Annotated in this window: 49 protein-coding genes, 1 pseudogene and 1 riboswitch (1 of these 51 only partly in view); of the genes and pseudogenes, 21 read left to right on the top strand and 29 right to left on the bottom strand. The window is 65.3% G+C overall.

Going from position 1 to position 57,671, the window contains the following annotated elements:
- A protein-coding gene (locus tag BraRD5C2_RS38155) for an acyl-CoA dehydrogenase family protein (RefSeq protein WP_223977430.1) crosses the window boundary here: on the top strand, positions 1-446 show its 3' portion. Its footprint begins 751 nt before the window's first position; 446 of the gene's 1,197 nt are visible here — the last part of the coding sequence; its start codon lies beyond the left edge, outside the window; its stop codon occupies positions 444-446.
- Between the two features lie 198 nt (positions 447-644).
- On the opposite strand, the gene BraRD5C2_RS38150 is transcribed toward BraRD5C2_RS38155, so the two are convergent.
- The 6 genes from BraRD5C2_RS38150 to BraRD5C2_RS38125 all read right to left on the bottom strand — a co-directional run bounded on the left by BraRD5C2_RS38150 (position 645) and on the right by BraRD5C2_RS38125 (position 11,217).
- Positions 645-2,969 carry a xanthine dehydrogenase family protein molybdopterin-binding subunit gene (locus BraRD5C2_RS38150; protein WP_223977428.1) on the bottom strand — a complete coding sequence of 775 codons (2,325 nt, stop codon included), beginning with the start codon at positions 2,967-2,969 and terminating at the stop codon, positions 645-647.
- A gap of 223 nt (positions 2,970-3,192) precedes the next feature.
- The gene (locus BraRD5C2_RS38145) at positions 3,193-4,068 is read right to left on the bottom strand and encodes a dihydrodipicolinate synthase family protein (RefSeq protein ID WP_223977426.1); all 876 of its coding nucleotides are present in this window, start codon (positions 4,066-4,068) and stop codon (positions 3,193-3,195) included.
- Positions 4,061-5,017, bottom strand: coding sequence for an NAD-dependent epimerase/dehydratase family protein (locus BraRD5C2_RS38140; RefSeq protein ID WP_223977424.1), 957 nt, complete (start codon positions 5,015-5,017; stop codon positions 4,061-4,063). The genes BraRD5C2_RS38145 and BraRD5C2_RS38140 overlap by 8 nt, the downstream gene beginning before the upstream one ends.
- 23 nt (positions 5,018-5,040) lie before the next feature.
- A complete protein-coding gene (gene pgm / locus BraRD5C2_RS38135; RefSeq protein ID WP_223977422.1) occupies positions 5,041-6,681 on the bottom strand; it encodes a phosphoglucomutase (alpha-D-glucose-1,6-bisphosphate-dependent) in 1,641 nt (546 codons plus the stop codon).
- Between the two features lie 138 nt (positions 6,682-6,819).
- Complete coding sequence (locus BraRD5C2_RS38130; protein ID WP_223977420.1) at positions 6,820-8,472, bottom strand: acetolactate synthase large subunit; 1,653 nt, start codon at positions 8,470-8,472, stop codon at positions 6,820-6,822.
- Positions 8,473-8,550: 78 nt separating this feature from the next.
- Positions 8,551-11,217 (bottom strand): M1 family metallopeptidase, encoded by a 2,667-nt coding sequence (locus BraRD5C2_RS38125; RefSeq protein ID WP_223977418.1) that lies wholly within the window; start codon positions 11,215-11,217, stop codon positions 8,551-8,553.
- Positions 11,218-11,457: 240 nt separating this feature from the next.
- Between BraRD5C2_RS38125 and BraRD5C2_RS38120 the strand changes: the two genes are divergently transcribed.
- Positions 11,458-12,912, top strand: coding sequence for a GH1 family beta-glucosidase (locus tag BraRD5C2_RS38120; RefSeq protein ID WP_223977416.1), 1,455 nt, complete (start codon positions 11,458-11,460; stop codon positions 12,910-12,912).
- Here the strand turns inward: BraRD5C2_RS38120 and BraRD5C2_RS38115 are convergent.
- Together BraRD5C2_RS38115 and BraRD5C2_RS38110 are read right to left on the bottom strand one after the other, a co-directional pair.
- A pseudogene (locus BraRD5C2_RS38115) lies at positions 12,913-13,981 on the bottom strand (maleylacetate reductase).
- A 21-nt stretch (positions 13,982-14,002) separates the two neighbouring features.
- Entirely contained in the window at positions 14,003-14,983 is a 981-nt protein-coding gene (locus BraRD5C2_RS38110; protein ID WP_223977414.1) for a helix-turn-helix domain-containing protein, read from the bottom strand.
- 154 nt (positions 14,984-15,137) lie between these two features.
- On the opposite strand from BraRD5C2_RS38110, the gene BraRD5C2_RS38105 reads away from it, so the two are divergent.
- Complete coding sequence (locus tag BraRD5C2_RS38105; protein WP_223977412.1) at positions 15,138-15,863, top strand: alpha/beta hydrolase; 726 nt, start codon at positions 15,138-15,140, stop codon at positions 15,861-15,863.
- Here the strand turns inward: BraRD5C2_RS38105 and BraRD5C2_RS38100 are convergent.
- Both BraRD5C2_RS38100 and BraRD5C2_RS38095 read right to left on the bottom strand, forming a co-directional pair.
- On the bottom strand, positions 15,860-17,353 hold the full coding sequence (locus tag BraRD5C2_RS38100) for a flavin-containing monooxygenase (RefSeq protein WP_223977410.1): 1,494 nt from the start codon (positions 17,351-17,353) through the stop codon (positions 15,860-15,862). The genes BraRD5C2_RS38105 and BraRD5C2_RS38100 overlap by 4 nt on opposite strands.
- A 117-nt stretch (positions 17,354-17,470) precedes the next feature.
- Positions 17,471-17,920 carry a cupin domain-containing protein gene (locus BraRD5C2_RS38095; protein WP_223977408.1) on the bottom strand — a complete coding sequence of 150 codons (450 nt, stop codon included), beginning with the start codon at positions 17,918-17,920 and terminating at the stop codon, positions 17,471-17,473.
- 265 nt (positions 17,921-18,185) lie between these two features.
- Here BraRD5C2_RS38095 and BraRD5C2_RS38090 point away from each other — a divergent pair, with 265 nt between their 5' ends.
- A complete protein-coding gene (locus BraRD5C2_RS38090) occupies positions 18,186-19,214 on the top strand; it encodes an AraC family transcriptional regulator (RefSeq protein ID WP_223977406.1) in 1,029 nt (342 codons plus the stop codon).
- A gap of 24 nt (positions 19,215-19,238) precedes the next feature.
- On the opposite strand, the gene BraRD5C2_RS38085 is transcribed toward BraRD5C2_RS38090, so the two are convergent.
- From BraRD5C2_RS38085 to BraRD5C2_RS38065, 5 genes are all read right to left on the bottom strand, one after another.
- Positions 19,239-19,454 carry a hypothetical protein gene (locus BraRD5C2_RS38085; protein ID WP_223977404.1) on the bottom strand — a complete coding sequence of 72 codons (216 nt, stop codon included), beginning with the start codon at positions 19,452-19,454 and terminating at the stop codon, positions 19,239-19,241.
- Positions 19,455-19,796: 342 nt separating this feature from the next.
- On the bottom strand, positions 19,797-20,429 hold the full coding sequence (locus BraRD5C2_RS38080; protein WP_223977402.1) for an enoyl-CoA hydratase-related protein: 633 nt from the start codon (positions 20,427-20,429) through the stop codon (positions 19,797-19,799).
- 4 nt (positions 20,430-20,433) lie between these two features.
- A complete protein-coding gene (locus BraRD5C2_RS38075; RefSeq protein WP_223977400.1) occupies positions 20,434-20,610 on the bottom strand; it encodes a hypothetical protein in 177 nt (58 codons plus the stop codon).
- A 28-nt stretch (positions 20,611-20,638) separates the two neighbouring features.
- Positions 20,639-21,382, bottom strand: coding sequence for an outer membrane protein (locus BraRD5C2_RS38070; protein ID WP_223977398.1), 744 nt, complete (start codon positions 21,380-21,382; stop codon positions 20,639-20,641).
- Positions 21,383-21,445: 63 nt separating this feature from the next.
- Positions 21,446-23,080 carry an outer membrane beta-barrel protein gene (locus BraRD5C2_RS38065; protein WP_223977396.1) on the bottom strand — a complete coding sequence of 545 codons (1,635 nt, stop codon included), beginning with the start codon at positions 23,078-23,080 and terminating at the stop codon, positions 21,446-21,448.
- A 417-nt stretch (positions 23,081-23,497) separates the two neighbouring features.
- Here BraRD5C2_RS38065 and BraRD5C2_RS38060 point away from each other — a divergent pair, with 417 nt between their 5' ends.
- The 7 genes from BraRD5C2_RS38060 to BraRD5C2_RS38035 all read left to right on the top strand — a co-directional run bounded on the left by BraRD5C2_RS38060 (position 23,498) and on the right by BraRD5C2_RS38035 (position 28,967).
- A complete protein-coding gene (locus BraRD5C2_RS38060) occupies positions 23,498-24,100 on the top strand; it encodes a hypothetical protein (RefSeq protein WP_223977394.1) in 603 nt (200 codons plus the stop codon).
- Positions 24,101-24,442: 342 nt separating this feature from the next.
- A complete protein-coding gene (locus tag BraRD5C2_RS38055) occupies positions 24,443-26,071 on the top strand; it encodes a DUF4118 domain-containing protein (RefSeq protein WP_223977392.1) in 1,629 nt (542 codons plus the stop codon).
- Positions 26,064-26,777 (top strand): response regulator, encoded by a 714-nt coding sequence (locus BraRD5C2_RS38050; protein ID WP_223977390.1) that lies wholly within the window; start codon positions 26,064-26,066, stop codon positions 26,775-26,777. The genes BraRD5C2_RS38055 and BraRD5C2_RS38050 overlap by 8 nt, the downstream gene beginning before the upstream one ends.
- 86 nt (positions 26,778-26,863) lie before the next feature.
- Entirely contained in the window at positions 26,864-26,989 is a 126-nt protein-coding gene (locus tag BraRD5C2_RS39500; RefSeq protein ID WP_263010108.1) for a hypothetical protein, read from the top strand.
- A 104-nt stretch (positions 26,990-27,093) separates the two neighbouring features.
- Positions 27,094-27,960, top strand: a complete 867-nt coding sequence (locus BraRD5C2_RS38045; protein ID WP_223977387.1) for a S1C family serine protease — start codon at positions 27,094-27,096, stop codon at positions 27,958-27,960.
- Positions 27,957-28,331, top strand: a complete 375-nt coding sequence (locus BraRD5C2_RS38040) for a response regulator transcription factor (RefSeq protein WP_223977385.1) — start codon at positions 27,957-27,959, stop codon at positions 28,329-28,331. Before BraRD5C2_RS38045 ends, BraRD5C2_RS38040 begins: the two co-directional genes overlap by 4 nt.
- A gap of 423 nt (positions 28,332-28,754) precedes the next feature.
- The gene (locus BraRD5C2_RS38035; protein WP_223977383.1) at positions 28,755-28,967 is read left to right on the top strand and encodes a hypothetical protein; all 213 of its coding nucleotides are present in this window, start codon (positions 28,755-28,757) and stop codon (positions 28,965-28,967) included.
- 67 nt (positions 28,968-29,034) lie between these two features.
- Here the strand turns inward: BraRD5C2_RS38035 and BraRD5C2_RS38030 are convergent, their stop codons facing one another.
- Positions 29,035-30,396, bottom strand: a complete 1,362-nt coding sequence (locus BraRD5C2_RS38030; protein ID WP_223977381.1) for a metallophosphoesterase family protein — start codon at positions 30,394-30,396, stop codon at positions 29,035-29,037.
- 204 nt (positions 30,397-30,600) lie between these two features.
- Here BraRD5C2_RS38030 and BraRD5C2_RS38025 point away from each other — a divergent pair, with 204 nt between their 5' ends.
- The 6 genes from BraRD5C2_RS38025 to BraRD5C2_RS38000 all read left to right on the top strand — a co-directional run bounded on the left by BraRD5C2_RS38025 (position 30,601) and on the right by BraRD5C2_RS38000 (position 38,250).
- Complete coding sequence (locus BraRD5C2_RS38025) at positions 30,601-32,019, top strand: M20 family metallopeptidase (protein WP_223977379.1); 1,419 nt, start codon at positions 30,601-30,603, stop codon at positions 32,017-32,019.
- A gap of 413 nt (positions 32,020-32,432) precedes the next feature.
- Positions 32,433-34,223, top strand: coding sequence for a peptide ABC transporter substrate-binding protein (locus BraRD5C2_RS38020; RefSeq protein WP_223977377.1), 1,791 nt, complete (start codon positions 32,433-32,435; stop codon positions 34,221-34,223).
- A gap of 245 nt (positions 34,224-34,468) precedes the next feature.
- Positions 34,469-35,425 (top strand): ABC transporter permease, encoded by a 957-nt coding sequence (locus tag BraRD5C2_RS38015; RefSeq protein WP_223977375.1) that lies wholly within the window; start codon positions 34,469-34,471, stop codon positions 35,423-35,425.
- The gene (locus BraRD5C2_RS38010) at positions 35,391-36,308 is read left to right on the top strand and encodes an ABC transporter permease (protein WP_223977373.1); all 918 of its coding nucleotides are present in this window, start codon (positions 35,391-35,393) and stop codon (positions 36,306-36,308) included. The genes BraRD5C2_RS38015 and BraRD5C2_RS38010 overlap by 35 nt, the downstream gene beginning before the upstream one ends.
- Complete coding sequence (locus BraRD5C2_RS38005; RefSeq protein WP_223977601.1) at positions 36,305-37,285, top strand: ABC transporter ATP-binding protein; 981 nt, start codon at positions 36,305-36,307, stop codon at positions 37,283-37,285. Before BraRD5C2_RS38010 ends, BraRD5C2_RS38005 begins: the two co-directional genes overlap by 4 nt.
- Positions 37,282-38,250: an ABC transporter ATP-binding protein gene (locus BraRD5C2_RS38000; protein ID WP_223977371.1), complete on the top strand. Its 969-nt coding sequence runs from the start codon at positions 37,282-37,284 to the stop codon at positions 38,248-38,250. The genes BraRD5C2_RS38005 and BraRD5C2_RS38000 overlap by 4 nt, the downstream gene beginning before the upstream one ends.
- Before the next feature lie 153 nt (positions 38,251-38,403).
- Here BraRD5C2_RS38000 and BraRD5C2_RS37995 read toward each other — a convergent pair whose 3' ends face one another.
- The gene (locus BraRD5C2_RS37995) at positions 38,404-39,381 is read right to left on the bottom strand and encodes a LysR family transcriptional regulator (RefSeq protein ID WP_223977370.1); all 978 of its coding nucleotides are present in this window, start codon (positions 39,379-39,381) and stop codon (positions 38,404-38,406) included.
- Between the two features lie 99 nt (positions 39,382-39,480).
- On the opposite strand from BraRD5C2_RS37995, the gene bla reads away from it, so the two are divergent.
- From bla to BraRD5C2_RS37980, 3 genes are all read left to right on the top strand, one after another.
- On the top strand, positions 39,481-40,398 hold the full coding sequence (bla, locus tag BraRD5C2_RS37990; protein WP_223977367.1) for a class A beta-lactamase: 918 nt from the start codon (positions 39,481-39,483) through the stop codon (positions 40,396-40,398).
- 115 nt (positions 40,399-40,513) lie between these two features.
- Positions 40,514-41,428: an ankyrin repeat domain-containing protein gene (locus BraRD5C2_RS37985; protein ID WP_223977365.1), complete on the top strand. Its 915-nt coding sequence runs from the start codon at positions 40,514-40,516 to the stop codon at positions 41,426-41,428.
- A gap of 83 nt (positions 41,429-41,511) precedes the next feature.
- Positions 41,512-41,597: riboswitch (ZMP/ZTP riboswitch) on the top strand.
- Positions 41,598-41,631: 34 nt separating this feature from the next.
- Entirely contained in the window at positions 41,632-42,909 is a 1,278-nt protein-coding gene (locus tag BraRD5C2_RS37980; protein WP_223977363.1) for a serine hydroxymethyltransferase, read from the top strand.
- 116 nt (positions 42,910-43,025) lie between these two features.
- On the opposite strand, the gene BraRD5C2_RS37975 is transcribed toward BraRD5C2_RS37980, so the two are convergent.
- The 8 genes from BraRD5C2_RS37975 to BraRD5C2_RS37940 form a co-directional block, all read right to left on the bottom strand.
- Positions 43,026-43,592, bottom strand: coding sequence for a c-type cytochrome (locus BraRD5C2_RS37975; protein WP_223977361.1), 567 nt, complete (start codon positions 43,590-43,592; stop codon positions 43,026-43,028).
- Positions 43,593-43,681: 89 nt separating this feature from the next.
- Positions 43,682-45,391: a pyrroloquinoline quinone-dependent dehydrogenase gene (locus BraRD5C2_RS37970; protein WP_223977359.1), complete on the bottom strand. Its 1,710-nt coding sequence runs from the start codon at positions 45,389-45,391 to the stop codon at positions 43,682-43,684.
- A 456-nt stretch (positions 45,392-45,847) separates the two neighbouring features.
- Complete coding sequence (locus BraRD5C2_RS37965; protein ID WP_223977357.1) at positions 45,848-47,338, bottom strand: ABC transporter substrate-binding protein; 1,491 nt, start codon at positions 47,336-47,338, stop codon at positions 45,848-45,850.
- A gap of 56 nt (positions 47,339-47,394) precedes the next feature.
- Positions 47,395-48,423 (bottom strand): ABC transporter ATP-binding protein, encoded by a 1,029-nt coding sequence (locus BraRD5C2_RS37960; RefSeq protein WP_223977355.1) that lies wholly within the window; start codon positions 48,421-48,423, stop codon positions 47,395-47,397.
- On the bottom strand, positions 48,420-49,418 hold the full coding sequence (locus tag BraRD5C2_RS37955; RefSeq protein WP_223977353.1) for an ABC transporter ATP-binding protein: 999 nt from the start codon (positions 49,416-49,418) through the stop codon (positions 48,420-48,422). The genes BraRD5C2_RS37960 and BraRD5C2_RS37955 overlap by 4 nt, the downstream gene beginning before the upstream one ends.
- A 2-nt stretch (positions 49,419-49,420) precedes the next feature.
- A complete protein-coding gene (locus tag BraRD5C2_RS37950; RefSeq protein WP_223977351.1) occupies positions 49,421-50,317 on the bottom strand; it encodes an ABC transporter permease in 897 nt (298 codons plus the stop codon).
- Positions 50,314-51,264, bottom strand: coding sequence for an ABC transporter permease (locus BraRD5C2_RS37945; RefSeq protein WP_223977349.1), 951 nt, complete (start codon positions 51,262-51,264; stop codon positions 50,314-50,316). Before BraRD5C2_RS37945 ends, BraRD5C2_RS37950 begins: the two co-directional genes overlap by 4 nt.
- 79 nt (positions 51,265-51,343) lie before the next feature.
- Complete coding sequence (locus tag BraRD5C2_RS37940) at positions 51,344-52,771, bottom strand: amidase (protein WP_223977347.1); 1,428 nt, start codon at positions 52,769-52,771, stop codon at positions 51,344-51,346.
- A 125-nt stretch (positions 52,772-52,896) separates the two neighbouring features.
- Between BraRD5C2_RS37940 and BraRD5C2_RS37935 the strand changes: the two genes are divergently transcribed.
- Entirely contained in the window at positions 52,897-53,781 is an 885-nt protein-coding gene (locus BraRD5C2_RS37935) for a LysR family transcriptional regulator (protein WP_223977345.1), read from the top strand.
- A gap of 27 nt (positions 53,782-53,808) precedes the next feature.
- Here BraRD5C2_RS37935 and BraRD5C2_RS37930 read toward each other — a convergent pair whose 3' ends face one another.
- The 4 genes from BraRD5C2_RS37930 to BraRD5C2_RS37915 form a co-directional block, all read right to left on the bottom strand.
- Positions 53,809-54,747, bottom strand: coding sequence for a carbohydrate kinase family protein (locus tag BraRD5C2_RS37930; protein ID WP_223977343.1), 939 nt, complete (start codon positions 54,745-54,747; stop codon positions 53,809-53,811).
- Positions 54,748-54,756: 9 nt separating this feature from the next.
- Positions 54,757-56,409, bottom strand: a complete 1,653-nt coding sequence (locus BraRD5C2_RS37925; RefSeq protein WP_223977341.1) for an FGGY-family carbohydrate kinase — start codon at positions 56,407-56,409, stop codon at positions 54,757-54,759.
- A 27-nt stretch (positions 56,410-56,436) separates the two neighbouring features.
- Positions 56,437-57,210 carry an SDR family NAD(P)-dependent oxidoreductase gene (locus BraRD5C2_RS37920; protein WP_223977339.1) on the bottom strand — a complete coding sequence of 258 codons (774 nt, stop codon included), beginning with the start codon at positions 57,208-57,210 and terminating at the stop codon, positions 56,437-56,439.
- 11 nt (positions 57,211-57,221) lie between these two features.
- Positions 57,222-57,671, bottom strand: a 450-nt coding sequence (locus BraRD5C2_RS37915) for a TOBE domain-containing protein (protein WP_223977337.1), incomplete at its 5' end; no start/stop codon positions are given.

Raw genomic sequence — 57,671 nt, 5'->3', positions numbered from 1 at the left:
TCGCCTCCGCCAAGCTGCGCGAGGCGCTGAAGACGATCTCCGATCTCGCCGGTTCCGAGATCACCGGCCGCGCCATCGAGGACCCCGACATCGCCATACGAATGTCGGAGGTCGAGGTCGATATCGATGCGCTCGAGATGACCGAATTGCGGGTGCTGTCGGCGCTGCAGACCGGGCAGAATCCCGGCGCGGTGTCGTCGCTGATCAAGCTGCGGGTCAGCGAGATCCGCCAGGCCGTGACGCGGCTCGGCGTCGACGTGATCGGCCAGGACGGTCTTGCCGTCGAACCGGCGCGGCCGTTCTACCGGCTCAACCACGAGCCGGCGATCCCGGAAGAACTGCTGCCGGTGGTGCCGGAATATCTCAACGGGCGGGCATATACGATCTTCGGCGGCTCATCGGAGATCCAGCGCGACATCATCGCGAAGATGGTGTTGGGGCTGTAGGCCGCGTTTGAGCGAATTCGCCGTTCCCCCTACCCTCCCCTGGAGGGGGAGGGTCGAAGCGACTAAAAGGAGCGACGGGGTGGGGTGAAAGTCCCTCCTCGCGAGCACTGCCTCAATTGAGAGATCACCCCACCCCGTCACGCATCTGACGATGCGCGACGACCCTCCCCCTCCAGGGGAGGGTGAAGGCATCAGCGCTTAAGCCCCCGCCTTCGCGTCCTGGATCGCCTGCCAGATCTTCACCGGCGTCAGCGGCGTATTCAGCTGGGTGATGCCGACCTCGCTCAGCGCATCCATCACGCCGTTGGTGATGCAGGGCGGCCCGCCGATGGCGCCCGACTCGCCGCAGCCCTTGGCGCCGAGCGGATTGGTCTTGCACGGCGCGGAGGGATCGAGCGTCACCGTGATGGGCGGAACGTCCGAGGCGCGCGGAATGCAATAGTCCTGATAGCTTGCGGTCAGCAGCTGGCCTTCCTCGCTGTAGGCCACGCCTTCGTACAGGGCCTGGCCGATGCCCTGGACGACGCCGCCATGCACCTGCCCCGTCACCAGCATCGGATTGACCGCGACGCCGACGTCGTCGACCGTGGTGTAGCGCACCACTCGCGTCACGCCGGTCTCGGGATCGATCTCGACCTCGCAGATGTGGGTGCCGTTCGGCCAGCTCGGGCCGTCGACATTGCCCTCGCTCTCGACCGAGAGCTTGGCGCCGCTTTCTTTCTTCGCGATCTCGAACAGGCTGATGCGCCTGTCGGTGCCGACCACGGTGAGGAAGCCGTCGCGATACTCGATGTCGCCGACGGAGGCTTCGAGCAGGTGGGAGGCTTTGTCGCGCGCCTTGTTGATCATGTCGTTGCTGGAGACCGCAACCGCGGTGCCGCCGACGAACAGCGAGCGCGAGCCGACGCTGCCGAAGCCGGTGGCAAGATCCGTGTCGCCCTGGATCACGTCGATCTTGTCCATGGCGATGCCGAGCGTATCCGCGATCATCTGGGTGTAGGTGGTGGCGAGGCCCTGCCCCATCGCCATGGTGCCGGAATGCAGGACGACGCGGCCTTCGGCGGTCGCATGCAGCGAGACGTTTTCGGTGTGGGCGCGGCCGCCCGTCCATTCGATGTAGCTGGTCAGGCCACGGCCATAGAGCAGGCCCTTCTTCTTCGCCGCCTTCTTGCGCGCGGCAAAGCCGTTCCAGTCGGCCAAGTCGGACGCGCGCTCCAGCATGTGGGCGAAGGCGCCGGAGTCGTACACCTGCCCGACCGCGTTGGTGTAGGGCAGCTGCGCCGGCTTGATGTAGTTGACCTTGCGGATGGTGCGCGGGTCCATGCCGATCTGGCGTGCGGCGGCATCGAACAACCGCTCGACGATGAACACCGCTTCCGGCCTGCCGGCGCCGCGATAGGCGCCGACCGGCGCGGTGTTGGTCATGACCGACTTCACCTCGAAATGCACCAGCGGCAGATCGTAGACGCCGGTCTGCACGAACGGGCCGAGCACGAGCGGAATGATGTTGGCGGTGCCCGACGAGTACGCGCCGGTGCCGCCGATCGAACGCACGCGGTAGGCCAGCACGCGGCCCTTGGCGTCGAGCGCGAACTCGCCGGTCGAGGTGAGGTCGCGGCCGTGAGTGCCGCCGACGAACTCGTCGGTGCGGTCGCCGCGCCAGCGGATCTTCTCGTTCAGCTTGGTCGCGGCATAGGCGACGATGCCGTCTTCGGGATACAGGCTGGTCTTCTGGCCGAAGCCGCCGCCGATATCACCGACCAGCACGCGCACGCTGTCCTTTGGCCGCTTCAGGATCGATTCCGCCAGGAGATCACGGGTCGAGCCCGGGGTCTGCGACTGCACGTGGAGAATCAGCCGGCCGGTCTTCTTCTCGATCTCGGCAATGGTCGAGCGCGGCTCCATCGCCGACGGCACCAGGCGCTGGCTGACCAGGTCGAGCGACACCTTGTGCGCGGCGCCGGCGAAGGCTGCCTCAACCTTGGCGGCGTCGCCATAGCTCATCGCAGCCACGATGTTGTCGGGCGCCTCCGGCCAGACCGCCGGCGCGCCCGGCTTGATCGCCTCGACCGGATCGACCACCGAAGGCAGCACCTCGTAATCGACCTCGATCGCCTCGGCGGCGGTCTGCGCCAGCACCCGCGAGGTCGCGACCACTGCCGCGACACCCTCGCCGGCGTAGCGCACAACCTCATGCGCCAGCAGGCGCCGCGGCGGCACGGTCATCGGCGAGCCATCGAGGCGCTTGAAGATCGCGAGCGTCGGCAGCGTGCCGATATCGTCCTTCACGAGGTCGGCGCCGGTATAGACCGCCTTGACGCCGGACATCTCGAGCGCCGCCTTGGCGTCGATCGACTTGATGTTGGCATGCGCATGCGGCGAGCGCAGCACGTGCAGCCAGAGCGCGCCGTCCTGCGGCTTGTCGTCGATGAAATGCCCCTTCCCGGTGAGCAGCCGCTGGTCTTCCAGGCGCTTGACCGGCTGGCCCGCACCAAAACGCATATTACCGGGAAGAATGTTCATCGGAGGGTCCTTGATTTCAGAAATTTCGGCGGGTTTTAACGGATTTTCGGAGCTTCACAACTGGCTGTCATTCCCCGATGCGCAATTGCGCATCTGAGGGCGCGCCCTTGGCGCGAGCCCGGAATCCATACTCCCGATGGTGGTTATGGATTCCGGGTTCGATGCTAACGCATCGCCCCGGAACGACGAGATGGTTAGAGCCGATGCAACGCGCAAGCCGGCTTCAACCGAGATCGTGCAACGCGGCCTCGACCACCTTGCGCTGCTCGGCCGTGAGCGGCGCCTGCGGCGGCACGGGGTCGCCGACATCGTAGCCCTGGATCGCGAGCCCGGCCTTGATGCAGGCCGCCAAGTTGAAGCGGGCGAACGCCTCGTTGATGCGCCAGAGCTTGCGCTGCAGGGCCATCGCCTCGTCCCAGCGGGCGCGGCGGCAGAGATTGTAGAGCTCGACACTCTGCCGCGGGATGATGCAGGCAGGTCCCGCCATCCAGCCATGGCCGCCGATCAGCATCACCGCGGCTGGAATATGGGCGGAGGCCGCGAACACTTTCAGGCTGTCGCCGCAGCGGTTCATGATCGACAGCAGCCGGCCGGTGTTGGTCGAGGCGTCCTTGATGTAGCCGATGCGCGGATGCTCGGCGAGGCGCGCGATGACGTCGAGCGTGAGGTCGGAGCGCTGGAAATTCGGGTTGGTGTAGATCACAACCGGGATGTCGACGGCGTCACCGATGGCGCGGAAATAGGATTCCACCTGCGCGTCACCGAGCGGAAAATAGGCCTCCAGGATCGCGAGAATGCCGGCAGCACCGCGCTTCTGATAGGCCTTGGCCTGCGCCACCGCATCCGCCGTCGAGGTCGAGGCGACGCCGGCGACAACAGGAACGCGGCCCTGCGCGGCCTCGATCGTGGTCGCCACCACCTGCATGCGCTGCGCATTGTTGAGATAGGCGAATTCGCCGGTCGAGCCGAGCGGCGTCAGCCCGTGGACACCGGCCTTGATCAGATCGTCGCAGAGCCGGCCCAGCACCTCGGTGCGGACATGGCCGGCGGGATCGACCGGGGACACCAGGTAGGGAAAGACGCCGTGAAAATCAGCCATTTGCGAGCCTCGTTGACGGCGAGACATAATCGGGATCGTGCGCAAAGGGAAGCGGCTCGCCGCTGCGCAGGGCGCCGAGCACCGCTGCAAAGTCGGTTACCGCGCGGAAACCGAGCAGCCGCTCGGCCTTGCTCGCATCGTAGATCCGGCCGATCGATTTCGGCAAATGCCAGCCTTGGCGCTCGAACAGCGCCGAAGCATCGGGGAAATGGCGCGCGATCACGCCGGCCGCGTCCGTCTTCAGGTCGGCCACATCGCTGCGCGCAAACGGCGTCGGCGCGCTGATCACGAACACCTCGAAGCCGCGGATCTTCTCCAGCGCCACGACATGGGCATCGGCGGCATCCTCGACCGTCAGGCGGCGATACAGCAATTCGGTCGCCTTCAGGTTCTCGCCGTGGATGTTGCGGATGGTGTCGTCGTTCTCGGGAAAGAAGCGGCTGGTGCGCAGCACTGCGCAATTCAGCCCATGCTCGCGACTGAAGAGCCGACACAGCCCTTCGGCGGCAAGTTTCGTCACTCCGTAGATGTTGCGCGGCTCGAGCGGTCCTGTCGCCTCGTCGAGCCACACCGCCGCATGGCCTTCCTCGTCGCGGATCGCCTGCGAGATCATCAGCGAGGTCGTCGAGGTGAAGACGAAGCGGTCATGGCCGTTGGCCACTGCCGCCTGCAGTAGATTGAGCGTGCCCGAGACATTGACCTCGACAAAGGCCTGCGGCGCGAACCGCGCGATATCAGGCTTGTGCAGCGCGCCGCCATGGATCACGGCCTCGATGCCGTGATCGCCGAACACCCGATCGACCACCGACCGGTCGGCCACCGAGCCGACCACATGGGTCGCCTCGCCCGCAACGACGTCGAGGCCGATCACGTCATGGCCGGCCTGCCGCAGCCGCGGCGCAAGGAAGCAGCCGAGCCAGCCGGAGGAGCCGGTCAACAATACGCGCATGAATTCCGCCCGGACCTGTGCCCTCAGAACACCTTGGCGATCGCGGCCTGCGCGTCGCCCTGGATCTTTTTCAGATGATCCGGCCCGCGAAAACTCTCGGCGTAGATCTTGTAGACATCCTCGGTGCCGGAGGGACGCGCGGCAAACCAGCCGGCCTCGCTCTCGACCTTGATGCCGCCGAACGGCTGATCGTTGCCCGGCGCCTTGGTCCTGACCGCGCGCACCGGATCGCCGGCGAGCTCGGTCATGTTGAGCTGCCCGGGCCCAAGCGCCTTCAGCGCATTCTTCTGCTTCGGCGTCGCCGCGACATCGATGCGCTCATAATAGGGAACGCCGAGTTCGGCGGTCAGCTCGTTGAACAATTCGCTGGGATCACGGCCGGTCTTGGCGATGATCTCCGCGGCCAGCAGGCCGAGGATGATGCCGTCCTTGTCCGTGGTCCAGGCCGAGCCGTCGCGCTTGAGGAACGATGCGCCGGCGCTCTCCTCGCCGGCGAAGCCGAAGCCGCCGCTGCCGAGCCCTTCGACGAACCATTTGAAGCCGACCGGCGTCTCGACCAGCTTGCGACAGAGCTTCTTCGCCACACGATCGATGATCGAGCTCGACACGATGGTCTTGCCGATAGCGGCATCCTTGCTCCATTGCGGCCGGTGCGCGAACAGGTAGGCGATCGCGGTGGCGAGGAAATGGTTCGGGTTCATCAGCCCGTTCGAGCGGGTCACGATGCCGTGCCGGTCGGCATCGGTGTCGTTGGCAAAAGCGACGTCGAACCGGTCGCGCATCCCGATCAGGCTCGCCATCGCATAAGGCGACGAGCAGTCCATCCGGATCTTGCCGTCCCAATCCGCGGTCATGAAGCGGAAGGTCGGATCGACCGCCTCGTTGACCACTGACGCGTTGATGCCGTAGCGCGCAATGATCGGGTGCCAGTAATGCACCGCGGCGCCGCCGAGCGGATCGATGCCGATCCTGACGCCGGCGGATTTGATCAGCGCGAGATCGACGGTGTTGCCGAGATCGGCGACGTAGGGCGTGATGTAGTCATGCAGATGCGTGGTCGCCGCCTTGCGCGCGCGATCATAGGGCATCCGCGCGACGCCCTTGAGGCCGGCCTCGATGGTGCGGTTGGCATTCTTCTCGACCACGGCGGTGACATCGGTATCGGCCGGGCCGCCATGCGGCGGATTATACTTGTAGCCGCCGTCCTCCGGCGGATTGTGTGACGGGGTGATGACAACGCCGTCGGCAAGGCCGCTGCTGCGGCCCTTGTTGTAGCTCAGGATGGCGTGCGAGATCACCGGCGTCGGGGTGTAGCCGCCCTGCGCGTCGATCATGATCTCGACGCCGTTCGCCGCGAACACTTCCACCGCGCTGGCGAGCGCCGGCTCGGCCAGCGCATGGGTATCGATGCCGATGAACAGCGGACCGGTGAGCCCCTTCTCGCGCCGATAGTCGCAGATCGCCTGCGTGGTGGCGAGGATGTGGTCCTCGTTGAACGAATTCTTCAGCGACGAGCCGCGATGGCCCGAGGTGCCGAAAGCAACCCGCTGGGTGGGATCGCTGGCGTCGGGCTTGCCGGCAAAATACGCCGTGACCAGCCGCGGTACATTGGCAAGGGCGGCGGGATCGATGGGTTTGCCGGCGGCAGGATTTGGTGCAGTCACGTGACCTCTCAGATCTGGTATCGCCGACCATCAGCACAACGAGTGATGCTCATTGCGTAACATCTGGGCGTGCTACCATGGCGGCTTACGTTCAATCAAGCCGACGGCATTTCGTTCCGTGCCGTCTGCGGCAATCCGCTATTCGACGTCGATCTGCTTTACCTTCTCGCGCAGCTCGTCGACCAGCACCCGCTTGTTCTCGGTATAATCGACCGGCACCACGACGAGATGCACGCCGCCGCCGGAGAAGGCGCGCTCCAGGGTCGGGACGATCGCCTCCGTGCTCTCGATCCGCGAACCCTTGGCGCCGTAGCTCTCGGCGTATTTGACGAAATCCGGATTGCCGAAAGTAAGGCCGAAATCCGGGAAGTTGTCGACCGCCTGCTTCCAGCGGATCATGCCGTACGCGGAATCCTCCAGGATCAGGATCACCAGATTGAGCTTGAGGCGGACCGCGGTTTCGAGCTCCTGCGAGTTCATCATGAAGCCGCCATCGCCGCAGACCGCGAGCACGCGGTTCTTCGGATAGAGCATCGCCGCCATCATCGCCGACGGCAGGCCGGCGCCCATGGTGGCGAGCGCGTTGTCGAGCAGCAGCGAGTTTGCGAGCAGCGTACGGTAGTTGCGCGCGAACCAGATCTTGTACATGCCGTTGTCGAGCGCGACGATGCCGTCCTCGGGAATGACCTGGCGCACATCGTGCACGATGCGCTGCGGCGTCGGCGGCCAGCGGCCCTCGGTGGCGCGATCGGTGATCTTCGCCAGGATGCTTTCACGCAGGCTGAGCAGCGCGCTGGCCGACGGCAGCTTTCCCGCGACACGGTCGGCCAGCAGCTCGAGGCTCGGCCCGACATCGCCGATCACCTCGCATTGCGGGAAGTAGACCTGCTCGACATTCGCCGCCGTGTAGCTGACATGGATCACCTGCGGGCCCTTCGGCCCCATGATGAAGGGCGGCTTCTCGATCGTGTCGTGACCGATCGCGATGATTAGGTCGGCGCGGTCGATCGCCTCGTGCACATAGTCGCGCTCGCTCAGCGCGGCCGTCCCCATATACTGGTTGGTGCCGCCGGAGACCGTGCCCTTGCCCATCTGGGTGGTGAAGAACGGGATCTTGGTTCGCCGCACGAAGTCGCCGATGCCGGCGGTCGAGCGCGGGCGCGATGCCGCAGCACCAAGCATGATCAGCGGACGCTGCGCCTTCAGGATCATGTCGGCGGCGCGGTCGAGCGCAGCCGCATGCGCGATCGGAATTTCGATCGGGTGCGGCGGCACGATTTCGACCGGCGCGATCTCCTCGCGCGCGATATCCTCCGGTAGTTCGAGCAGCACCGGCCCCGGCCGTTCCTGCGTTGCGATCCGGAAAGCGTCGCGGACCAACGTCGGAATGGTTGCCCCGCTGACGATCTGCAGCGACAGCTTGGTCAGCGGACGGAACGTGTTGACGATGTCGACGATCTGGAACTTGGCCTGCCGGCTGCTCAAGATGCCCTTCTGGCCCGTGAGCATCACCATCGGCATCGCGCCGAGCAGCGCATAGGCCGCACCCGTGGTCAGGTTGAGCGCGCCGGGGCCGAGCGTCGTCATGCAGACGCCGGGCTTTCCGGTCAGCCGGCCATAGGTCGCCGCCATGAACGCGGCCGCCTGCTCGTGGCGGGTCACGATCAGCTCGATCGAGGATTTGCGCAGGCTCTCGACGACGTCGAGATTCTCCTCGCCGGGAACGCCGAACACCCGTTCCACGCCCTCATTCTCGAGGGCGGCGACCAGCAAATCGGAACCTTTGACCATATCAGCCTCGCATCGTTGATTGCATGCCGCGCGCGGAGCATAGCCGCATCGCGCGCCGCCGGAAACTCCCTCGCGATCTCACGGCTTGTGCGCCCTGATCCAGGCGTCGGCGGCGGGGAGCACACGTGCGGCAAGATCGGCCGAGATCGCGATCGCTTGCAAGGAGCGCGCCACCGTCACCCGCCCGCCGCTGGTCGATTGCGACGGGACAAACGCGGCGAGCTGTGCCGCGTGGTCCTGATCGGTAAAATTGATCATGAAGTTCGGCACGAACTGGTCGCGGAAGTTCGGCCCTTGCCTGGCCAGCAACGTATCGAAATTCGCCTGGACGAAGTCCCAGGCGAGCTGCGGATGCTCGCCTGCGGACGCAACCGAATTGATCATCCCTGTGACGATCGTGTCGGGCAATTCGTTGGTCAGCGTCAACGCCAGCGTCGCGCGCGCCAGCTCAGCATCGCGGGCGCTGGCCGCCGCGAAATAATAGCGCAGCCGTTCATTGGTCGCCGTGCTGTTGCGCGCGAGCGCCAGCAGTTTGTCATACGTCGCCCGATCGGCCGTGATGCCGACGACATGGGTGACCGCATCGCGCAGCGAGGTCGCCAGCGATTTGGGATCTTCGAGGAACGCTGCAAAGCGCCGCTTCGCCTCGGCGATGATGGCCGCGTCACCGAGGTCGCCAAGCGTCGAGATCAGGCTCGCGCGGAGCAGCGCGGTGTCGTCGTCGCCCGAGCCGCCGCCATCCCATCCGATCCGGTCGAACACCGGGCGCAGCTTGGCGCGGGCATAGGCCTGGATCACACCCCGTTCGCTGCGGTCGCGCGACAGGCGGTTGAGCGCAGCAAATGTCGAGATCACCTGATCCCACACCGCGCGATGGTCGCCGGTATCGAGCGCATCGAGCAGCGCGAGATAGGACGGTGCTTCAGCGCGGCCCGCCTGCACCAGCGCCCAGCTGTCGGTGACGACATTGAGCCGGTCAACGACCTGCATTTGCGGGAAGGCGTTCAACAATGCGGCACGGTTCTTGGGGCCGTATTCGACCCTGAAGTAGCCGACATCGCCGAGATTGACCTTGATCGCATCGCCGCATGCGCCGGCCGGAATATCTGTACTACCCTTCAGCAGGATCTCGTCAAACGGCTTGCCCTGCGCAGGTCCAGCCGCAACCGGGATCTGCCAGTCGTGGGTCGGCAGCGGCGGATCGTTGGCCGGGGCGATCACGAAGCGGTCCTGCCGCAACATCAGGCGCTGCGCCGTGCCATCGCAGGCCGTCTCGGCCACGACCAGCGGCACGCCGTCCTGCTCGGTGAAGGAGGCGGCGATGCCGGTGATCGTCTTGCCGCCGGACGTCTCGAGCGCTTGCCAGAGATCGGCGGTGGTGGAATTGCTGTAGGCATGCGCGGCCATGTATTTGCGGATGCCGTCGCGGAACGCCTGCTCGCCGAGATAGGTCTCGAGCATGCGGATCAGCGCTTGGCCCTTGTTGTAGGTGATGGCGTCGAACGCCGTGACCGCTTCGCTGTGATCGGCGATCGGCTGCTGCACCGGATGTGAGGTGCGACGCGCATCGAGCGCCATGGCAAACTGCTTCGCGCTGGTACCGTTCAGCCAGCTCTGCCATTGCGGATAGAACTGCTCCGACGCCTTGGTCGCCATCCAGCTGGCAAAGCCCTCGTTGAGCCAAAGATTGTCCCACCACGCCATGGTGACGAAGTCGCCGAACCACATATGCGCCATCTCATGCGCGATGATGGCGAAGATGCCTCGCCTGGCGGTCTCCGCGTTGGTCGCGGGGTCGAACAGCAGCCGGCTCTCGAAAAAGGTGATGCCGCCCCAGTTCTCCATCGCGCCGCCGAACCCGCCGGGGACGGCGATCAGATCGAGCTTCGGCAGCGGATATTTGACGCCGAAATAGTCGTTGTAATAGCCGAGCAGCTTCACCGCGCTGTCGAGCGCAAACCGGCCCTGCCCGCTTTTGCCCTCCGTCGTCACCACGCCGACGGTGACGCCGCCGGCATCCGCCGTGACGCGTTCGAGCTCGCCGACGGTGAACACGAACAGATAGCTCGACATCTTCGGCGTCGGCACGAACGTGACCTTCTTGCGATCGCCGGCTGCCGGCTCCTCGCTCGCCACAGGCATGTTGCCGACCGCGAGCAGATTGCGCGGGATCACGACGGTCAGCGCAAAGCTCGCCTTGAACGACGGTTCGTCCCAGCACGGAAAGATCCGCCTTGCATCGGCCGGCTCCAGCTTGCTGGAGATCAACCGCTTGATCCCGGTCGGGGTCGGATAGTCGACCACAAACAGCCCGGTGCCGAATTTGTTGATCTGCGCCGTGAACGCGATGCGGAGCTTGTGCCGGCCCACCGCAAGCGGCTTGGCGAAGGTCAGCGTCGCGGTCTGCGCGGTAGCGTCGCTCACGACCTCCGCGCGCTGTGCGCCGTCGTCGATCGTGGCCTCGGTGAACGCAGTATTGATCGCATTCAGCATGAGTTGCGCCGTCGCCGCGCGCACCTCAATGTCGACGGTCTCCACACCCGGCAGCGCCAGGCTGGTGAAATCGGGCGTCAGCTCGATCGCGTAGCTCAACGGCACAACCGTCTTCGGCAACTTCCCGGGTGTGCTGTCGAACGAAAATGTCTGCTCGGCCAGCGCTGCAGTGGCCGTCGCCAGCAGCAAGCCGATTGCCGTGGCAAGACGACGCAGCAACGCGGTTCGGACATGGGTTGCAGGCTTGTTCATCGCGCAGCTCACCGGGATCTCGGGATTTTCTGATGTCGTTGCGGAGGGACTTAGCAGGCAATCTAGTAGAGAACATGTCGCCACAGAACTGACAACTCCGCGACATCTGACATCGCAACGGTCCGCGTCGATTGGTGCGCCGCTTGCTACGGCCTCTCGGCTCTTGTTGCTCAACGGCAGGACGGAAGGTTAACTTATGGCTGGCATTCCAGCCGAAGCGTCCGGCCACGGGAGACAATGATGTTCGGAAAGTTCTCGCGCCGGCAGTTTGCGGGCCTTGCTGGCCTCTCGGCGCTCGGTTTGACCGACCCTGCCGAGGCCGCGAACCACGCTCCGCGGCCGAATGGCACAAACTTTCCGGCCGGCTTCGTCTGGGGCACCGCGACCTCGTCCTACCAGGTCGAGGGCGCGGTCAATGAGGACGGCCGCGGCCCGTCGATCTGGGACACATTCACCCACACATCGGGCAAGATCGAGGACGGCTCGACCGGCGATCGCGCCAACGACCATTATCACCGCTACAAGGAAGATGTCCGGCTCATCAAGGATCTCGGCGCCAGGGCCTACCGTTTCTCGATCGCGTGGTCGCGGGTGTTTCCCGACGGCACCGGTACGCCGAATCCGAAGGGCCTCGACTTCTACAACCGCCTGGTCGACGAGTTGCTCGCAAACGGCATCGAGCCCTATGCCACGCTCTATCACTGGGACCTGCCGCAGGCGTTGCAGGACCGCGTCGGCGGCTGGCGCTCGCGCGACACGTCGAAGGCTTTCGGCGACTACGCCGGCTATGTGGCGCAGCGGTTGACCGACCGGGTGAAGAACATCTTCACCCTCAACGAGGTCGGGCGTTTCCTCCCCTTCGGCTATGCGCTCGGCGTCGACGCGCCGGGGCTGACGCTGCCGCCGGCCGAGGTGAACCAGGCGCGCCACCACGTCGCGCTGGCGCATGGCCTCGCGGTGCAGGCGATCCGCGCCAAGGGCCGCCCCGGTACGCGGGTCGGCCCCGCCGAAAACATCACCGCCTGCGTGCCTGCGGTCAACACGCCGGAGCACATCCGCGCCACCGAGATCGCGACCCGCGAGCTCAATGCGGGCTTCCTCGGCGTCCTCCTCGAAGGCAAGTACACCGAGGCCTTCCTGCAATATGCCGGCGCTGACGCGCCCAAATTCACAGCCGAAGAGCTGAAGATCATTTCGCAGCCGAACGATTTCGTCGGGCTCAACATCTACGCGCCGCACTGCTATGTCCTCGCGACCGACTCAGCCCCCGGCTGGAAGCCGTTGCCGATGCCGGCCTCGTTCCCGCATATGAGTTCGGACTGGCTGCGGATCGCGCCGGAGACGATCTACTGGGCGCCGCGGATTGCCGCCAAGCTGTGGAACATCAAGAGCATCTATATCAGCGAGAACGGCACCTCCGGCGAAGACAAGTTAGAGCCCGATGGGCAGATCTACGACATTGACCGCATCATGTTCCTGCGCAACTACCTCGCCCAATTGCAGCGCGCGACCGCCGACGGCGTCCCGGTCCACGGCTATTTCCTGTGGAGCCTGATGGACAATTTCGAATGGATCTTCGGCTATGCGAAGCGCTTCGGCCTCTATCGCGTCGATTTCGAGACCCAGGCACGGGTACCGAAACTGAGCGCGGCATTCTATCGTGACGTGATCGCGCGCAACGCCATCGGCGTGTGATCATCCGGCCTGCGGCCGCGCGCCCGACCACGCCCGCCGGAGCAGGTCGCTGATCGCGCGCTCCTCGATCGACCGCGGATTCCAGTAAGGATTTTTGGTGGCGAGTGCGGCCGCTTTTGCGATACCGTCTTCGGGCATGCCGATTTCGGCGAGCGAACGCGGCGCGCCGAGCCTTGCCGACAGATCGAACAGGCCATCGGCCGCATCGGCAACCCCGAGCGCCCGCGCGGCGCGGCCGATCGCATCGCGCGCGGCCGGCGTGTTGTAGGCGATGGTGTGCGGCAGCAGTACCGCATGGGTTTCGGCATGCGGCAGGTCGAACAGCGCGCCGACGGTGTGGCAGAGCTTGTGATGCAGCGCCATGCCGACCGTACCGAGACAGACCGCACATAGCCACGCGCCATACAGGGCATCGGACCGCGCATCGAGGTCGTGCGGCCGCGCGATCACGTCCGGCAGCGACGACGCAAGCGTTGCAATCGCCTCTTCCGCCATCAGCGATGGTGATCGGATTGCCATCCCGCGCATACAGCGCCTCGGCCGCATGCGCGATCGCATTGAGGCCTGATATCGCGGAGAATTTTGCCGGCATCGAGATCGTCAGGTTGACGTCGTAGATCACGGCTTCGGGCAATATCTTCGGCGAGGATTGCGTGGTCTTGACGCCGTCGACGGTCTCGCCGAGCACCGGCGTCATCTCGGAGCCGGCGTAGCTGGTGGGGACGATCAGTTGCGGCAGGTCGGTGCGCAGCGCGATCGCCTTGCTGAGGCCGGTCGCGGCACCCGCGCCGATCGCAACCACGCCATCGGGTTTCAACTCGCGGACCATCTGCATCGCACGTTCGGTGACCGCGACCGGGGTGTGCACGACGGCGCCGTCGAACGCGCCGGCCATGCGGCCGCCGGTCAAACCTCCGAGATCGCCGAGCTCGGCCTGCTGCCGCCGGCTCGCCAGCACCAGCGCGCGGCCGATGCCGAGCCGGCCGAGTTCGTCCGCCAGGCGTGCGATCGTGCCGGTCCCGAACACGACCCGCATCGGGCTGACTTGATAGGTGAACGGCTGTGGCATGACGATTTCCAGAACGGTTGGTCAGCCGCGGCGCCAGTCGCGCGGCGTGCAGCCGAAGCGGTGCCGGAAACGCCGGGTGAAATGCGACAGATCGGAGAAGCCCCAGTCGAACGCGATGTCGCCGATCGCACGCCCGGCGATCGCGGTATCCCTGAGGTCGCGCGCCGCGCCGTCGAGGCGGCGGTCCATCACATGGCTGGCGAATGTCGTGCCTGCGCGCTCGAACAGTTTGTGGACATAACGCTCGCTGATGCCGATCCCGGCGGCGACGGCGGCAACGCCGAGCCCGGGCTCGCGCAGCCTGCGGTCCACGGCACGGCGCAGCGCGAGCCAGGTTGCATCTGCAAGACCCGCACTCTCGGCAGCGCCCGCGCGACCGGTCCGCGACAGGCTGAGCGCGACCAGGTCAAGCAGAACACCGAACAGCCGGGCGTTATCCGTGTCAGACGCGCGGAGCGCCGAATTGTTCAGCACCTGCGCCGTCTCCGCGATGAGATGGCCGACGAACGGGTCGTCTGAGACCCGCGCCGGGGCGACCTCCGGCGCCGACGGCAGCCGCTCATCGAGCGCCTCGGCCGGCACCCAGAACGAGGCGACCTGCAGCGCGGGGCCGCGGTCGTGCAGCAGCGAGAAGCGCTGCCCGCTGTCGAAGATTCCGACCTGGCCCGGCGACAGGCTGACCTCGCGCCCAGCCTGCTGGATGCGGCAGCGGCCGGCCAGCTTGAGATTGAGGTAGTAGCAGCGCCGTGTGGACGCGGCGATATCAGCGGTCGAGCGCCGCACGACATGCTCCGGGAAACTGACCCGGTTGACCGCGCCGTCGCCGAGCCCAACGGTCTCGACTCGGGCCAGGAAGCCCGCCGTCGCCGGCGGCTCCGGCGTCAGGTTCATGAAGGCCTGGCAGATCGCCTCGCGATAATAGGCGAACTGCTCGCCCGGCCGTGTGTCCGCGGTATTCCAGCTCAGCCTGCGCGAGCGATCCGCGGCGGCGATTTGCTGCATCAGTTCACTCCGAGCCCAAACCGGTTCGGTTACAGCCAAGCGCGTTCCGTGGCCCCGGGTCAATATCCATCAGGAATTGCTTGAGCTCGGCGCTTATCCCGGGCCTTTCGGGGGCGCGGCGGCCGATCTCACAAACCACACAGGGAGGTACAACATGTCGACCTATGTTCTCGTCCATGGCGCCTGGCATACCGGCGCCGAGTTTGAGCCGGTTGCGGCTGCGATCCGTAAGGCCGGCCATGTCGTCCACACCCCGACCATCAAGGGCAACCGCCCTGGCGATCGCAAGGACTCCGGCCTTGCCGAGGCCATCCAGTCCATCGTGGATTATCTCGCCGAGCACAGTCTGAATGACATCGTGCTGGTCGGCCACAGCTATGGCGGCATGGTCATCACGGGCGTTGCCGATGCCGCCGCCAACCGCATCCGCCGGCTGGTGTACTGGAACGCCTTCGTGCCCAACGATGGCGAATGCCTCAACGACATGGTGCCGCCGCACTATCGCGGCCTGTTCGATGCCATCTATGCCGAGCGCGGCGACGGCTCGGTGGTGCTGCCGTTCCCGATCTGGCGCGAGGCCTTCATCAACGACGCCGACCTCGAGACGGCGCAGCGGGCCTATGACAAACTCAACCCGCATCCGCTGAAGACTTTCCAGGACAAGATCGCGTTGCGCACCAATCCGGCCGAGATGCCGATCGCAAAGTCCTACGTCAACTGCACCGAGGATACCGCGATGCCGCACGGCCTGCCCTGGCATCCGCGGCTGTCGGAGAAGCTCGGGCTATTCCGCCTGGTCCAGGTGCCGGGCAGCCACGAGCTGTGCTTCTCCAATCCGGAGCGCCTGGCGCAGGCCTTCCTCGACGCCGGCCGCGATTAAGCCACGGCCTTATACTCCGGCGCGGTCGCCAGGAAGCGTGCATAGGCGTCCGCGTCCGGCGGCGTGAACTTTTCGACGAGCGGGTTACGGCGCGACGCCTTGGTGCCGATGTCCGCCAGCAGCTCGTCGAAATGCTTGAAGTGGTAGGGCGCGACGCACAGCCCGCCATAGACGCCCGCCGCCGGACGCTCGACGCGCTTGAAGTTCAGCATCATCGCGATGTTGTCGTGCATCTCCGCCGCGCTCGGCTGCCGTGCGAGCTGGCCGTCGGCGTAGCGCACCAGCCAGTTCGCGGCGAGATCCGCACACAGCACGGTGCAGAAGCTCGAGTTGAAGCCGACAAAGCCCATGTCGGGCAGATCGGGATTGGCGATCAGCCGGTAGAGCCGGTACTGCCCGTCGGGCTCGACCAGCTTGGTCTGATACTCCTGCGGCAGGAACGGGACCCCGAGCTTGTAGCCGATCGCGAGCACCGCGACGTCGGTCGCGACGCGCTGGCCGCCGCTCATCACGATGGTGTTGCCGTCATAATGATCGAAGGTGCCCTGCACCGCCTTGATCCGGCCATCGGCAACCATCGGATAGAAGCCGGGAGTCGCAATCGGCACCGAGCAGTTGACGCCGTCCTCGATCCGCTCCTTCGGCACCATGCCGCACTGCTTCAGCTTGAGCTGCATCTTCAGCATGCTCTCGAGCCCGCGCCAGTTCGCCCAGACGAACGGTTTCGCCACGACATGGGCGAGGCGCGCCATCGGACCGATGCCCCAGCTTGCGAACATCTGCTCCTGGGCGCGGATGTAGAGGATGCGCTTGAAGTTGACGAGGCCGCCGACGAAATAGGGAATTCGCCAGACCGGCTCGCGAAACACGATGGTGACTTCGCTGGCGCCCGAATTGACTGCATTCACAGCGATGTCGGTCGCCGATTTGGATCCGCCGAGCACCACTACCTTGCGGCCCTTGGCGAGATCAGGATCGCTGTACTGCGACGAGTGCAGGATGTGGCCGCCCTGCGCCTTGAACCCGTCCTCGCCGGAAAGCGGTAGCGACTGCGGCTCGTTGAATTGCCCGGTGCAGACCGCGACGAAATCGAAATCCTCGTGCCCCGCGGCACCGTCGGTCGAGCGTAGTTCGAGCGTCCAGCCGGGTTTGCCGTCGGCGCGACGCTTCATGTCTTCGACCCTGGTGTCGAACCGCATTGCGCCGTCGAGCCCATGGCTGCGCGCATAGTCGCGCAGATAAGCATGGACCTGTGGGCCCTTCGGCCATTCCGGATAGGACTCCGGCATTGCCTTGTCGGTGTAGCGATAGAGCTCCTTCGGGCTCTGAGTCTGCACGTCGGGATAGGAGCGCGCCGGCTCCCAGACCCCGCCGAGATCGCCGCTGCGCTCGATGATGGTCACCTTGTGACCGCGACCGGCGAAGGCCTTGCCGGCGGCGAGCCCGGAAATGCCGGCGCCGATGACGCACACATGCTTCTGCTTGACCATGAAACGTCTCCGCGATGAATGAACAAGCCCATTTCCCTGCGCGCACGTGTCTCCGTCATCGCCGGAGCCAACTCCGGCGATTGCCGCCTCGCGCGCGTATCGTCGGTGCTCGCCGGCCTAGTCGTTGGCCTCCGGCGGCAGGAAGTCCACTTCGTGCTCGGCGGAAATGCGCACCACTTCGACCGGGTCCTGCAGATTGTGCAGCTTCTCGAACAGCGCCTCGAGCTTCTGCATCGGCGACACCCAGAACAGCGCCCGCGCCGGCTTGTCCGACTTGTTGAAATAGCCGTGCGGGATGCCGCGCGGCATGCGCACGAGGTCGCCGGCCTTGGCCTGCACCCAGACGCCGTCGAGCTTGAGGTCGAGCACGCCCTCCTGCACCAGGATGAACTCGTCCTGGGTCGGGTGAACGTGCACCGGCACGAACTGGCCGGGATCGCTGTTGGTCTCGAACGCGAAGGTCGAGTCGGTGATCGCCTTCGGATAGTAGACCTGACCCAGGATATTCCAGGTCTTGCCGCCGTAGCCCGTGCCGGTTCGGGTAATGCCTTTTTCGAGCGTGCCCATGTCAGCCTCTCCAGTTTTGGATGCGTATTGCCGACACGGAGCCTGTCGCCAGCCGGTGAGACTGTCTAGCCGATAAACGAATCCGCAGCCGGCGGCGGCCATGCTGCAATGCGGGAGCGCCGGGGCTGGCGACATCTGCCCAATGCCGCCGCATCTTCCTGACCGTCGATCGGGCAGATTGCGTGACGAAACGCCGTTCCCCTTTGCCGACGGATGCACTAGGCTGCCTGATGTTTTAGACCTCAAACAACTCCGGGCGGCCGGCGTGACAGCTGTTGGCAACGAGGTTTCGGCAAGGACAAGCTCGACAAGGGCAAGGCTCAAGGATTTCGCGCGCGTCGCGACTGATCGCGTCGACGACGCGGCTGAAGCGATCGGCCGCATCTTCTGTCCGCACGATCTGGCGCCGGTCGATCGTTCGGAGAGCGATTTTTCCGCGCACCACAATTGCGCCGGGTTCGACGGCTTCTCGATCAACTATGTCGCCTATGGCGGATCGGTCGCGATCAACCCGGGTTGCCTCGACCGCTTCTTCCTGTTGCAGATGCCGTTGTCCGGCTCGGCCGCGGTGCGGACCGCCGCGCGCGAGCTTACCACCGGGCCGCAACACTGTGCCTCACTGCTGTCGCCGACGATTCCGACCGAGATGACTTGGCGCGACGACTGCGCCCAGCTCATCCTGCTGCTCGATCGCAAGCTGGTCGAGCATCGCGCGGCAGCGCTTGGCGGCGTCGCGGTCCAGCCGGTCGAGTTCGATCCGGCCGTCGCGCTGAGCGGGCAGCTCGGCGAGACGCTCTCCGCCAGGATCGAGGCGCTCGTGACGACAGCCGAGCAGCTCGGGCCACGCAAATCCTTATCCGCGGTCGCGGCCGCCGATTGGCGCGAGTCGTTCCTCAATGTTTTGCTCAACGAGCAGCGGCACAGCCTGAGTTCGGCAATCGATGTCTTCAACGGTCGCGCTGAGGCCCAGCCGGCGGCGCTGAAGCGCGTGCGGGCTTACCTCGAGACCCGCGCGACCGAGCCGCTGGATCTCACCGAGCTTGCGGAAATCGCGGGCACCGGCGTCCGCGCACTGCAACTCGGCTTCCGCCGTCACTTCGGCACCACCGTCTCAGAGATGCTGCTCGACATCCGCCTCGCCCATCTCAACGCCCGTCTCAAGACCGCACGGCCGGGCGAACGCATCGTCGATATTGCGTTCGATCTCGGCTTTACCCATCTGAGCCGGATGGCAAGCGCCTACCGCGCCAAGTTCGGCGAAAGCCCGAGGGCGACCCTGCAGCGGCTGAGCTAAGACAGGCCGTGTGGCGGTCCGCCGCTAGCGGTGAAATGGCGCCGTCTTCGCCTGGGCTGAAAAATCGGTGATCGGCGGTTCGATCCGCCTGGTCTGCCTGACAAGATGCACGTTCGTCAGCTGCTGCGAACGCTGTGCGTATTTTGTTGGTGCGCTGGCGGACGCGCCGCCTTGGGCGGCCGGTGCCATCAACGCGGCAATCGCAAGGGCACCGATCAGAGTGGCAAGGGACTTCAGCATCGCACCCTCCAGGAGGCTGAGACACATCCGAACAGCGATGGGCGTTTCCGATCGACGCCTCTGCTCGGCGTCTTGTTGACGATGCGGAATGCTGGTCCCAATTTCCGTCAATCGCAACAATAATCATCAGATGCCGATTTTTTGGACAAGCCGCCGCGTCCATCAGGAAAGCAGCACCCGATGACGAGCAGCCGATTGCGGTGCAACGGAAGTTGCGGTCGGCGGCGGCCCTGGCGTTGGTGTCACCTGCTCCGCCCTGCCGTCCTTTCCGGCGCTATGCCGCGACGGCCGTCTTCTGCCGCCATCCGCCGCAGTACATCCTGCACCGACGGTCGCATCTGGTTACGGGATTGCCGAGACATCTTCCGTCGGCAGCCGGCAGAGCCGCTGTGCGATCCGCTCCGCTTCGACGGCCGTCCGTCCCGGCGGAACGATCATGTCGATCAAGCCCGCATCAAAGGCTCGCTCCGCGCGCATCAACCGTCCGGGGACAAGCATCGCAAGGGCGCGATGATGAGCAAGCCGCCTTGGTATCAGCAAACTCATCGCACCGTCCGGGACCAGATCATGGGATTCGAGCGGCGAGGTAAACGTCGCGGATGTGGCAGCGATGATCTGGTCGCAATAAAACACAATGGCCGTACCGATACCTGCCGTCGCTCCCTCGACGGCGGCGATGATCGGTTTTGCATTGTTTGCGAGCACGTGGAGGAGCCTGGTCACGCTCCGCTGCGGAAACCCTTCCGGCACCGCGCCACCGACAGCACGATGTTCTGCGGTCTCGCGGCCTGCCGCGAAGCGATCGAACCCGCCGGCAACGACGATGCAGCGAATGGCAGAATTGTGCTGCGCCGATTCGATGGCCCTCGCCATGACAAGGTACAAGTCATCCGCGAGCGCGTTGATCCCCTCCGCGGGCAGCACTGCAATAGTTCGTACCACCCCCTGCTCGCCGACCTCGACGCGTCCGGCCACCGGGTCAATTCTCCGCCGGTGCACGCCACATCGGAGATTTCGGGCCGCCGTAGTAGCGCATTTGAGAGCCGCCGGACGTGTCCGGCGCTCCGATGTCGCTGGCACAGCCGGCAGCCGTGGCGCAGACGACGGCGAGCACAACGATGCGCAGCAGCAGCTGTCTTGATGTCGAGATCGTCACAGCATCCTCCTCACCCTCTCGCGCTGCCTCAGTACTTCGCGACAACGGGACCGCCGAACTTGTAGTCGAGACCGACCGTCACGACCGAAAACGTGTTGTCGACCGTGTAGGGAATCTGGCCGTTCAGCGGCGCCGCGCGCTCGTACCGGCCGAAGTCGTAGTAGCGATACTCGAACTTGCCGATCAGGTTGTCGGTGAGCGCATAGGCGATGCCGCCGCCCGCGGTCAGGCCACTCCTGTTGGCGTTGAACTGATCGACGCCGAATACCGGATCGGTGTTGGTGTGCTGGAGCTCGCCATAGGCCCAACCGCCGGTGAAGAACAGCAGCAGCCGGTCGACCGCGATGCCGCCGCGCACACGAACCGTGAAGCCGTCGCGCAGACTGGTCGCATCGACCGAGCCGATCGGCAGGGTCCCGGCATTGAACTGGTCGACATCGCTGCCCTTGATGCCGGACCAGAAGCCGTCGGCTTCGACGCCGACCACGATGTTGCCGCTCTGCGCGTTGTAGCCGAGCTCGCCGCCCGCGATGCCGCCGCTCGATGAATAGTTGATGGTGTAGTTGGCGAAGCCGGCCGGCCCGAGCGCGTTGTTGAGATTGTGGTTACCGAAACCACCGCCGCCGAACACGCCGACATAGAAGCCGGACCAGTCGTATGCCGGCGCCGCGATCACAGGCGCCTTGGTGTAGAGCGGCAGGTCCGCACTGCTTGCCGGAGTGGCGAGCAACAGCGCTCCGAGCGCTGCGGTGGCGAAGAGAACGTGCTTCATTGTGAATCCCCTAATTTCTGATGGAAGCGCCGGACGGCTTGACCGGCGCCTTGCTGCTCACGATCAGAAGTGAATGATGATGTCCGCCGAACCGATCAGAGCGTCCTTCTTGGTGGGCACAATGCCGAGGTTCGAGTTGCCGTTGAATGCTGCCGCGTCGAGCGCCCTGTAATAGGAAACCTCGGGCCTGATCTCGATCTGCGGCGAGAACCAGTGCTGCCAGCCGATGCCGGTCTCAACATAGCGGGTCTTGACGCCGGTCCGTTGTCCTTGCTGGTCATCGAACCATTCGAGGCGGTACGAGATGTTGTCGAGCGGCGTCGGTTTGTAGCTGATGTAGGTCAGGAAGGTCTGCACCGACGCCGTGCAGGAGAACACCGCGGCACTGCTACACTGAGCGAGGAACGGCGAATTGAAGGGCATCTGCTGCGGCGAGAATGGAGTGCCTCCCGCGAGGAAGGACGCCAATGCCGCCGGGTTGTTCGCATTCAGCACATTATTCTGGTGCTCGTTGTAGGTCTCGAACGAGATGTGCCACTGCTCGTTGAACTTGTGATAGTAGGTCAGGCCGTACCACTGCAGGTTATTGTAACCCCAGGTACCGTTGTTGATGCCGTTGGCGACGACATAGACGCCGTCATTGCCGCTGTCGGTCGTATAGCGAACACCCACGCTGACGCTGGGCTGCGCGCCGGGATCCTTCAGCATCGTGCTGTACGGAAACAGCGGGTTCGGGGCCGGGTTGTCGATCTTCGCACCGACATGCCACGGCATCGCCTCGGTACCGACGGTGAGGCCGAGCTGCAGCATCCAGTTCTTGGTCACCGCGAGCGTCGTGTTGAGGCCGGTGTTCGTATAATTGTCGAACGTATACGTCATCGAATGCGTATACATGTAGTTGTTGGGCGCGAGCTGTGCTTCGATGTCCGGGATCGAGATGTAGCGGCCGAACCGGAACATCAGGCCTTCCAGCACCTGCGGGACGAATACTTCGCCGTAGGCCATCGGCAGGTCGTAGCCGTTATTCTTGTTCTGGTTCAGAAGCTGATTGCTCCACAGCCCATAGGCGGTCGTGTAGCGATAGTTCTCGCCGTAGATCGGCGCGAGACGGAAGCCCCAGTCGACATGATCCTTCTGGACGGTATCCGGCAGGCGCTCGACATAGACCACCGCCTGGTCGAGCTGCACCGTGTTCGGGTTGTAGTCGTAGGCGGCCGGCGAGTTGCCACCGCGCACAGTGTTGTTGCTGAGATTGCCGCCGGCGTTGATCCAGCCATAGACTTGGATGTGCGCGTCGTTCATCCACTGTCCGGCCGGCGTGTTGCCGAGCGCCGCCATCAGCGGGCTGTCGACGGAGCCTGGCCGGGTGTCGCCGATGTTGGTCGAGCCACCGTACGGCCAGTCGGCAAACGGCATCGGCGGCGCGCTCTGCGGCGTCGCGGGCCAATAGTCGCGGCGGGACGGCGGCGCCTTCGGATCCGACGGCGCGGCCTCGTGGCCCCACTCGAGCCGGTAGTAGTTGACGAAACGCGAGAAGAAGTCGCTGCCGAGATAGCTGTCGAGGCAGGAGTAATTCTTGTAGGGATCGCATGTTGAGGACGGCGCCTTCAACAACGGCGGATTGGCGTCGGCTGCGTGAGCCGCGTTAAACAGGCTCACCGCCGTCAACGATACGCCCGCCAAAAAGAGTCTCTTCATGATTTTGCCCCAGGATATTGCTATCGACGCTTCGAGCGCTGTCGCGTGTTACGTCTGCGTAATCATTCGTGGGGCGTTGAGAAAAAGGCGATACGGGTCTCCGCGCGCTTTCATTAAGATAAAATATCCGAAACAAACCCCGCCGCGTTGTTTGCTCGCAGAAGCGTCAGTTGCACGCACGCCTGCTCAAGAACCCGGCGGAAATCTTGACGTTTTGCGACATACGTTGGTTGCGTTGCGATAGATTTCCAAAACTCTGTGTCATTTCCGCCATAGCTCGGCCGGCATCTGATCCGCGCGCTATTTTATTGCTATACAGATCGCCTTGAAACGAGATCGAAGATATACGCGCCTCGTGGCTAAGCTCTCGGCATCGAGCGAATCTTTCGCGTCGAGTGCAATGGAGCGCTGCGCATCGTGGCGAACGTTACGAATTGTGCGAACGACGTCGCTCTCGCCGGCGAGATCAACGACGTCGATCTCGGCTTTCTGCCGGCCGATCTCACGGCACAGTGCCGCAACCTGATCGAGAGCTATCACGACATCCATGGCTACGCCTGCCTGCCCGACATGTTGTGGCGGGCGCGGCTCGGCCCGTTCATCGAGCGGCATCACGAATTCAGGCAGCGGCTGCGCAAGGCTTCGACGACCCGAAGCGCCAAGAAGTCCAACCAGGGTTTTGTCGAGATCGCGACGGCGATCCTGTCGCTGGAGATTCTGGCCAGCAGCTTTGCGGGCTGGGCCGCACTCTATCCGGAGGCCGGCGTGAGCGCGCTTGCGATCCTGAAGCGGCAATCCGGCGGCTCGCAGACCCCGCTGATGGATTTTTATCTCTACCCGCCGAAATACGTCAGTTCGGACGCGATCGCCAAGCTGACCCCGCCGCGGACCAACCAGACCGGCGAATTCCGCCTTTACCGCACGTCGAAGCCGGAGCTTGCCGGCGAACGGCTGGCGCTCGGCTATGTCAGCGAGATGTTGCAGAAATCGGATGATGCCGCCCTGCTCGAGCGCCACTGAAGGCGCGTGGCGCCGCTGTCTTGTATTGCGATTCGATCCATGCGGCGACGTCGGCAATCGCGGATCTCGCGCTTCGACTATTTCTTTTATATTTCTCGCCCGCCCCAGCAGCATGGATTTTCTATCCGTTCCTGGGGAATGCTCGGATCGCTGGTAGTTGGTGACATCGGAGCAGCAGCCGACGATCGAACGTTGAACCATTCGCGAGGCGACACGCCGTTCTAACGGCAATGGACCCGCGTCTTCAGCGCTCACATCGGATGTTGCGGGGGCGGATTTCGTGCAGGCCGAAACGGCCGTGACGAGGATCTTCCGGTGTCTTGCTCTGCGAAGGCGAAATCCTTGATCTATTCCCTGCCCCTGTTTCAACGGCTCGCGGATATCCGCGCGCGCCGTGCCGAAGCGGAGCATGTGTTCGCGCCTGGGTTCGACGCGAAGCCGCAATTGGTCATGTGGACCGACGTCCTGCCTCTGCTGTGGTCGGTTGGATCGATCGGCGTCGTCACGGCGCTGCTGTTTGTGCTCAATGAGCCGATCGCCGCGAACCTGGTGCCGATCGCGTATCTGATCCCCATCATCTATGCGGCCACCCGATGGGGCATCTGGGCGGGTACGCTGGCATCGTTGACCGCAATCACCGCGGCCGACTTCTTCTTTTTCACCCCGCTCTACAGCCTTCGGGTCGACAGTCCGCAGGAGGCGATCGACCTCCTCGTCTTCCTCGTCGTTGCGCTGGTGAGCAGCAATCTGGCGTCGCGCCTGCAACAGGAGACGGAAAGGTTGCGGCGCCGCGAGCGGGAGATCCAGCACCTCTACGAATTCTCCAAACGCCTCACCGCCTGCTTCACCATCTCCGACCTGATCGATGCCGTCAGTCATTATCTGGCCCATACGCTCGGCCAGCGGGCGGCATTGTTCGTCGCGTCCGCGGGAGGTCATTTCGAATCCTCGCCGGAGTTGGGCGCTGCGCCGCCGGCTGTGCAGGAGAGCGTTGCAGCGATGACCGCGGCGGTCGGCGCGACCGATCGCAGCATCATCGATGAATCGACCCAGGACGTATGGCTGCTCCGTGCCGTCGGATCGAACACCGTGGTGCACGGCGTCATCGCCATCAATGCCGGGCGCGGCACACGCGAGGCGATCGCGTTGCGCACACGCCGGATCGAGGCGGTGCTGGAGGAGGTTTCGCTGACGCTGCGGCGGCTCGACATCGGCAAGGCGATGGACGATGCCAGGATGCATCTGCAGGCCGAACTGTTGCGGGACGCCTTCCATGGCACGCTCTCGCACGAACTCTGCTCGCCGCTCGCCGCAATCCAGGGATCTGTGAGCGTCATGCACGCGATGCCGGCCATCAGCGCCGACGAACGGCTGCGTTCGCTGATCGAGGCGGTCTCGGATGAGGTCGTGCGGCTCGATGGCCACATCCGCAATCTCCTGAATGCGACGCGCGTCACGGCCGGCGGGCTGACACCACGTCTCGAATGGTCCGATCCGCGAGACATCGTCAACGCCGCCGTCAAGGCGCGTGCGCCGCGGCTGGCGGCGCACCGTGTCGAGATCGGATTTGACGACGATCTCCCACTGCTCAACGTCGATTCAGGCCTGGTCGCGGAGGCCTGTGGCCAGCTGCTCGAAAACGCCGCCAAATACTCCCCGTCCGGGTCGACGATCTCGGTGCGGACCCGGCACGTCGGCGGGCGCGTCGTGATGTCGATCGTCGACCAGGGGGTTGGCGTCACGCCGGACGAGCAGCGCCATCTCGGCCGAAAGTCGTTCCGCAGCCCGCGGCACCAGGCAAACGTTCCCGGCTCCGGACTCGGCTTCTGGATCGCATCGACCTTCGTCAAGGCGCATGACGGCACCGTCGAGGTCGTGAGCCGCGGCCACGGCCTTGGGACAACGGCATCGATCTTGCTACCGGCACCGCAGACCACGGATTCAGAATTGGTGACCTGCGACGATGAGTAAGCCGCGTAACCTCGTCCTGCTGATCGATGACGAACCGAAGATCCGCCGCTTCCTGCGCGCCGGGTTCGAAATTCACGGCTTCTCCGTGGTCGAGGCCGAGAACGCCGCAGACGGCTTGAAGATCGCGACCTTCAATGCGCCCGATCTCGTGATCCTCGATCTCGGCCTGCCGGACCTGCACGGCAGTGAGACGCTGGAGCGGCTGCGCTCCTGGTCCAACGTTCCGGTGATCGTGCTCTCCGTCGAATCCATCGAGGACGAGAAGGTTCGGCTGCTGCAGGCCGGTGCCGATGATTATGTCGTCAAGCCGTTCGGCATGGCCGAGTTGCTGGCGCGCTGCGACGCCGCGTTGCGCCGCTATTTCAAGAGCGCCACCGAGAACCCGGTGGTCGTCGCCGGGCCGCTGTCGGTCGATCTCGTCAGCCGGACCGTCTCGCTCAACCAGGCCAGGATCAAGCTGACGCGGAAGGAGTACCGCCTGCTGCACGTCCTTGCCGTACATATCGGCCTGGTGGTGACGCACGATCAGCTGCTGAAGGAGATCTGGACCGGCAACCAGCGCGACAATATCCAGTATCTACGCATCCTGGTGCGCAAGCTGCGCCAGAAGATCGAGGCCGACCCCAACCAGCCTCGCCTGCTGGTAACAGAGTCCGGCGTCGGCTATCGGCTGGAAAACCGTCTGGAGACCAGCGTGGCGGACTAACGCTTCCAACGCCCGCCGGCCGGCATATATACAAAAATAATATATTTCCGACGGAGAAAGCCTTAGCGTGCCCGGAAAAGGGGCACGTGGTGCAGTTCCTGATTCAACCGTTTCACTTCCTCGGCTTCGAGGGTCAGAACTGGATGCTGATCGTGGTCGCGCTCGTCGCCGGCTTCGCCCTATTCGGCTGGAGAACCCGGGACCGGAGCTGAGCGATTCGGGCTCCGCCGATGTTTCGCGTCCCGGCCCTGCCCATCCGGCCAGTTTCATCGCGGGCCGCAACATCCCAGATTGGGGGAAGCCAACGGAGTTTCCCATGACCGAACCGACCACACTCGCCTCGCTGTCATCAGCCCTTTCCGAGACCATTGCGCGCGCGGCGCCTGCAATCGTCTCCGTACATTCGCATCGCGCGCGCGCCTCCGGCTTCGTCTGGAAGACCGGCCTGATCGTCACTGCGGACGAAGCGCTCGCCGACGAGGGCGAGGTCGAAATCCAGTTTGCCGACGGTAGCCGCAGGCAAGCCGTTGTCGCCGGACGCGACCACACCACCGACATCGCGCTGCTGCGCGTCGATGGCGACGTCGCGCCGATCAAGCTGTCGACCGAAATCCCAGCGCTCGGATCGCTCGCGGTGATCGTCGCAGCCGACCGCGGCGCGCCGATTGCGCGGCTCGGCATGGTCTCCCGGTCCGGCGCCGCCTGGCGCAGCCTGCGCGGCGGCGAGATCGACGCGCGGATCGAGCTCGACGTCCGGCTGCGACACAGCCAGCAGGGCGGGCTGGCGCTGAACGCCACAGGTGCGCCGTTCGGCATGGCGGTGCTCGGCCCGCGCCGCGTGCTGACGATCCCTGCCGCGACCATCGAGCGGGTCGCGGCCCAGCTCGAGAAGAGCGGCCGCATCGCGCGCGGATATCTCGGCGTCGGGCTGCAGCCGGTCCGTCTCGACGACGGCCTCGGCGCAATGGTGATGAATGTCGACAAGGCCGGCCCCGCGGCCGCCGCCGGCATCCGCCAGGGCGACGTGATTATTGCCGTCAACGGCGAGAAACTGTCGGGCGTGCGGGCGTTGTCGCGCGGTCTCGGACCGCAGAGCGTCGGCAGCGTCGTTGAGCTCACCGTGCATCGCGGCGGCGAGCCGTTGAACTTCAAGGTGACGGTCGGCGAAAGGCCCGAGACGTGAGCAGCGAGCCTGCCGCCGACATCGTCATCGCACTCGAGATCGACGATCCCGCCCTCGCCGACCAGCTGGCGACACTGCTCGGCAGCGTCGCCGGCCTGCGGCTTGCCGCGCCGGGTGAACAGGCAACGGCTGCGATCGTCGCACGCAACCGGGACACCGCGGGCGGCGGCGACTTCGAGCTGACGCCGCGCGAGCTCGACGTGCTGGCGTTGCTGGCCGAAGGCGCATCCAACAAGATGATCGCACAGCGGCTCGGGATTTCGGTCCACACCGCCAAGTTTCATGTCGGCTCCCTGCTCGACAAGCTCGACGCCACCGGCCGCACCGATGCGGTGGCGCATGCGGCGCGGCGCGGGGTGATCAATTTGTGAGTTCTCACGTTCTGCTGTCATTGCGAGCGAAGCGAAGCAATCCATTCCCCCGCGGGCGTTGAGCGATGGATTGCTTCGCTTCGCTCGCAATGACGATTGGATCTCAAGCCACTCACCTCCGGTGTCATCACCCGCGCACGCGGGTGATCCACTATTCCAGAGACGCCAGTCATTGAGCCGAGAGGCCGCGGCGTACTGGATCGCCCGGTCGAGCCGGGCGATGACAGATGAGAATGGGAAACAGTTCCGCGTTCTCGCGACAAGATTTGCCCGAGCTTGCGTAACCACTGGACAAGGCCCCAACTCAGTGAGTGCGAAAAATTCCGTCGCGCGGACACTTAGACCAATTGTGTAAGTAGTCGTCCGGATACAGACGCCTTCTTGATCTCGCTATGCAATCTTCAGCCAACAAGAAGAAACGGCATGAAGAAGCTGATCGATCGTCATCGGGACATTCAATACACGCTCACCAACATCGAACCTGACCTCTGGAGCTGGTCATTCGAAATCAACGGCAAGATCAAGCACGGCAGCACGCGCGCGCGGCTCGGCTTGCTCGCGCAGCGGCGGGTCTGCACGCTGATCGATCGCGAATCGAAGAACGCAGAACGCGACAAGCCGAACAAGCCTGACTAGGCCACCTGCCTCCTTGCTCGGCGTCTCAGCCGGGCGGTCGCCGCCGACTTTGGCTCAAGGCCATGGCTCAAGACAAAGCGATCACGGCCGCAGCGACGTCGAGCCGTGGTCCGGCATATCGCCTGTCGTCCGGTCCACGCTCGCTGCACCCGACGCTCCAGAGCGCGGGCCATGAGAACCGCTCGAGCCCCGTTGCAGATATCGCCGCGAACGACGTCCAGCTGATGTCGCCGCGGCGTCGCCATAGCACGCCGCCCGGTCCCATATCCGGATAGAATGCGATGTCGAGGTCGAAATCCCGCTCGTCACCGAGATCAGGACCGACCCAGTAGTGCGGGCTACGCCCGGGTTCACGCCCGAGGATCAGGGTGAGCGTCTGGTTCGGCCCACGCAGGCCGAGCCAGAGCGGTGCGATGGTGTCAGGCACCGGCGTACACAGCAGCGTCTGCGGCGCGGCGCTTGCCGCGGCGGTGCGGCCCGACAATTTCAGGGCGACCACCGTCGCGGGCGCCGCCATCCCGGACAATGGCGCGGGGCTGGTCCCGTGCGGCAATCGCGACCACGCGACGTGGTCGAGCGATTGCAGCGGCCATGCGAGTTGCTCGCGCACGACGCCCTCGGTGTCGAGCACCTGATAGCGAAGACCGTCCTGATCGAGCGCCGCCTGCACGCAATGCAGATACTCGACGCCCTCGGGCATCCGGTGCGCGGTGCCCGCGCCCGCGGTGCAGATCTGCAGCACGCCGCGATGGACCTGAACATCGAATGCGAGGATGTGGCTGCACAGATAGGCGGTCACGCCGGCGCGGACCAAGAGATCCCAGAAGCGCGCGCTGTATTCGTGGCCGATCTCGCGCTGATAGCTGCCGCTGAAGCCGTTGATCGGGTACACGGGATGATGACCTAGCACCAGTTTGTGCCTGGCATCCCTGTGCTGTGCGAGGACTGCTTGCAGCCAATCGGTCTCGACATGGCCCTCGCCGCCCAGCCCGCTCCACAGCGTGTGCACGAACACCATCAGGAGATCGTCGCGGCGGACCCAGTAGGACAGACCCTCCTGCCCCGGCGGACCATTGCGCGGCAGCTTGAGCACCTCGCGAAACACCGCCTCGCTCATCTCGTCGTAAGTCGTGTGGTTGCCGGTCGTGTGCCACAGCGGCACCGCACGCCGGTCGAGCCAGGCCATCTCAACCTCAAGCCAATGCCGCCATTGCGCACGCAATGCGTCGGCATCGGCGGTGAGGCCGATGATCTCGTCGCCGGGGAAAAGAATGAATTCGGGCGCAGGATGCAGCCGGCAGACCACATTGTTCACCGACGCGAAGGTGCGCTCATGCGGCGCGCCGGGAATGCCCGAGCAGGCGTCGGCATAGATCACGAACTGGTGGCCCGGACTTCTCGGCAACAGAGACGGAATTGCATCATGCATGGTCGGACCACGTGCTCGCGAGCCATATCATAGAGGAAGGCAGGCTGATCGCTCAAGGTAGGCGCCCGGTGCCCTTTGCGACTGTTTCTCTGCACACCAAGACGTGACGCTGCGGAAAAGCTGCTCTGCCGGCGCACGCTAGGCGGCGGCGTGCCAAGCTGCTAGCCTTTCGTGCTTCAGATTGCCTTTTAAGGATCGGAGCAAATGGACAACCGTAATGATGTTTGGCGCGGCGTCGACACGATCAAGCCGCGTTTCATCGAATTGAGCGACCGGGTCTGGGCGATGCCCGAGGTCTGCTACACCGAGGCGCGCTCATCCGCCGAACATCTGGCCGAACTGCGCCACCAGGGTTTCCGCATCACCGAAAACCTCGCCGACATTCCGACCGCCGTGATGGGCGAATGGGGTGAGGGCGGACCTGTGATCGCCTTCCTCGGCGAATATGACGCCCTGCCCGGCCTCAGCCAGGAAGCCGGCATTGCCGAACCTCGTCCGGTCGAGAGCGGCGGTCACGGCCATGGCTGCGGCCACAATCTGCTCGGCTCTTCCGCGCTGCTCGCGGCGACCGCGGTGAAGGACTGGCTCGCCGCCAACAAGGTGCCGGGCCGGGTGCGCTATTACGGCTGTCCGGCCGAGGAAGGCGGCGCGGCAAAGGCCTTCATGGTGCGCTGTGGCGCGTTCGAGGACGCCGACATCGCCATCACCTGGCATCCGCACAGCTTCTGGGAAGTGGCGGTGACGCCGTCGCTCGCCAACACCCGTGCCGATTTCATCTTCACCGGGCGGACCTCGCATGCGGCGGCCTCGCCGCATCTCGGCCGCAGCGCGCTCGATGCGGTGGAATTGATGAATGTCGGCGTCAACTATATGCGCGAGCATATGCCCAGCGATGCCCGCGTGCATTACGCGCTGCTCGACACCGGCGGCATTGCGCCCAATGTGGTGCAGGCCCATGCCCGCGTGCGCTATTCGATCCGCGCCCGCGACCTGCCCGGCATGAACGAACTGGTCGAGCGCGTGAACAAGATCGCGCAAGGCGCAGCCCTTATGACCGAGACCAAGATGGAGATGAAGATCATCTCCGCGGTCTCCAACATCCTGCCCAACACCCCGCTGGAGCAGACGCTGCACCGGATCATGGAAGATCTCGGCCCGCCGCATTTCGACGATGCCGACAAGGATTTCGCCGGCAAGATCCGCGCGACCCTGACCGACAAGGACATCGCCTCGGTCTACTACGCGATCGGCATGGATCCGACCGAGCGGCCGCTGGCCGATTTCCTGGTGCCGATCGACGCCAAGCGCAATCCGCTGGTCGGCTCGACCGATGTCGGCGACGTCAGCTGGGTGGTGCCGACGGTGCAGGTCCATGCACCGACGGTTGCAATCGGCACGCCGTTCCACACCTGGCAGGTTGTGGCGCAGGGCAAGACGCCGGCCGCGCACAAGGCGATGGTGCAGGCCGCCAAGGCGATGGCCGGCCTCGGCGTCAAGGCGTTGATGGAGCCTGAGCTGATCGCGGCCGCCAAGGCCGACCTCAAGAAGCGGACCACCCGAACGCCCTATGTCAGTCCGCTGCCGGCGAATGTTGCACCGCCGTTGGACATGTCGGTCGCCTGAGCGCCGCATCTAACAGGCCGAGCCCGCGCTTCGATGCGCGGCCCGGCGAGCGCCTTTCCCGCTCCGATTTTGATCGGGGCGGGGCTCGGGATTCTTGTCTTGGCGCGGTTTCTTGACGCGAACCGGCATTCACTTCGCGCGAAAGCGCGTCCGTGTGGCAAGAAAGCATCTCGGAACAAAGGATAACGAACAAATTTTCCGCACTGCGAGGCGCGCGCAGCCGCGCTTTGGCGCCGAAATGCCGAACCGATGTGCGGCCCGGCGCGGTTCTGCACAAGCGATAGCCAAAAGACCTAGACCCTGTGGCGTTGGAGACGTTGACCTTCGCGGTCATTCGGTGTGGCATCTGCCGCCAGCACGGCGGCCGGTTCCAAGGCCCGCCGCAATCACACGTGAGCCGGACCGAGGGGACAATGTTCGATAACAATCTGCGCGGGATGATCGACGACGTAAGGAACGGACGGATGGACCGCCGCGCCTTCGTCAAGCGAATGATTGCCGTCGGCCTCACCGCGCCGTTGGCGAACCAGATTCTGGCGATCGGCGGCGTCGCGATGGCGCAGAGCCCCAACCCCTACAAGCCGACCAAGCGCGGCGGCGGCGGTCCGCTGAAGCTGTTGTGGTGGCAGGGCCCGACCCTGCTCAATCCGCATTTCGCTACCGGCACCAAGGACCAGGACGGTTCGCGGATCTTCTACGAGCCGCTGGCCAGCTGGGACGTCGACGGCCATCTCAACCCGATCCTCGCCGCCGAGATCCCCTCGCTCCAGAATGGCGGCCTCGCCGCTGACGCCAAATCGGTGGTCTGGAAACTCAAGCCCGGCGTCAAATGGCATGACGGAAAACCGTTCAGCGCCGACGACGTCGTCTTCACCTGGGAATATGCCAGCGACCCCGCGACGGCCGCGGTCTCGAGCGCGACTTACGCCGGCATGACCGTGGAGAAGGTCGACGACCTCACGATCCGCATCAAGTTCAAGGATCCGACGCCGTTCTGGGCCAACGCGTTCGTCGGCGCCTATGGCTGCATCATTCCGAAACACCTGTTCGCGGAATTCAAGGGCGGCAAGTCGCGCGAGGCGTCGACCAATCTGAAGCCGGTCGGCACCGGACCCTACAAGTTCATCGAATTCAAGCCGGGCGACCTGATCCGCGGCGAAATCAATGCGGACTACCACATGGCGAACCGGCCCTATTTCGACACGATCGAGATGAAGGGCGGCGGTGACGCGGTGTCGGCGGCGCGCGCGGTGATCCAGACCGGCGAATATGATTTCGCCTGGAATATCCAGGTCGAGGACGAGGTGCTGCTGCGGCTGGAGAAGGGCGGCAAGGGCAAGACGCTCTATGCCGTCGGCGGCGACATCGAGTTTATCGCCATCAACTTCACCGACCCCAACACCGAGGTCGACGGCGAACGCTCGTCGATGAAGACCAAGCATCCGATCCTGTCCGACCCGCGCGTGCGCCAGGCACTCGCATTGCTGGTCGACCGCGAGTCCATCAAGAAGGTGATCTACGGCCGCGCCGGCCGCGCCACCGCCAACTATCTCAATGGCCCCGAGGAGTTCGTCTCCAAGAACACCAAATGGGAGTTCTCGGTCGAGAAGGCGAGCGCGCTGCTCGAGCAGGCCGGCTGGAAGGCGGGCTCCGACGGCATCCGCGAGAAGGACGGCAAGAAGCTGAAGCTGCTGTACCAGACCTCGATCAACGGACCGCGGCAGAAGACCCAGGCGATCGTCAAGCAGGCCTGCCAGAAGGCCGGCATCGACGTCGAGCTGAAATCGGTGGTGGCCTCGGTGTTCTTCTCCTCCGACGTCGCCAACCCCGACACCTACGCGCATTTCTATGCCGATATCGAGATGTTCCAGATCCCGATGACGCAGCCCGATCCGGCCCTGCACATGCGCCGCTATCATTCGCGCAACGTCTCTACCAAGGAGAACAAGTGGCAGGGACCGAACTTCCCGCGCTGGGTCAACAAGGATTTCGACGCCGCCGTCGATGCCGCCGATACCGAGACCGATCCGATCAAGCGCGCGGATCTCTACATCAAGTGCAACGATCTGATGTGGCAGGACACGGTGATGATCCCCGTGATGCATCGGCTTGCGGTGGAAGCCTGCTCCAACACGCTGCGGCCCGCGCTGTCCGGCTGGGCCAACCAGACCGACAATCTGCAAGACTGGTATCGTGAAACCTGAGACACGGGGACAGGTTCGGAGTTGAGTGGGTGCATGTTCTTCCTCTGCCCGTTCTTACGGGGAGAGGGGCTCCAACCGAAAATACCGTGCGAGATGAGTTCTTGGAGAGTCCCCCTCACCCGGAATTCAGGCTGTGCTTGGATTCCGACCTCTCCCCGCACGCAGGGCGCGAGGTGAAGCTCGCCTTTCGACTGGAAACAAGATCAACGTGCTCAAGGTGCGAGCGTTAGTTAGATGATCTCTCGATGAGTCAGTATATCCTGCGCCGTCTGATGATCGCGATCCCGAGCCTGCTCGGGATTTCGGTCGTGCTGTTCGTCGTGCTGGCGCTCGCGCCGGGCGATCCGTTCAGCGAGCTCGCGACCAATCCGAACGTGCCGCCCGAGGTGCAGGCCGCGCTGCGCACCAAGTTCGGTCTCGATGATCCGATCTATCTCCGCTACCTGCATTGGCTTGCGGCGATGGTGCAGGGCGACTGGGGCTTCTCCTTTGTCAGCCGGATCAACGTCGACACGCTGATCCTGCAGCGGCTGCCGACCACGCTCTACGTGATCGGCTCGGCGCAGCTCTTGGCGCTGCTGATCGCGATCCCGGTCGGCGTCTATGCCGCCACCCGGCCCTATTCGCTGTTCGACCAGCTCGCCAATACCTTTGCTTTCATCGGCTTCTCGCTGCCGACCTTCTTCACCGGCATCCTGTTCATCCTGGTGTTCTCGGTGAAGCTCGACTGGCTGCCCTTCGTCTACACCGACGTCCCCGGCAGCGGCATCCCCTGGCTATTGGAGATGATCCGGCAGGCCATCATGCCGGTGATGGTGCTCGGCCTGTTCCAGGCGGCGTCGATGACCCGCTTCGTGCGCTCGGCGATGCTCGACGTGATCCGGCTCGACTATGTCACCACCGCGCGCGCCAAGGGGCTCGGGCAGACCAAGGTGATCGTCAAGCATGTGATGCGCAATGCGATGATCCCGGTGGTCACGCTGATCGCGCTCCAGATGCCTGCGGTGTTCGGCGGCGCCATCGTCACCGAGCAGATCTTCCGGATTCCCGGCATCGGCTCGCTGCTGATTTCCTCCATCCTCGCCAACGATACGCCGGTCGTGATGGCCGTGACCTTCGTTTTCGCGTGTCTCGTGGTGCTCTTCAACCTGATTGCAGATGTCCTCTATGGCTGGCTTGACCCTCGCATCTCCTTCCGCTGAGCGGCGCGGCTACTCGCCCTGGCGCGAAACCTGGCGGCGCTACCGCCGGCACCGGCCGGCCGTGGTCAGCGCCGTGCTGCTGCTGTTGCTGATCGCGGCCGTGGTGATCGGCCCGTTCATCTGGCGCGTCTCGATGAGCGACATCGACGTGGTGGCAGGCATGCAGGGCCCCTCGCTGGCGCATCCGTTCGGTACCGACGATCTCGGCCAGGACCTGCTCGCCCGCATGATCTATGGCGGGCGCATCTCGCTCGCGGTCGGCCTCGCCGCGATGCTGGTCTCGGTGTTCGTCGGCACGCTGATCGGCGCACTCGCCGGCATGTCACGCGGTCCGCTCGGCTACGCGCTGATGTGGCTGACCGACCTGTTCCTGTCGCTGCCGCAACTGCCACTGCTCTTGATGCTGATCTACCTGTTCCGCGACGGGCTGAAGGCCATGTTCGGCCCGGAGGGCGGCATCTTCATCCTGATCGTGCTTGTGATCGGCGGCCTGCGCTGGATGCCGGTCGCCCGCCTGGTGCGCGCCCAGTTCCTGTCGCTGCGCGAGAAGGAATTCGTCGAGGCGGCGCGCGCGCTCGGCGCGAGCCCGGTGCGGCAGGTGGTACGCCACATCCTGCCCAATGCGCTGGGACCCGTGATCATCGCCGGTACGATCGACGTCGCCGCCGCGATCATCGCGGAATCGACGCTGTCGTTCCTCGGCCTCGGCTTCCCGCCGGATACGCCGACCTGGGGCCGCATCCTCTATGACGCCAAGGACTTTCTCGACATCGGCCCGCACTGGGCGCTATTCCCGGGCGGCGCGATCTTCATCGCGGTCGTCGCCATCAACTTCATCGGCGACGGGCTGCGCGACGCGCTCGACGCCCGCAAGGTGATCTGATGGCGCTGCTCGACATCAAGGGCCTGAAGACCCATTTCACCACCGACGACGGCATCGTCCAGGCGGTCGACGGCGTCGACATCAGCATCAACCGCGGCGAGACGCTCTGCGTGGTCGGCGAGTCCGGCTGCGGCAAGACCGTCACCGCGATGTCGATCCTGAAGCTGATCGCGATGCCGCCGGGCAAGATCGTCGCAGGCGAGATCATGTTCGAAGGCCGCGATCTAGCGCCGCTGACCAGCCATCAGCTCGACGACATCAGAGCCAAGGAGATCGGCTTCATCTTCCAGGAGCCGATGACCTCGCTCAACCCGGTGCTGACGATCGGCGAGCAGATCGCCGAGAGCCTGCGCCGCCACGAGGCGGTGACCAGGAAGCAGGCGCTCGAGCGCACCATCGAGATGCTGACGCTGGTGCAGATCCCCAATGCCGCGGGCCGCGTGCATCACTATCCGCATCAGTTCTCCGGCGGCATGCGGCAGCGCGTGATGATCGCGATGGCGTTGGCCTGCCGGCCCAAGCTCGTGATCGCCGACGAGCCGACCACCGCGCTCGACGTCACCATCCAGGCGCAGATCCTCGACCTGCTGCAGGACATGAAGGAGCGCCTCGGCATGGCGGTGATGCTGATCACCCACGCGATGGGCGTGGTCGCGGAGACCGCGCAGCGCGTCGTCGTGATGTATGCCGGCAAGGTGGTGGAAGAGGCGGCGGTCGACGAATTGTTCGGTAATCCGAGCCATCCCTACACCCAGGGCCTGATCCGCTCGATCCCGCGCATCGATCTCGACGCCGAGCACAAGACCCGGCTGGAAGCGATCGGCGGCTCGGTGCCGATCCTGATCAACCCGCCGCCCGGCTGCCGGTTTGCTTCCCGCTGCAAGCACGCCATGAGCATCTGCACCGAGCAGGAGCCGCGGCTGCGCCAGATCGCGCCCGGCCATCGCATGGCCTGCCACCTCGGAGACGCGTCATGAGCGAGCCGCTGCTGCGCGTCAGCAATCTGAAGAAGCACTTTCCGGTGCTCGGCGGTCTCCTGTCGCGCGAGGTCGGGCAGGTCTATGCGGTCGACGGCGTGTCGTTTGCGGTCAACCGTGGCGAGACGCTGGGGCTGGTCGGCGAATCCGGTTGCGGCAAGTCGACCACCGGCCGCTGCGTGCTGCGGCTGATCGAGCCGACCTCGGGCGAGGTCGTGTTCGACGGCCAGAACGTGATCGGGCTCGGCGGCGGCGATCTGCGCGCCATGCGGCGCAACATGCAGCTCGTCTTCCAGGACCCGTTCGCCTCGCTCAATCCGCGCATGACGGTCGGCGCGATCCTCGCCGAGCCCTTCATCATCCATAATCTCGTGACATCAGCCAGCGAGCGCGAGGACCGCGTCGCGCGCCTTCTGGTCAAGGTCGGGCTGAAGGCCGAGCACATGCGGCGCTATCCGCATGAATTCTCCGGCGGCCAGCGCCAGCGCATCGCGATCGCCCGCGCGCTGACCCTGGAGCCGAAGCTGATCGTGTGCGACGAGCCGGTCTCGGCGCTCGACGTCTCGATCCAGGCCCAGGTCATCAACCTGCTCGAGGATCTGCAGGCCGAGCTGAACCTCACCTATCTGTTCGTGGCCCACGATCTCTCTGTCGTCGAGCACATCTCCGACCGCGTCGCCGTGATGTATCTCGGCCGCATCGTCGAACTTGCCAAGGCCAGCGATCTCTACCGCAACCCGCAGCATCCCTACACCAAGGCACTGCTCTCGGCGGTGCCGGTGGCCGATCCCAAGGCGAAAAAGCTGCGCATCCGGCTCAAGGGCGACGTGCCGAGCCCGATGAATCCACCCAAAGGCTGCCACTTCCACACCCGCTGCCCGATCGCCGAAGAGCGCTGCCGGCAGAGCGCGCCGGAGCTGCGTGAAGGCAGTAACGGGCATTCCGTGGCGTGCCATCTGGCGTAGGGCCGATTGCCCCGCGGCGCAACCTGCTCCCGGACCGTCAGCCTGAGGAGCGCGAAGCGCGTCTCGAAGGGTCGACGGCCACCAGCCGGGCCGTACATCCTTCGAGACGCCGCTTCGCAGCTCCTCAGGATGACGGGGCTAGATGAACTTCGACTAGCGTTGCCGCTTCTTCGCAGTCTTCGTCTTGGCCTTTGCTTTGGCTTTCCGCTTGGGTCGCGCGGCAGGCACGTGCGGCACATCCTTCACCTCTTCGCTCTCACTCACCTCCGCCCGCAACACCTCCAGCAGCCAATCCCGAAACGCGCGCATGCCGGGCGTGACCTCACGCGACTTCAGCCAGGTCAGCCAATAGGACCCCGCCGGCACTTCGGCCGCGAACGGCCGCACCAGCCGGCCTGAGGTCAACTCGTTGTTGAACATCGCAATCGGCACCAGCCCGACGCCGACGCCGCGCGCAGCCGCCTCGGCCATCGCCACTGAACTGTCGAAGATCGGTCCCTGGATTTTCGGGCATGGCGCGCCGGCCACCGCAAACCACAGCGGCCATTCCTCGGCGCGGTAGGAGCGCAGCAAGAATTCCTGCGCCAGATCGGACGGCTTGCGCAGCCGGCCCGCCACATCAGCACAGCACACCGGCGAGAGCGGCGCGGACAGCAGATGGATCGCCTCGGTGCCGTGCCAGGAGCCGTCGCCGAAGCGCAGCGCAAGATCGAGCCCGTCGCCCGCAATGTCGACGCGGTTGTTGTTGGTGAGCAGGCGCAGGTCGATATAGGGATGCGCGCGCTTGAAGCGATCGACCCGCTGCAACAGCCATCCGGTCGCGAACGTCGTGACGCAGCCGACGGTGACGACCTCGCGCGTGCCCTTGGCCTCGATGCGGTCGATCGCGGCCCCGATCCGGTCGAGCGCGTCTGACAGCACCGGCAGCAGCGCGAGCCCCTCGTCGGTGAGCACCAGCCCGCGCGGTAGGCGGCGGAACAGGCTGGCGCCGAGCGTATCCTCGAGCTGCTTGACCTGGTGGCTGATCGCGGTCTGCGTCACGCGCAGCTCCAGGCCCGCGCGGGTGAAGCTCAACAGCCGCGCGGAGGCCTCGAAGGCGCGCAACGCGTTCAGCGGGAGATGCCGGCGCACGGCGTCATGACCAAGTTTTCCTCATGCCTCGTTGTATAAATGATTGTTTGTGCTCCGTCACGCCGCCCGGCAGGTTCGCGCCGCCAACGGAGACGAGAAATGCTGACGAGACGGACATTCGGATTGCGCGCGCTGGGCCTTGCGGTTTCCTGCACTTTGCCGCGGCCAAGCGCCGCGGCAGGACAGAGCGCGGCGGCGGGACCAGGCGAGCCAGCAAAGCGGCTGCAGGAAGAATTTGCACGCATTGAGCTCGCGACCAGCGGCCGGCTCGGCGTGGCCGCGCTCGACATGGAGACGGGGTTGCGCGCGAGCCGGCGCGGTGACGAGCGGTTCCCGATGTGCAGCACCTTCAAGGTGCTGGCCTCGGCCGCGGTGCTGCACCGGGTCGACCGCGGCGAATCCAGCCTCGACCAGCGCGTGCAGGTTGAGGCCAAGGATATCTTGGCCTACGCGCCGGTGGCCAAGCAACACGTCGGATCGAGCATGACGCTGTCCGAACTCTGCGAGGCCGCCATCACCCTCAGCGACAATACCGCCGCCAACCTGCTGCTGCGCGAGATCGGCGGGCCTGCCGGCTTCACCAGCTTCTTCCGCACCATCGGCGACAATGTCAGCCGGCTCGATCGCTGGGAGGTGGCGCTGAATGAAGCCGTGCCGGGCGATCTGCGCGACACCACGAGCCCGGTTGCGATGCTGAAAAGCTTGCAGCGCGTGGCGATCGGCGATGTCCTGCAGCCCGCCTCGCGCCAGAGGCTGGTGGACTGGATGGTCGCCAACAAGACCGGCGACACGAGGCTGCGCGCCGGCGTGCCGCGAGATTGGCGGGTTGGCGACAAGACCGGCACCGGCGATCGCGGCACCTATAACGACATCGGCGTGTTCTGGCCGCCCGGCCGCAAGCCGATCGTGGTGACGGTCTACCTGACAGGGGCAAGTGCTCCGATGGAGAAGTGCAACGAGGTGATCGCCAATGTCGCGCGCGCCGTTGCGAATGCGAGCACCGGGCAGACCGGCTAGAGCTCGATAACGCCGCGCGGCTTCAAAATCGCTGCGCGGCTTGGCAGCATCCAAGGATCATGCGACGCTCAATCCGAATGGCTGACCTGTCAGCAGGCCATACGGAGGACACGTCTTGTATCGCCGCATCGCCCTCGCCGCGCTGTTTGTTGCAGGCCACGCTCACAGCAGCTCTGCTGCGGCCGACCCGGCACGCTGCCGCGAGCTGATCCGCAAATACGAAACCGACAAGGCCCAGCTCAGCGCGGTCGAGATCTCGCTGACGCTATTCTCGGCCGCCAATGCCGATTGCATCAATCTCGCCACCGCGCTGCTCGATGGCGGCGCCTCGGTCGATGCGCGGGACCGGCTCGGTGCAAGACCGCTCAGCCATGCCGCCCGCTCCGGCCATCTCGACATGGTCGACCTGTTGCTCGCCCGCGGCGCGCCGGTCGATGCCCGCAACCTCGCGGGATCGACCGCGCTGTATCTTGCGGCCGAGCGTGGCCATGTCGCGATCGTGCAGCGGCTGATCGACCGCGGCGCCGACGTCAATCTCACCGGACGCAGCGGCGCCTCGGCGGTCGCGGCCGCCGCCTATGCCGGCCGAGACATGGTGGTGCGCATGCTGCTGGCGCACGGCGCCGACGGCCGCAAGGTTGATGACACCGGCAAGCCACCGGTCGTGTATGCGGCAGCCGGCGGCCAGCTCGGAATCGTCAAGCAGTTGCTCGCGCTCGATATCGACATCAACGCCCGCTACGCCAACGATCTGACGCTCCTGATGTGGGCGGCCGGACCGGATGAGACCGTGCCCGAGGCGCAGGCGCTCGAGGTCGTCGCGTATCTGCTGGACGCAGGCGCCAGGGTCGACGATCGCGACGCGCGCGGACGCACGGCGCTGATGATCGCCGCCGAAGGCAACCACCCGGCGATCGCGAAGGCGCTGCTCGCCCACGGCGCCGATGCGGCGCTGGCCGACAAGGCCGGCAAGCACGCCGCCGATCTCACCATCCTGTCCGCGCTGCGCGAGGAGCTGACACCGCGCTGAAGCTTGACGCGATGGACTCATTGGTTGCGGAAGGTCCGCAGGTCGGCTAAATTCTCCTCTACGAAGAGTCTCCGTGCTCATTCGTCCTATCGCGCGACTGGCGAGCTAACGTGGAATAAACCACGGGGAAGCGCGAAGGGTTCCGACGCCGATCGCCTGGGCAACCAATCTGCTGGAAAAACAGCGTGTTGAGGAGCCCGATCATGCCGTCGTTTCGCAACGAACTGTCCATCAACGATCAAGAGATCGCCGCTGCCCTTGTGGGGGAAGAGCGCCGTCAACAGGACGGCGTCGAACTGATTCCGTCCGAGAATTACACCTACCCGGAGGTGCTTGAACTGCTCGGATCGGTCTTCACCAATAAATATTCCGAGGGATATCCGGGACGCAGATACTACGGCGGCCAGCAGTATACGGACGACGTCGAGAACCTCGCACGCCAGCGGGCCTGCTCGCTTTTTCGTGCCGAGCACGCCAACGTTCAGCCGCTTTCCGGATCACCGATGAATCAGGCCGTCTATCTCGGCCTGTTGCAGCCCGGCGACACGATCCTCGCCATGGACCTGTCCCACGGCGGTCATCTCACCCACGGCGCGCCGGTGTCCCACATGGGGCGTTTGTTCAACTTCGTTCGCTACAAGACGGCACCGTCAAACGGCGCGATAGATTTCGATGAGCTGCGCGCGATTGCGCGTGAAGCGCGTCCGAAGATGGTGTTGTGCGGCTACAGCTCCTATCCGCGCGACCTGGACTATGCGGCGTTCAAGAATATCGCAGACGAAGTTGGCGCGCTCACGATGGCCGACGTGAGCCACTATGGCGGATTGGTTGCCGCGAACGTCATGCGCAATCCGCTTGATGCCGGCTTCGACGTCATGACGACGACATCCCACAAGACACTGCGCGGCCCCCGCGGCGGGATCATCCTGTGCCGGAAGGAAAATGCCGGTCGGATCGATGCTTCCGTCTTTCCCGGGTTGCAGGGCGGACCTCACATGAACGTCGTGGCCGGGACTGCCGTGACGCTCAAGAAGGCGGCGACCTCGGATTTCCAGCTTTACGCGCGACAGGTTCTGCGCAACGCGAAGGTTCTTGCCGGCGCGCTGATGGAACGCGGGATGAAGCTGGTCACGGACGGGACGGACAATCACATGATGGTCGTCGATACGATAGCTTCTGTCGGACTGGACGGGCGAGCAGCCGAGGACCTGCTCGAAGCCATCGCCATCACCACAAACAAGCAAGTTATTCCAGACGATCCGCGTCCGCCGCTCAGGCCAAGCGGTATTCGAATTGGGACACCGGCAGCGACCACGCGTGGCATGGGAGATTCCGAAATGCACCGTATCGGCGAGTTCATTGCGGGGGCTCTGCAGGCGAGCGGAGACGATGCGATCCTCGCGCGTCTCAGGTCGGAGTGCATCGAGATGTGCCGAGCTTTTCCTGTTCCAGGCGTGGTGTCCGGGTCTCGATCGAACTGACCGGAACTTTGACGCGCAGATATGCAGAACGGGGTCGGGCGCTCGCGCCCGACCCCGACCGCCAGAAACGCATATGCGACAGCCCTGCGCTCGCGTGAGGGTCAACCCGCCCGCCGCTACGACCCCGCCAGGTAGTCCACCAGCGCGGCGAGGTCGTCGGGCGATGTCGCGATCATAAGGTCTGACATGCCGGGATTGTTGCCGCGGGCGCGGGTGCGGAAATCGGCGATCGTCTTGGCGAGATAATCCCGTCCCATCCCGGCAAGCCGCGGCACCGTGCCGTCGCCCTGGAAGCGATCGAGGTGGCAGGCCGGGCAACCGACGGAAGCGCTGGCGCTGAGCGCCTTCGCGGCGACGTCCTTGGGCGCGCTGGGCTGGCCGAGATTCGGCCATGGCTTCTGCGAAAAATATTCCGCGATCGCCAGCATGTCGTCGCGCTCGAACTGGGTCGCGATCGGCTGCATGATGTCGCTCTTGCGATCGCCGCGCTTGAAATCGCGGAGCTGGATATAGAGATAGCCGGCCTGCTGGCCCCAGATCGTCGGAATGGTCTTGTCGACGGGCTTGCCGTTCTCGCCGTGGCAACCGGTGCAGACCTGCACCTTCTCCTCGATCGTTTCCGCGCGCGCATGCGCCGCAATCAGCAGCAGCGCGGCGCCGCACATCATCAATTTACCGAACATTGGCCCATCCGAAGAAAACCGAGGCGGGACCGAACCGGTCCCGCCTCGCCGTCAATGCTTGCACGTGCGATTATGCATCCCGTCTCGGCTCAGTCGAGCGTGAAGGCGATGATGTTGTTGCCGCGCTTGTAGTCGAGCTGGGTGTTTCCGCCGGCACCGACCACGACATATTGCTTGCCGCCGATCATGTAGCTCGACGGCGGCGCGTTGACGCCGGCGCCGGCGCGGAAGCTCCACAGCTCCTTGCCGCTCGACGAATTGTAGGCCGCGAACTTGCCGTTGCCTTCGCCCGTGAACACCAGGCCGCCGGCGGTGGCGAGGATGCCGCCGATCATCGGCTCGGGTGTCTTGACCTGCCACTTGATCTTGCCGGTGTTGTAGTTCACCGCGGTGATGTTGCCCGACTGCTTTTCGCTCGGGATCACCTTGAAGGCGCCGCCCAGCCACAACTTGCCGTTAGGATAAGCGGAGCTTTCGACGTGGTAGGTCATCGGCTGGTGCAGGTTGATGGCGTAGGCCAGCTCCTGTCCCGGATCGGTCGCGATCGGCGACCATTCGACACCGCCATTGGCGCCGGGCAGCATGCGCGCGCCTTCCTTCGTCGGCAGCACCCACATGTTCTCCTGCGGCACCATCGCCTCGGAGAAGCGGATCAGGCTGCAGTCCTTGCGATCGTGCACATAGATGTGCCCGGTCTTGCCGGCATGGATGACGCCGGGAATCGCCTTGCCGTCCTTGTCCTTGACGTTGACCAGCACCGTCGGGCTGACCGCGTCGAGATCCCACACGTCATGGGCAATGTACTGGAAGTGGCAGACATACTTGCCGGTATCGAGATCGAGCGAGACCAGCGAGTTGGTGTAGAGGTTGTCGCCGGGCCGGTTCGAGCCGTCGAGGTCGGGCGACGGATTGCCGACGACGAAGTAGATCCGGTTGGTTGCGAGATCGACCGACGGGTTCTGCCACACGCCGCCGCCGAGCTTGGCATAGGGATCGCCGATCTTGGCGAGCATGTCCTTCTCGGCCTGGATATTGCGATGCATGTCGCGGCCGGTGGCGTCCTTGGTCGCCCAGACGCCGACGGAGTTCTCCGGAATGGTGTTGAAATTCCAGAGCTGCTTGCCGGTCTTGGCGTCGTAGGCGCGCACGAAACCGCGGATGCCGTATTCGCCGCCATTGGTGCCGATCAGCACCTTGTCCTTGACCACGGTCGGCGCCATCGTCTCGCTGTAGCCGAGCTCGGGATCGGCGATGTTGGTGGTCCAGACCACCTCGCCGGTCTTGGCGTTCAGCGCCATCAGCTTGGAATCCAGCGTCGCCAGATAGACCCGGTCGCCGAGCACCTGGACGCCGCGATTGTTGGGGCCGCAGCAATACACCGTGATCGGCCCCATCTTGTGGGCGTAGTGCCAGAGCTGCTGGCCGGTCTTGGCGTCGAGCGCATAGACATGGCTGAACGACGTCGTGACATACATCACGCCGTCGACCACGATCGGCGATGTCTCCAGCGATTCCTTGACGTCGGTCTGGAAGATCCAGGCGACGTGCAGGTTCTTCACATTGTCGCGGCTGATCTGCTTGCCCGGATAAAACCGCGTCTGGGCGTAATTTCCGTTGGTGAGCAGGAAGTCCTTGGCGTTCTTGTCGGCGGCGTTGAGCTGCTCCTGGGTCACCGGAGGCACATTGGCGTTCCCAAGGACCGACTGCTTCTCCTGCTTGACTTCTTGTGCGATGGCGGCACCGGACAACAGGCCAACGCCGACCGCTGCGGCGAATGCCGCAAGCCCTTTCACGTACATAGTCTCCCCCGTTATTTCTTGGTTGCAGTATCAGGGACGATGTTTGCTACTTCCCCCTCGAGGCCTGGCGTAGCCAGCGCGTACCGTGGTGGCCTTGGTTGCGCTGCAATAGGTGATCAAAAAAGACAACGACAGGTATCGATGGACGGGTTCCATGTTAGCGCTGTCGTTCACAAAGACAACCGATACGCTCAATGCGAAGCCGCAACTGCATGCGTTCGCGCGCCCGAAGTGCTGCTACCGCGGGTTTGCATCAATGTAAGCAATATCGGTGGCTTCCGGCGACTTCGCGCATCGCCGGGCACATTCGCCTTCGCAGGCGCAGCACGCAAAATGAGACTAAGCGTCAAGCGGCAGCGACGCGCGAGGTGCGGCGCCGTCCGAGGCCATTGCTCTTCGCCGACGCGACCGCCTGCTCCCGGGTTACTCCCAAGTTACTCACAAGTTACTCGCAAGTTACTCCCAAGCCCAGGTCGAGAAATCATTCTCGAACTGCGGGACGTCCTTCCACACACCCTTCAGCTTCTTGCTGGCGATCGTGATCAATTGCGGCTGGAACAGAAAGCCGGCGACCGCATCGGTTGCCAGCATCCGCTGCGCGTCGCCGAGCAACTTTGCCCGGCCGGCTTCGTCAGGCGTCGCCATGATCTGCTGATAGAGCGCGTTGAACGCCTCGGACTTGTAGCCGAGATAATAATCCGGCTCGGTCATTTTCACGAGGTCGAACGGCTCGACATGCGCGACGATGGTGAGGTCGTAATTGTGCGGGCCGGTGAAGACCTGCGACAGCCACTGCGCCCATTCCACGTTCTCAATCTTGGCAACGATGCCGACTTTTGCGAGCTGGGCCGCGAGCACCTCGCCGCCCTGCCGCGCGTAGGACGGTGGCGGCAGCTTGAGGCTGAGCTCGAGCGGGGTCTTGACGCCGGCCTCGGCCAGCAGCTTCTTGGCGAGTTCCGGATCATAGGGGTTGATGCCGGTGGTATCGACATAGCCGAGCGATCCCGGCGTGTAGAAGCTGCCGATCGGCGTACCGAAGCCGTCGACCGCGCCGTCGATCATCGCCTTGCGGTCAATCGCGGCCAGGATGGCGCGGCGAACACGGACGTCATCGAGCGGCTTCTTGCGCTCGTTGATGCCGACAATGGTTTTCGTTCGCGAGCCGCCGATCAGCACGTTGAAGCGCGGGTCGGCCTTGAACTGCGCCAGGCTGCGCGCCGCTGCAACCCGCGGAAAGGCGTCGACGTCACCCGACAGCAACGCCGCGACCTGCGCGGCGGGATCGCCGATGAAGCGGATCGTCACCTTGGAAAGCTTGATCGCGGCGGCATTGCGATACTCCGGCCATTTCACCAGCGTGATCGACGAACCCTTGGCCCAGCTGCCGAGCGTGTAGGGCCCGGTGCCGACCGGCTGCGTCACATCGGTCGGCGCGCTCTTCGGCTCGACGATCGAGCCCGACGCCTGGCCGAGCAGGAACGGCAGGTTCGGCTCGGAATATTTCAACGCGACGACGACGGTCTCCGGATCGGGCGCCGTCACCGACGCGAAGGCCTGGTACAGGCTCCTGTCCTTGTTGGTCGAGGTCGGCGCCGCCGCGCGGTCGAACGTGAACTTGACCGCCGCGGAATCGAACGGCTCGCCGTTGTGGAATTTGACGCCCTTGCGGAGTTTGAACGTATAGCTCTTGAGATCCGGCGAGGCTTGCCAGCTCTCGGCGAGCAACGGCGATACCGAGCCGTCCTCGTTGATCTTGGTCAGCGTCTCATAGACGTTGTAGAGCGTGACTTCGGCGATCGCTGCGGCCGCCGCGTTGGTGGGATCGAGTCCCGGCGGCTCCAACGTCATGCCCATCACGACGCTGTCCTTCTTGCCCTGCGCGAGGCTCGGCAGCGGCGCTGCGGCGAGTGCGGCAGCGGCCGCGATGACGCACAATTTCCTCAACATTGGTCTGCTCCCCGGACGTGCTCTTTCATCAGCCTGGGCTGGTCCCGCACAATAGACTAACCGGCCTCCGCGACCACCGGCGGCAGCGCCATCACGGCTTCGGCGTGATGGCAGGCCGCCATATGGGCGTCTCCGAGGTTGCGTAGCGCAGGCGCGGTCTCGCGACAATGCTGGTCGGCGAGAGGGCAGCGCGGCGCGTAGGGACAGCCGGTCACAGCGGACGCCTGCGAGCCGATCGCCTGCGCGCCGCGGCGGCGCCGGACGCCACCTGCCCGGGCGCGCGGAACCGCATCCAGCAGCGCGCGCGTATAGGGATGGGCGCTGTGGGCGAACAGATCGGCGGGCCGGCCCTGCTCGACGATCCGCCCGAGATACATCACTGCGATCTCGTCGCAAAGCAGATCGACCACGGCGAGATCATGGCTGATCAGGATGTAGCTCAAGCCGAATTCATCCTGCAGATCCTGCATCAGATTGAGCACCTGCGCCTGCACCGACACGTCGAGCGCCGAGACCGGCTCGTCGGCGACGATCAGCTTCGGCTGGGTGATCAGCGCGCGCGCGATCGCGATGCGCTGGCGCTGGCCGCCCGAGAATTCGTGCGGGAACTTGTCCATGTCGGCATCGCGCAGCCCGACCTGCCGCAGCACCGCAGCGACACGCTCGCGCAGACCAGCGCGATCCATGCGCCCGAGCGCAGTCAGCGGCTCGGCCACGATGCGCGCGATGGTCTGGCGCGGATCGAGCGAACCGTAGGGATCCTGGAACACCATCTGGAAATCGCGGCGCGCGCGGCGCAGCTCGTCCGGCGCCATCCGATTGAGGTCGCGGCCCAGCAGAGCCACCGTGCCCGAGGTCGGCCGCTCCAGCGCCATCACCAGCCGCGCAAAGGTCGACTTGCCCGACCCGGATTCGCCGACGACGCCGAGGCTCTTGCCCGGCATGACTTGCGCCGTGACGCCATTGAGCGCGTGCACCTGCGCTGCGGGCTTGAACAGGCTTTCACGCGGCAGGGTGTAACGCTGTGCGAGGTCCTTCACCTCGAGCAACGGCGTTGCGGATGATGGCTGTTCCAGTACCGTCATGCGCCGACGCCCCCGGCGGACATCGAGACGTCGGTCCTGATGCAGCGCACGCCATGCCTTCCGCCGACATCGACCACAGCCGGCAGCGCCGCGCGGCAACGCGCCTCGACGATCCCGCAGCGGTCGGCGAAGGTGCAGCCCGCGGGCAGGTCGGCCAGCTCCGGCACGGTGCCGGCGATGGTGGTGAGCCGCGTCCCCTTGCGCGCGCCGAGCCGCGGCCGGGCGCGGAACAGGCCCTGCGTATAAGGATGGCCCATCCGCGTGAACACGGCATTAGTTTCGCCGCTTTCGACGACGGTGCCGCCATACATCACCATCATGCGCTCGACATTCTCGGCAATCACGCCGAGATCGTGCGAGATCAGGATCATCGACATGCCGCGCTCCGCGACGAGATCGGCGATCAGATCGAGGATCTGGCCCTGGATCGTGACGTCGAGTGCCGTGGTCGGCTCGTCGGCGATCAGCACATCCGGCTGGCAGGCCAGCGCCATCGCGATCGTGATGCGCTGGCGCTGGCCGCCGGAAAACTGGTGCGGATAGGCATCGACCCGCTTTGCCGCATCCGGCAGGCCGACGCGATCGAGCAAGGCGATGGCTTCGCCGCGCGCCTCCGTTGCCGAGATGCCGGTGTGACGCCGCAGCGGCTCGGCGACTTGGTGCCCGATCGTGTGCATCGGGTTGAGCGCGGTCATCGGCTCCTGGAAAATCATGCTGATGCGGTTGCCGCGCAGCTTGCAATAGGCCGCATCCGGCAGTCCGACCAGCTCCGCACCATCGAGCCGGATGCTGCCGCTGATCACGGCGCTGTCGGGCAGCAGCCCCATCAGGGCCAGCGCCGTGACCGACTTGCCGCAACCGGACTCGCCGACCAGCCCGAGCGTCTCGCCGCGGCGAAGCGCGAAGCTGATGCCGCGGACCGCCTGTGCCGGGCCGCGGCTGGTGTTGAGCCGGACGCCCAGGTCCTTCACCTCGATCAGCGGCGCGTCACTCATGCTCAACGCTCCCGCGCCAGACGGGGATCGAGCAGATCGCGCAAGCCGTCACCGAGCAAATTGAGCCCGAGCACCGCGATCGCGATCGCAACGCCGGGATAGACCGCGAGCATCGGCGACTGGAACAGCAGGGTCTGCGCGTCGTTGAGCATGCGGCCCCAGGACGGCTGCGGCGGCTGGGTGCCGAGCCCGAGATAGGACAGCGCGGCCTCGGCGAGGATCGCCAGCGCGAACTGGATCGTCGCCTGCACGATCAGGATCGACAGGATGTTCGGCAGCACGTGCTCGATCGTGATACGGAACGAGCCCTTTCCCGCGGCGCGCGCGGCCAGCACGAATTCGCGGGCCCAGATCGCATTGGCCGAGCCGCGGGTGACGCGGACGAAGGTCGGGATCTGGAAGATGCCGATCGCGGTGATCGACGTCACCATGCCGGGGCCCGCGACCGCGGCCAGCATGATGGCCGACAGCACGGCCGGGAAAGCGAAGGTGAAGTCGCTCATCCGCATGATGAGCTCCTCGGTCCAGCCCTTGCGGGCCGCCGCGATCAGGCCGAGGCCGACGCCGAAGGTCAGGCCGATGCCCACCGCGATGACGCCGACCATGATGGTAGAGCGCGCGCCGACCAAAAGCAGCGAGACGATGTCGCGGCCGAGCACGTCGGTACCGAGCCAATGCGCCGCCGACGGCGGATGCAGCTTCGATGCGACGTCGATGTCGTAGGCCGACCACGGCGTCCAGACCAGCGACAGCAGCGCCGCGACGAGCACAACGAGGCTGAGCACCGCGCCGAGGACGAAGCTGCGATGACGCAGCGCGCGGCGCCAGAAGCCGGTCGCAGGCCTCACCCCCGGGGCGATCGCCGCCGTGCCGGCTGATGCGGTCAGCGGCGCGCTCACAGGTTTGCGACCTTGATGCGCGGATCGATGAAGGCATAGAGCACATCGACCACGAAATTGACTGTCACGACCATTGCGGCCAGCAGCATCACGCAGTTGCGCACCACGACCAGGTCGCGGTTGGCGATCGACTGGAAGATCAGCCGGCCGAGGCCCGGCAGATAGAACACGTTCTCGATCACGATGGTGCCGGCCAGGAGATTGGCGAATTGCAGGCCCATGACCGTCATGACCGGGATCATGGCGTTGCGCAGCACATGGCGCCACAGCACCTCGCGCTTGCCAAGCCCCTTGGCGCGCGCTGTGCGGACGAAATCCTCGCGCAGCACCTCCAGTACGGCGGAGCGGGTCACGCGGGCGAGGATCGCGGCCTGCACCACGGCGAGCGAGATCGCGGGCAGCAGCAGCGACTTGATTCCAGCCCAGACGCCGTCATCCCAGCCGGCAAATCCGCCGGCGGACAGCAATTGCAGCTTCACCGAGAACAGCAGGATAAGGAGGATCGCGAACCAGAAATTCGGCAGCGCGATGCCGATCTGAGTCAGCGACATCACGCCGACATCGCCGATCTTGTTGTGATTGGCCGCGGTGTAGATGCCGGCGGCGAGCGCCAGCACCACCGTGATCAGCATCGACATGATCGCGAGCGGGATCGTCAGCACCAGCCGCTCCGCGATCAGGCCGGCCACCGGCGTGCCGTAGACATAGCTGTTGCCGAGATCGCCGACCGCCATGCCCTTGATCCAGAGCAGATAGCGAACGGTGAGCGGCTGGTCGAGGCCGAGCTTGACGGTGAGCGCGCGCACCGCATCGGGCGAGGCGTCGGCGCCCATCAGCATCTGCGCCGCATTGCCCGGCAGCGCGTCGAGCACCAGGAAAATGATCACCGAGGCCGCGAACAGCGTCGCCACCAGGGTCAGGATCCGCCGCAGGAAGAATACGCTCATGCCCGCCCGAAGGATTGGGAACAGGCCGCAGGTTTCAACATGTTCGCGGACGAATGCAAGCCCTTCGCCGCGCCATTCATCATGTCAGCGCCGGCCAACGGCCGAGCAGATCGCTCGCTTGCTCGAACAGCGCCGCGACGCGCAGCAGTTCCGCATCGGCCCGGAAGCGACCGACCAGATGCAGGCCGATCGGCAGGCCGTCGCGGCCGAAGCCGGAGGGGATGCTGACTGCGGGATGTCCAGTCATGTTGAACAGCATGGTCCAGGGAAACCAGTGCGGCCGCACGCTGTCGAAGCTCTGGCCGTCGATGTCGATGCTGCCGAACAGATCCTGGTCGATCGGCAGCGCCGTGCGGGTCACTGTCGGCATCGCCAATAGATCGCCGCGCGCGAACAGCGCCTGCACCCGGCGGAACAGCGCGGTGCGGTCGAACATCGCCTGCTGGTACTCGACGCCGCTCACCTTCGCGGCCAGCGCGAGCTGCTTCAGGAAGGTCGGGCTGAGGTCATCGGGATGATCGGCCGCCAGCTTCTCGAAGCGGGTGCGCCAGACGGTGTGATTGATGGCGCGCCAGATCGGCTCGATGTCGAAGCCGTCGCCGGAGAACTCCTCGAGTTCGGCGCCGAGGCCGGCCAGCCGGTCGAGGCTCGCCTTGAAGTTTGCGGCGACATCTGATGTCACCGGGCGGCCAGGGGGCGACAGGCAGTACAGCACTCGCCTGCCCCTGAGATCACCACACGGCGCCGCGCGATCGAGATAATCAGGCACCGGCACGCCGATCGACCACGGATCTGACGGATCCTCGCCGGCCATCGCCTGCATCATCAGCGCGGTGTCGGCGACCGTGCGCGTGGTCGGCGTGACATAGGTTTGGTTGCCGAAGGCGTCCTGCACCTGGCTGTGCGGGATCACGCCGTTGCTCTGCTTGATCCCGACCACGCCGTTGCAGGCGGCGGGAATCCGGGTCGAGCCGCCGCCGTCCGTCGCAACCGCCAGCGGCGCGATCCCGCTCGCGACCGCCACCGCCGCGCCGCCGCTGGAGCCGCCGCTCGTCCGCTCGGCACTCCAGGCATTGCGGGTGCGGCCGAACAGCGGCGAGTCGGTCAGGCACTTGCTGCCGAACTCCGGCGTCGTGGTCTTGCCGAGCAATATTCCGCCCTGCGCACGGAGCCGGGCCACCGCCACGGCATCATGGTTCGGCACATTGTTCCGGTAAGGCACCGCGCCGAAGGTCGTGCGCACGCCTTTGGTGCTGACGATGTCCTTCACGGTGAACGGGATGCCGTGCAGCAGGCCGAGCGGCTCGCCGGCCATGACCTGCCGCTCCGCGGCCTTCGCCTGCGCCATCGCCTCGTCGGCGCACAGCGTGATGAAGCAGTTCAGCTCGCCCTGCAGCCGCTCGGCGCGGGCGAGCACCGCGGCGGTGAGCTCGACGGGAGAGATTTCCCTAGCGGCGATGCGCGCGCGCAATTCGGTCGCCGGCAGAAGACACGGATCTCCACTCATCCCCAAACACGCTCTCCAGAGGGCCGGACGGCACGTTCGACCGCATTGACAGCCAGAATGCCTCCCATGTTAACTCGGCGTCCAATACGAATTTGAAGGCCAACCCATACGTTTTCGGTATGCCTATGGATTTGCGTCGGCTTCGTTACTTCGTTGCCGTGGCTGAAGAGCGCAGCGTCGGCAAGGCTGCCGAGCGGCTCCGGATGGCCCAACCGCCGCTGTCGGTGCAGATCCGCAAGCTCGAGGCCGAGCTCGGCGCGCCGCTGTTCCGGCGCGGCACGCGCGGCATGGATTTGACGGAGGCCGGCCTCGCTCTGCTGTCGCGGGCGAGCGAGGCGCTGGCGCTGGCCGAGGAAGGCATCGAGGCGGCGCGCGCGATCGCCTCCGGACAACGCGGCCGGCTCGCGGTCGGCTACATGTTCGTGCTGGCGAGCGCGGTGCTGCCGCGCCTGGTGCCGGAGCTGCGCCGGTCGCTGCCCGGCGTCGATCTCGATTTCGTGGAGCTTTCCGCTTCCACCCGCGAGACGCTGCTGCTCGACCGCGCCGTCAGCGTTGCCTTGTGCATGCCCGCGATCCATCACCCGGAAATCCAGGTCGCCCAGATCGGCACGCAACCGCTGATGCTGGCGATGCCCGCGCGCTCGCCGCTCGCCCGCCTCTCCGCCGTGCCGGTCAGCAGATTGCAAGGGCGTCCGCTCATCGCTTTGCCACGGCCGGAGGAGCCCACCTCGTCGGCGGTATCGGCGATGCTGCGGCGGCATCAGGTCGTGATGCCGGTCGTCAGCCGGGTCGAGACCGTGCACTCGGCGCTCAGCCTCGTGCTCGCCGGCGAAGGGCTCGCGATCCTGCCGGCTTGCGCCAAGCTCGGCGCGCCGCCCGGCATCGCGTTCCGGCGCTTCGTCGACATCGCCGACACGATCGAGATCGCGGCCTGCTGGCGGCGCGATTCCGCCAGCCCATTGATCCGAAGTTTCCTCAAGGGCGCCGAGAAGGTCGTTGCACATTTGTGACGCGCGGTCGTTGCCGCTGCCGAGCAACTACCAGGTGTCCGCAGGCAACTCCCGGCTCCGCGGCGGATCGGCGCCTGCGCGCGTGCAGGTGAAGGCGGCGCATTGGCAGGCAAACGACAGCGCGCGTGTGAGCTCGGCCGCGCCGATCTCGCGCAGTTGCTGCCGCGCGATCCGGTCCAGCCGATGCAATGCGGCGAGCAGCGCCGCCTGAAAACTGTCGCCAGCGCCGATCGTATCCACGACATTCACGACCGGCGACGCGACCTCGATCGGTCCGGCCTGGCGATGCCAGGCAGAGGCGCCATCATTGCCGCGCGTGATGACGACGAGCGATACGCCGCCGGACAGCAGCGCTTCGGCCCTCGCCGCATAGGCCTCGTCGCCGAACAGATAGGCGAAGTCGACGTCGGACATCTTGACGATATCCGCCTTGCCGCAGAACGCCAGCATGCGCGCACGATAGGCGTTCTTGTCCTTGACGAGGTTCGGCCGGCAATTCGGATCGAGCGAGATTGTCACCTTCGCCCGCGCATCCTCGATGAAGGCCAGCGTCTCGGCCGCGCCCTTGACGTGGACCAGCGTGGTCGAGCCGGTGTGCAGGCATGTGATGCCGTCAAGCGCAATCGCCTCGCGCCGATAGGCCCAGTTCCGCGATGCGGTGTCGGCGTCATAGAAGGCGTATTGCGTCTCGGTGCCGGTGACGCGCGCAAAGGCCAGCGTTGCCTGGCGATCGCTGCGTGTCGCGCGGCTGAGATCGACGACTGACGCCGCCGCATGATCGGCGATCATGCGGCCGAAGGTGTCGGTCGAGATGCCGCCGACAAAGCCGGTGGGAACGTCGAGCCGGGCGCTGCCGATTGCGATGTTGAGACAGGAGCCGCCGACGGCGGGCGTCAGGGCCTCGCGTCCGTCCGCCGTCCGCGACGGCAGGAAATCAATCAGCGCATCTCCGCAACTCAGCAGCATGCAAATACCTCAACCCGGCGCCGCGCCGGGAGCCCGCTTCATCGCCTCGCGGCTGTCACGATCGAGCTGGCGCAGCATCTTGTGCACGCCGCGCTTCTTGCGATGGAAATCGGTGAGCTCGAGCCTGGTCGGCTCGCTCAACCGCCCGAGCGCCGACATGCCGGCCATCGCCGCATTGATCGAGCTATGCGCACCACTGGCGACCGCGCCCAGCATCGCGGCGCCGAGCAAGACGGGTTCTTGCGTCTGCGGCAGCGCCACCGTGTAACCGGTGGTGTCGGCCATGATCTGGCGCACCAGGGGGCTGCGGCTCGCGCCGCCGCCGATCACGATGGTCTTGCCGCTGACGCCGTGGGCCTGCAGCGCCTCGATGACGTCGGCAAGGCCATAGGCCAGCCCGCACAGGCCGGCGATGAACAGCCGCTCCAGCGCCGACACGTCGGTGTCGAGATCGAGCCCCGCGATCACGGCACGCGAGCCGGGATCGGCATAGGGCGACCGGTTGCCGAGGAATTCCGGCAGGACATGAACGTTGCGTGCAAGCAGCGCCGCGGCCCCGGCATTGCCGCTGCGCGCCAGGATGCGTTTTTCGAGATACTCGATGACATCGACGCCGTCGTGCTTCGCAGCCAGCAAAACCTCGGCATGCGCCGGGTGCGATTTGAGCAGATGATCGATCGCGGCACCGGCCGCCGATTGGCCGCCCTCGTTGAGCCAGAAGCCCGGCACCATGCCTTCGAAATACGGGCCCCAGACCCCGGGCACGAAGCAAGGATCGACCGTCGTCGCCATAATACAGGCCGACGTTCCCATGATATAGGCCAGTCGCTGGCAGACATCGACATCGGTGCCTGAGCCGTCGCGGCCGCCGATCGCGCCGACGCCGCCGGCATGGGCATCGATCAAAGAGGCGCCGACCGCGGTTCCCGGCACAAGGCCAAGATCGCGCGCGGCACCTTCCGACAAGCCGCGGCCGAGCGGCGAGCCCGGCGGAACGATCTCGGTGCCGATGCGGGCAAAGCGATCGGCGGCGAGCGCCTCGAGCCCGACCCGGTTCAGGAAGGGCTCGCTCCAGCCGCCCTCACCCGCGACATAGGTCCATTTGCAGGTGACCGTGCAGGTCGAGCGTGCCAGCGAGCCGGTAGCGCGGAACGAGAGATAGTCAGCGAGATCGAAGAAATGCCCGGCGGACTCGAAGGTTGCCGGCAGATGCCGCTTGAGCCAGAGGATCTTCGGGATCTCCATTTCCGGCGAGATCGCGCCGCCGACATAACGCAGCACGCGGTCGCCGGTCGCGTTGACGAATTCGGTCTCATCCATCGCGCGGTGATCCATCCAGACCACCACATTGCGCGCGGGATCGCCGGACGGGCTGACGGTGAGCGGTCGGCCGGCTCGATCGAGCACGACCAGCGAGCAGGTCGCGTCAAACCCGATGCCCTTGACGTAGTCGGCGGCGACCGCCGCCTCCCGCATCGCGTTGCGCACGGACGTCACGCAGGCGGCCCAGATGTCATCGGACGATTGCTCGACGATATCGCCGGGCTCGTGCCAGACCCGGATCGGATGCCGCGCCGAGCCCAATAGCTTGCCGGCCTCGTCGAATACCCCCGCCCGGGCGCTGGTGCTCCCGACGTCCACCCCGATATAGGCTTGCCGCATGGCCGCTCCGCTATTTCCGGCGCGATCCTACCAGCAAGTGTAGCCGCCATCGACCAGAACGATGCTTCCGGTCATCAGGCTCGCCGCCCCGGAGGCCAGGAACAGCACGACGGAGGCGATCTCGTCGACCTGCCCCATGCGCGCCATCGGGGTTCCACCGATCCAGGCGTCGTACATGCGGGGGCTGTTCTTCACGAAGGCGTTCAACGGCGTCTCGATATAGGTCGGCGCCACGGCGTTGACGCGGACCCCACGCGCGCCCCATTCGGCGGCGAGCGATTTGGTCAAGTGATGCACCGCGGCCTTGGACGCGTTGTAGAAGCACTGCTCCTGCGGCTTGTTGACGATGAAGCCGGACATCGAGCCGACATTGACAATGGTGCCGGACTTCGCCTTCAGCATGTGATTGCCGAACGCGCGGCAGCACCAGAAGGTGCCGTTCAGGTTGACGTCGATGACGTTGAGCCAATGCTCGTCGGTCACGGTCTCGGCGGGCGTCTCGCTGCGCGCGATGCCGGCATTGTTGACGAGGATGTCGACCTTGCCGTACTTGCGCACCAGTTCGTCGGCGACTGCCGAGACGCGGCCGGAATCCGTCACGTCCATCAGCGCGATATCGGCGTCGAAGCCCTTGGCCTTCAGCTCCGCCTGCGCGTCATGGGCCGCCTTGGCGTCGCGGTCGCCGATGATGACCTTGGCGCCGGCTTCCGCGAGTGCCTCGGCACACGCCAGTCCGATGCCCTGCCCGGCGCCGGTGATGATGGCGGTCTTGCCGCCGAGTCTGAATTTCTCGAGATACATTTTCTTCTTCCTTACGCGTGGATCGACTTTCCGCTGTCGTCGAAACGATGGATGCGCGCCGGATCCGGGATCAGCGACACCTTGTCGCCGGGATGCAGGTCGAGCTCGCCGACATAGCGCGCGGTCAGCATCCCGAGCGGTCCGGCATCGACGTAGAGAAAGGTGTCGCTGCCGAGATGCTCGGCGACCGCGACCGTGCCGTGCCAGCCGCCCTGCCCGTCGCGCTCGACCTTCAAATGCTCGGGCCGCACGCCAATGGTGGTTGCGCCCTGCTGCTTCGCGAGTTCCCCGGTGACGAAGTTCATCTTCGGCGAGCCGATGAAGCCGGCGACGAACAGGTTGTTGGGCTTCTCATAAAGCTCGAGCGGCGAGCCATATTGCTCGATCTTGCCGCCGTTCAGCACCACGATCTTGTCGGCCATGGTCATGGCCTCGACCTGATCGTGGGTGACGTAGATCGC

This window comes from Bradyrhizobium sp. RD5-C2 (genome assembly GCF_019972155.1).
Taxonomy (GTDB): Bacteria; Pseudomonadota; Alphaproteobacteria; order Rhizobiales; family Xanthobacteraceae; genus Bradyrhizobium.
This window is presented reverse-complemented; position numbering and strand designations above follow the sequence as displayed.

Excerpts from the sequence above, each read along its gene's own strand:
- BraRD5C2_RS38065 (WP_223977396.1), bottom strand. The coding sequence starts at position 23,080 with ATGAAGAGACTCTTTTTGGCGGGCGTATCGTTGACGGCGGTGAGCCTG.
- BraRD5C2_RS38125 (WP_223977418.1), bottom strand. The coding sequence starts at position 11,217 with ATGAACAAGCCTGCAACCCATGTCCGAACCGCGTTGCTGCGTCGTCTT.
- BraRD5C2_RS37935 (WP_223977345.1), top strand. The coding sequence starts at position 52,897 with ATGGATTTGCGTCGGCTTCGTTACTTCGTTGCCGTGGCTGAAGAGCGC.
- BraRD5C2_RS37920 (WP_223977339.1), bottom strand. The coding sequence starts at position 57,210 with ATGTATCTCGAGAAATTCAGACTCGGCGGCAAGACCGCCATCATCACC.
- BraRD5C2_RS38145 (WP_223977426.1), bottom strand. The coding sequence starts at position 4,068 with ATGGCTGATTTTCACGGCGTCTTTCCCTACCTGGTGTCCCCGGTCGAT.
- BraRD5C2_RS38085 (WP_223977404.1), bottom strand. The coding sequence starts at position 19,454 with ATGCTGAAGTCCCTTGCCACTCTGATCGGTGCCCTTGCGATTGCCGCG.
- BraRD5C2_RS37940 (WP_223977347.1), bottom strand. The coding sequence starts at position 52,771 with ATGAGTGGAGATCCGTGTCTTCTGCCGGCGACCGAATTGCGCGCGCGC.
- BraRD5C2_RS38095 (WP_223977408.1), bottom strand. The coding sequence starts at position 17,920 with ATGGGCACGCTCGAAAAAGGCATTACCCGAACCGGCACGGGCTACGGC.
- BraRD5C2_RS37925 (WP_223977341.1), bottom strand. The coding sequence starts at position 56,409 with ATGCGGCAAGCCTATATCGGGGTGGACGTCGGGAGCACCAGCGCCCGG.
- BraRD5C2_RS38000 (WP_223977371.1), top strand. The coding sequence starts at position 37,282 with ATGAGCGAGCCGCTGCTGCGCGTCAGCAATCTGAAGAAGCACTTTCCG.
- BraRD5C2_RS38110 (WP_223977414.1), bottom strand. The coding sequence starts at position 14,983 with ATGCAGCAAATCGCCGCCGCGGATCGCTCGCGCAGGCTGAGCTGGAAT.
- BraRD5C2_RS37955 (WP_223977353.1), bottom strand. The coding sequence starts at position 49,418 with ATGAGTGACGCGCCGCTGATCGAGGTGAAGGACCTGGGCGTCCGGCTC.
- BraRD5C2_RS38050 (WP_223977390.1), top strand. The coding sequence starts at position 26,064 with ATGAGTAAGCCGCGTAACCTCGTCCTGCTGATCGATGACGAACCGAAG.
- BraRD5C2_RS38010 (WP_223977373.1), top strand. The coding sequence starts at position 35,391 with ATGGCTGGCTTGACCCTCGCATCTCCTTCCGCTGAGCGGCGCGGCTAC.
- BraRD5C2_RS37980 (WP_223977363.1), top strand. The coding sequence starts at position 41,632 with ATGCCGTCGTTTCGCAACGAACTGTCCATCAACGATCAAGAGATCGCC.
- BraRD5C2_RS38030 (WP_223977381.1), bottom strand. The coding sequence starts at position 30,396 with ATGCATGATGCAATTCCGTCTCTGTTGCCGAGAAGTCCGGGCCACCAG.
- BraRD5C2_RS38120 (WP_223977416.1), top strand. The coding sequence starts at position 11,458 with ATGTTCGGAAAGTTCTCGCGCCGGCAGTTTGCGGGCCTTGCTGGCCTC.
- BraRD5C2_RS38025 (WP_223977379.1), top strand. The coding sequence starts at position 30,601 with ATGGACAACCGTAATGATGTTTGGCGCGGCGTCGACACGATCAAGCCG.
- BraRD5C2_RS37945 (WP_223977349.1), bottom strand. The coding sequence starts at position 51,264 with ATGAGCGTATTCTTCCTGCGGCGGATCCTGACCCTGGTGGCGACGCTG.
- bla (WP_223977367.1), top strand. The coding sequence starts at position 39,481 with ATGCTGACGAGACGGACATTCGGATTGCGCGCGCTGGGCCTTGCGGTT.
- BraRD5C2_RS38130 (WP_223977420.1), bottom strand. The coding sequence starts at position 8,472 with ATGGTCAAAGGTTCCGATTTGCTGGTCGCCGCCCTCGAGAATGAGGGC.
- BraRD5C2_RS37960 (WP_223977355.1), bottom strand. The coding sequence starts at position 48,423 with ATGACGGTACTGGAACAGCCATCATCCGCAACGCCGTTGCTCGAGGTG.
- BraRD5C2_RS38035 (WP_223977383.1), top strand. The coding sequence starts at position 28,755 with ATGAAGAAGCTGATCGATCGTCATCGGGACATTCAATACACGCTCACC.
- BraRD5C2_RS38100 (WP_223977410.1), bottom strand. The coding sequence starts at position 17,353 with ATGGTCAAGCAGAAGCATGTGTGCGTCATCGGCGCCGGCATTTCCGGG.
- BraRD5C2_RS38020 (WP_223977377.1), top strand. The coding sequence starts at position 32,433 with ATGTTCGATAACAATCTGCGCGGGATGATCGACGACGTAAGGAACGGA.
- BraRD5C2_RS37970 (WP_223977359.1), bottom strand. The coding sequence starts at position 45,391 with ATGTACGTGAAAGGGCTTGCGGCATTCGCCGCAGCGGTCGGCGTTGGC.
- BraRD5C2_RS37975 (WP_223977361.1), bottom strand. The coding sequence starts at position 43,592 with ATGTTCGGTAAATTGATGATGTGCGGCGCCGCGCTGCTGCTGATTGCG.
- BraRD5C2_RS38045 (WP_223977387.1), top strand. The coding sequence starts at position 27,094 with ATGACCGAACCGACCACACTCGCCTCGCTGTCATCAGCCCTTTCCGAG.
- BraRD5C2_RS37965 (WP_223977357.1), bottom strand. The coding sequence starts at position 47,338 with ATGTTGAGGAAATTGTGCGTCATCGCGGCCGCTGCCGCACTCGCCGCA.
- BraRD5C2_RS38105 (WP_223977412.1), top strand. The coding sequence starts at position 15,138 with ATGTCGACCTATGTTCTCGTCCATGGCGCCTGGCATACCGGCGCCGAG.
- BraRD5C2_RS38070 (WP_223977398.1), bottom strand. The coding sequence starts at position 21,382 with ATGAAGCACGTTCTCTTCGCCACCGCAGCGCTCGGAGCGCTGTTGCTC.
- BraRD5C2_RS38140 (WP_223977424.1), bottom strand. The coding sequence starts at position 5,017 with ATGCGCGTATTGTTGACCGGCTCCTCCGGCTGGCTCGGCTGCTTCCTT.
- BraRD5C2_RS38150 (WP_223977428.1), bottom strand. The coding sequence starts at position 2,969 with ATGAACATTCTTCCCGGTAATATGCGTTTTGGTGCGGGCCAGCCGGTC.
- BraRD5C2_RS38015 (WP_223977375.1), top strand. The coding sequence starts at position 34,469 with ATGAGTCAGTATATCCTGCGCCGTCTGATGATCGCGATCCCGAGCCTG.
- BraRD5C2_RS37930 (WP_223977343.1), bottom strand. The coding sequence starts at position 54,747 with ATGCTGCTGAGTTGCGGAGATGCGCTGATTGATTTCCTGCCGTCGCGG.